Source organism: Rhodoligotrophos appendicifer, assembly GCF_007474605.1.
Classification (GTDB): Bacteria; Pseudomonadota; Alphaproteobacteria; order Rhizobiales; family Im1; genus Rhodoligotrophos; species Rhodoligotrophos appendicifer.
In genome coordinates, this window is the sequence record NZ_VHKL01000003.1 from 1 (window position 1) to 56,672 (window position 56,672).

The 56,672-nt window shown below is 59.2% G+C and carries 54 protein-coding genes; 27 read left to right on the forward strand and 27 right to left on the reverse strand.

From position 1 onward, the window contains the following. The 3 genes from FKM97_RS26505 to FKM97_RS06885 all read left to right on the forward strand — a co-directional run. A partial coding sequence (locus tag FKM97_RS26505) for a hypothetical protein (RefSeq protein ID WP_205014802.1) occupies positions 1–255 on the forward strand: 255 nt, incomplete at its 5' end. A gap of 56 nt (positions 256–311) precedes the next feature. Continuing rightward, the gene (locus FKM97_RS06880; protein WP_144291677.1) at positions 312–572 is read left to right on the forward strand and encodes a hypothetical protein; all 261 of its coding nucleotides are present in this window, start codon (positions 312–314) and stop codon (positions 570–572) included. Further along, a complete protein-coding gene (locus FKM97_RS06885; protein ID WP_246104977.1) occupies positions 535–756 on the forward strand; it encodes a DUF2934 domain-containing protein in 222 nt (73 codons plus the stop codon). Before FKM97_RS06880 ends, FKM97_RS06885 begins: the two co-directional genes overlap by 38 nt. Before the next feature lie 12 nt (positions 757–768). On the opposite strand, the gene FKM97_RS06890 is transcribed toward FKM97_RS06885, so the two are convergent. Then, entirely contained in the window at positions 769–984 is a 216-nt protein-coding gene (locus FKM97_RS06890; protein ID WP_144291678.1) for a hypothetical protein, read from the reverse strand. Between the two features lie 900 nt (positions 985–1,884). On the opposite strand from FKM97_RS06890, the gene FKM97_RS06895 reads away from it, so the two are divergent. Then, on the forward strand, positions 1,885–2,256 hold the full coding sequence (locus FKM97_RS06895) for a VOC family protein (protein WP_144291679.1): 372 nt from the start codon (positions 1,885–1,887) through the stop codon (positions 2,254–2,256). A gap of 2,982 nt (positions 2,257–5,238) precedes the next feature. Here the strand turns inward: FKM97_RS06895 and FKM97_RS06900 are convergent. The 3 genes from FKM97_RS06900 to FKM97_RS06910 all read right to left on the reverse strand — a co-directional run bounded on the left by FKM97_RS06900 (position 5,239) and on the right by FKM97_RS06910 (position 7,031). Continuing rightward, entirely contained in the window at positions 5,239–5,715 is a 477-nt protein-coding gene (locus FKM97_RS06900) for a hypothetical protein (protein ID WP_144291680.1), read from the reverse strand. A gap of 429 nt (positions 5,716–6,144) precedes the next feature. Then, entirely contained in the window at positions 6,145–6,357 is a 213-nt protein-coding gene (locus FKM97_RS27165) for a helix-turn-helix domain-containing protein (protein WP_144291681.1), read from the reverse strand. A gap of 68 nt (positions 6,358–6,425) precedes the next feature. After that, positions 6,426–7,031 carry a hypothetical protein gene (locus FKM97_RS06910; RefSeq protein ID WP_144291682.1) on the reverse strand — a complete coding sequence of 202 codons (606 nt, stop codon included), beginning with the start codon at positions 7,029–7,031 and terminating at the stop codon, positions 6,426–6,428. Between the two features lie 897 nt (positions 7,032–7,928). Here FKM97_RS06910 and FKM97_RS06915 point away from each other — a divergent pair. Together FKM97_RS06915 and FKM97_RS06920 are read left to right on the forward strand one after the other, a co-directional pair. Then, entirely contained in the window at positions 7,929–8,960 is a 1,032-nt protein-coding gene (locus FKM97_RS06915) for an AI-2E family transporter (RefSeq protein ID WP_144291683.1), read from the forward strand. A gap of 216 nt (positions 8,961–9,176) precedes the next feature. Continuing rightward, positions 9,177–9,446 (forward strand): hypothetical protein, encoded by a 270-nt coding sequence (locus FKM97_RS06920; protein ID WP_144291684.1) that lies wholly within the window; start codon positions 9,177–9,179, stop codon positions 9,444–9,446. A gap of 44 nt (positions 9,447–9,490) precedes the next feature. Here FKM97_RS06920 and FKM97_RS06925 read toward each other — a convergent pair whose 3' ends face one another. Further along, positions 9,491–10,516: a L,D-transpeptidase family protein gene (locus tag FKM97_RS06925; protein ID WP_246104978.1), complete on the reverse strand. Its 1,026-nt coding sequence runs from the start codon at positions 10,514–10,516 to the stop codon at positions 9,491–9,493. A gap of 702 nt (positions 10,517–11,218) precedes the next feature. Between FKM97_RS06925 and FKM97_RS06930 the strand changes: the two genes are divergently transcribed. Together FKM97_RS06930 and FKM97_RS06935 are read left to right on the forward strand one after the other, a co-directional pair. Continuing rightward, positions 11,219–12,511, forward strand: coding sequence for an SDR family oxidoreductase (locus tag FKM97_RS06930; RefSeq protein WP_144291685.1), 1,293 nt, complete (start codon positions 11,219–11,221; stop codon positions 12,509–12,511). Beyond that, on the forward strand, positions 12,511–13,008 hold the full coding sequence (locus FKM97_RS06935) for a DUF2269 family protein (protein WP_144291686.1): 498 nt from the start codon (positions 12,511–12,513) through the stop codon (positions 13,006–13,008). The genes FKM97_RS06930 and FKM97_RS06935 overlap by 1 nt, the downstream gene beginning before the upstream one ends. Before the next feature lie 263 nt (positions 13,009–13,271). On the opposite strand, the gene FKM97_RS06940 is transcribed toward FKM97_RS06935, so the two are convergent. Beyond that, a complete protein-coding gene (locus tag FKM97_RS06940) occupies positions 13,272–14,204 on the reverse strand; it encodes a phytanoyl-CoA dioxygenase family protein (protein WP_170240797.1) in 933 nt (310 codons plus the stop codon). Between the two features lie 79 nt (positions 14,205–14,283). Here FKM97_RS06940 and FKM97_RS06945 point away from each other — a divergent pair, with 79 nt between their 5' ends. Next, a complete protein-coding gene (locus FKM97_RS06945) occupies positions 14,284–14,922 on the forward strand; it encodes a TetR/AcrR family transcriptional regulator (RefSeq protein ID WP_246104979.1) in 639 nt (212 codons plus the stop codon). A 68-nt stretch (positions 14,923–14,990) separates the two neighbouring features. Here the strand turns inward: FKM97_RS06945 and FKM97_RS06950 are convergent, their stop codons facing one another. Further along, positions 14,991–16,142 carry an MFS transporter gene (locus tag FKM97_RS06950; protein WP_144291688.1) on the reverse strand — a complete coding sequence of 384 codons (1,152 nt, stop codon included), beginning with the start codon at positions 16,140–16,142 and terminating at the stop codon, positions 14,991–14,993. 485 nt (positions 16,143–16,627) lie between these two features. Here FKM97_RS06950 and FKM97_RS06955 point away from each other — a divergent pair, with 485 nt between their 5' ends. Beyond that, on the forward strand, positions 16,628–17,032 hold the full coding sequence (locus tag FKM97_RS06955; RefSeq protein ID WP_144291689.1) for a host attachment family protein: 405 nt from the start codon (positions 16,628–16,630) through the stop codon (positions 17,030–17,032). A 115-nt stretch (positions 17,033–17,147) separates the two neighbouring features. Here FKM97_RS06955 and FKM97_RS06960 read toward each other — a convergent pair whose 3' ends face one another. After that, the gene (locus FKM97_RS06960; RefSeq protein ID WP_205014803.1) at positions 17,148–18,047 is read right to left on the reverse strand and encodes a DMT family transporter; all 900 of its coding nucleotides are present in this window, start codon (positions 18,045–18,047) and stop codon (positions 17,148–17,150) included. Positions 18,048–18,250: 203 nt separating this feature from the next. After that, on the reverse strand, positions 18,251–18,688 hold the full coding sequence (locus FKM97_RS06965; RefSeq protein ID WP_144291690.1) for a hypothetical protein: 438 nt from the start codon (positions 18,686–18,688) through the stop codon (positions 18,251–18,253). A 229-nt stretch (positions 18,689–18,917) separates the two neighbouring features. On the opposite strand from FKM97_RS06965, the gene FKM97_RS06970 reads away from it, so the two are divergent. The 3 genes from FKM97_RS06970 (at position 18,918) to FKM97_RS06980 (ending at position 20,910) form a co-directional block, all read left to right on the forward strand. After that, complete coding sequence (locus FKM97_RS06970; protein ID WP_144291691.1) at positions 18,918–20,087, forward strand: zinc-dependent alcohol dehydrogenase; 1,170 nt, start codon at positions 18,918–18,920, stop codon at positions 20,085–20,087. A 173-nt stretch (positions 20,088–20,260) separates the two neighbouring features. Next, positions 20,261–20,557 (forward strand): hypothetical protein, encoded by a 297-nt coding sequence (locus FKM97_RS06975; protein ID WP_144291692.1) that lies wholly within the window; start codon positions 20,261–20,263, stop codon positions 20,555–20,557. Between the two features lie 47 nt (positions 20,558–20,604). Continuing rightward, entirely contained in the window at positions 20,605–20,910 is a 306-nt protein-coding gene (locus FKM97_RS06980) for a hypothetical protein (RefSeq protein ID WP_144291693.1), read from the forward strand. Between the two features lie 157 nt (positions 20,911–21,067). On the opposite strand, the gene FKM97_RS06985 is transcribed toward FKM97_RS06980, so the two are convergent. Together FKM97_RS06985 and FKM97_RS06990 are read right to left on the reverse strand one after the other, a co-directional pair. After that, a complete protein-coding gene (locus FKM97_RS06985; protein WP_144291694.1) occupies positions 21,068–22,144 on the reverse strand; it encodes a RidA family protein in 1,077 nt (358 codons plus the stop codon). 20 nt (positions 22,145–22,164) lie between these two features. Continuing rightward, positions 22,165–23,052, reverse strand: a complete 888-nt coding sequence (locus FKM97_RS06990; protein WP_170240798.1) for a LysR family transcriptional regulator — start codon at positions 23,050–23,052, stop codon at positions 22,165–22,167. A gap of 105 nt (positions 23,053–23,157) precedes the next feature. Here FKM97_RS06990 and FKM97_RS06995 point away from each other — a divergent pair, with 105 nt between their 5' ends. The 4 genes from FKM97_RS06995 to FKM97_RS07010 all read left to right on the forward strand — a co-directional run bounded on the left by FKM97_RS06995 (position 23,158) and on the right by FKM97_RS07010 (position 26,994). Beyond that, a complete protein-coding gene (locus FKM97_RS06995; protein ID WP_144291696.1) occupies positions 23,158–24,345 on the forward strand; it encodes a M24 family metallopeptidase in 1,188 nt (395 codons plus the stop codon). A 59-nt stretch (positions 24,346–24,404) separates the two neighbouring features. Then, positions 24,405–25,388, forward strand: a complete 984-nt coding sequence (locus FKM97_RS07000; protein WP_170240799.1) for an ABC transporter substrate-binding protein — start codon at positions 24,405–24,407, stop codon at positions 25,386–25,388. Positions 25,389–25,459: 71 nt separating this feature from the next. After that, positions 25,460–26,236, forward strand: coding sequence for an ABC transporter permease (locus tag FKM97_RS07005; protein ID WP_144291698.1), 777 nt, complete (start codon positions 25,460–25,462; stop codon positions 26,234–26,236). Further along, on the forward strand, positions 26,233–26,994 hold the full coding sequence (locus FKM97_RS07010) for an ABC transporter ATP-binding protein (protein WP_144291699.1): 762 nt from the start codon (positions 26,233–26,235) through the stop codon (positions 26,992–26,994). Before FKM97_RS07005 ends, FKM97_RS07010 begins: the two co-directional genes overlap by 4 nt. A gap of 27 nt (positions 26,995–27,021) precedes the next feature. On the opposite strand, the gene xylA is transcribed toward FKM97_RS07010, so the two are convergent. The 9 genes from xylA to FKM97_RS07055 form a co-directional block, all read right to left on the reverse strand. Beyond that, a complete protein-coding gene (xylA, locus tag FKM97_RS07015; RefSeq protein ID WP_144291700.1) occupies positions 27,022–28,332 on the reverse strand; it encodes a xylose isomerase in 1,311 nt (436 codons plus the stop codon). Beyond that, a complete protein-coding gene (xylB, locus tag FKM97_RS07020; protein ID WP_144291701.1) occupies positions 28,329–29,783 on the reverse strand; it encodes a xylulokinase in 1,455 nt (484 codons plus the stop codon). Before xylB ends, xylA begins: the two co-directional genes overlap by 4 nt. 119 nt (positions 29,784–29,902) lie before the next feature. Beyond that, a complete protein-coding gene (locus FKM97_RS07025) occupies positions 29,903–30,847 on the reverse strand; it encodes an ABC transporter substrate-binding protein (RefSeq protein ID WP_144291702.1) in 945 nt (314 codons plus the stop codon). Positions 30,848–30,901: 54 nt separating this feature from the next. Continuing rightward, positions 30,902–31,903, reverse strand: a complete 1,002-nt coding sequence (locus tag FKM97_RS07030) for an ABC transporter permease (RefSeq protein WP_144291703.1) — start codon at positions 31,901–31,903, stop codon at positions 30,902–30,904. Then, on the reverse strand, positions 31,900–33,438 hold the full coding sequence (locus FKM97_RS07035) for a sugar ABC transporter ATP-binding protein (RefSeq protein WP_144291704.1): 1,539 nt from the start codon (positions 33,436–33,438) through the stop codon (positions 31,900–31,902). Before FKM97_RS07035 ends, FKM97_RS07030 begins: the two co-directional genes overlap by 4 nt. Continuing rightward, complete coding sequence (locus tag FKM97_RS07040; protein ID WP_144291705.1) at positions 33,435–34,610, reverse strand: Gfo/Idh/MocA family protein; 1,176 nt, start codon at positions 34,608–34,610, stop codon at positions 33,435–33,437. Before FKM97_RS07040 ends, FKM97_RS07035 begins: the two co-directional genes overlap by 4 nt. Positions 34,611–34,622: 12 nt before the next feature. Then, positions 34,623–35,678, reverse strand: coding sequence for a sugar phosphate isomerase/epimerase family protein (locus FKM97_RS07045; RefSeq protein ID WP_144291706.1), 1,056 nt, complete (start codon positions 35,676–35,678; stop codon positions 34,623–34,625). Positions 35,679–35,747: 69 nt separating this feature from the next. Further along, a complete protein-coding gene (locus tag FKM97_RS07050) occupies positions 35,748–36,773 on the reverse strand; it encodes a LacI family DNA-binding transcriptional regulator (RefSeq protein WP_144291707.1) in 1,026 nt (341 codons plus the stop codon). Between the two features lie 128 nt (positions 36,774–36,901). Then, positions 36,902–37,798 (reverse strand): LysR substrate-binding domain-containing protein, encoded by an 897-nt coding sequence (locus FKM97_RS07055; protein ID WP_144291708.1) that lies wholly within the window; start codon positions 37,796–37,798, stop codon positions 36,902–36,904. A gap of 94 nt (positions 37,799–37,892) precedes the next feature. On the opposite strand from FKM97_RS07055, the gene FKM97_RS07060 reads away from it, so the two are divergent. Together FKM97_RS07060 and FKM97_RS07065 are read left to right on the forward strand one after the other, a co-directional pair. Further along, a complete protein-coding gene (locus FKM97_RS07060) occupies positions 37,893–38,696 on the forward strand; it encodes a HalD/BesD family halogenase (RefSeq protein ID WP_144291709.1) in 804 nt (267 codons plus the stop codon). 10 nt (positions 38,697–38,706) lie between these two features. After that, the gene (locus FKM97_RS07065; RefSeq protein WP_144291710.1) at positions 38,707–39,897 is read left to right on the forward strand and encodes a M20 aminoacylase family protein; all 1,191 of its coding nucleotides are present in this window, start codon (positions 38,707–38,709) and stop codon (positions 39,895–39,897) included. Positions 39,898–39,957: 60 nt separating this feature from the next. Here the strand turns inward: FKM97_RS07065 and FKM97_RS07070 are convergent, their stop codons facing one another. Further along, positions 39,958–41,304 carry a diguanylate cyclase domain-containing protein gene (locus tag FKM97_RS07070; RefSeq protein WP_144291711.1) on the reverse strand — a complete coding sequence of 449 codons (1,347 nt, stop codon included), beginning with the start codon at positions 41,302–41,304 and terminating at the stop codon, positions 39,958–39,960. 391 nt (positions 41,305–41,695) lie between these two features. On the opposite strand from FKM97_RS07070, the gene FKM97_RS07075 reads away from it, so the two are divergent. From FKM97_RS07075 to FKM97_RS07085, 3 genes are all read left to right on the forward strand, one after another. After that, positions 41,696–42,679 carry a TRAP transporter substrate-binding protein gene (locus FKM97_RS07075; protein WP_246105002.1) on the forward strand — a complete coding sequence of 328 codons (984 nt, stop codon included), beginning with the start codon at positions 41,696–41,698 and terminating at the stop codon, positions 42,677–42,679. Positions 42,680–42,754: 75 nt separating this feature from the next. Further along, the gene (locus FKM97_RS07080) at positions 42,755–43,309 is read left to right on the forward strand and encodes a TRAP transporter small permease subunit (RefSeq protein ID WP_144291713.1); all 555 of its coding nucleotides are present in this window, start codon (positions 42,755–42,757) and stop codon (positions 43,307–43,309) included. Next, positions 43,306–44,622, forward strand: a complete 1,317-nt coding sequence (locus FKM97_RS07085) for a TRAP transporter large permease (protein WP_144291714.1) — start codon at positions 43,306–43,308, stop codon at positions 44,620–44,622. The genes FKM97_RS07080 and FKM97_RS07085 overlap by 4 nt, the downstream gene beginning before the upstream one ends. Before the next feature lie 17 nt (positions 44,623–44,639). Here FKM97_RS07085 and FKM97_RS07090 read toward each other — a convergent pair whose 3' ends face one another. The 5 genes from FKM97_RS07090 to FKM97_RS07105 form a co-directional block, all read right to left on the reverse strand. After that, complete coding sequence (locus FKM97_RS07090; protein WP_170240800.1) at positions 44,640–46,916, reverse strand: GumC family protein; 2,277 nt, start codon at positions 46,914–46,916, stop codon at positions 44,640–44,642. Between the two features lie 25 nt (positions 46,917–46,941). After that, the gene (locus tag FKM97_RS07095; protein ID WP_144291716.1) at positions 46,942–47,604 is read right to left on the reverse strand and encodes a polysaccharide biosynthesis/export family protein; all 663 of its coding nucleotides are present in this window, start codon (positions 47,602–47,604) and stop codon (positions 46,942–46,944) included. Between the two features lie 272 nt (positions 47,605–47,876). Next, entirely contained in the window at positions 47,877–48,041 is a 165-nt protein-coding gene (locus FKM97_RS26235) for a hypothetical protein (protein WP_170240801.1), read from the reverse strand. Positions 48,042–48,972: 931 nt separating this feature from the next. Next, positions 48,973–49,905 carry a 3,5-dioxohexanoate:acetyl-CoA acetone transferase gene (gene kce, locus FKM97_RS07100; protein WP_144291717.1) on the reverse strand — a complete coding sequence of 311 codons (933 nt, stop codon included), beginning with the start codon at positions 49,903–49,905 and terminating at the stop codon, positions 48,973–48,975. Positions 49,906–50,384: 479 nt separating this feature from the next. Beyond that, the gene (locus FKM97_RS07105) at positions 50,385–51,716 is read right to left on the reverse strand and encodes a hypothetical protein (protein WP_170240802.1); all 1,332 of its coding nucleotides are present in this window, start codon (positions 51,714–51,716) and stop codon (positions 50,385–50,387) included. Between the two features lie 21 nt (positions 51,717–51,737). On the opposite strand from FKM97_RS07105, the gene FKM97_RS07110 reads away from it, so the two are divergent. The 5 genes from FKM97_RS07110 to FKM97_RS07130 all read left to right on the forward strand — a co-directional run bounded on the left by FKM97_RS07110 (position 51,738) and on the right by FKM97_RS07130 (position 55,529). Then, a complete protein-coding gene (locus FKM97_RS07110; protein WP_170240803.1) occupies positions 51,738–52,304 on the forward strand; it encodes a 2OG-Fe(II) oxygenase in 567 nt (188 codons plus the stop codon). A gap of 85 nt (positions 52,305–52,389) precedes the next feature. Continuing rightward, complete coding sequence (locus FKM97_RS07115; RefSeq protein ID WP_144291720.1) at positions 52,390–53,436, forward strand: cysteine synthase A; 1,047 nt, start codon at positions 52,390–52,392, stop codon at positions 53,434–53,436. After that, positions 53,433–54,146, forward strand: a complete 714-nt coding sequence (locus FKM97_RS07120; protein WP_144291721.1) for an alanyl-tRNA editing protein — start codon at positions 53,433–53,435, stop codon at positions 54,144–54,146. Before FKM97_RS07115 ends, FKM97_RS07120 begins: the two co-directional genes overlap by 4 nt. A 4-nt stretch (positions 54,147–54,150) precedes the next feature. Further along, the gene (sseA, locus tag FKM97_RS07125) at positions 54,151–55,011 is read left to right on the forward strand and encodes a 3-mercaptopyruvate sulfurtransferase (protein WP_144291722.1); all 861 of its coding nucleotides are present in this window, start codon (positions 54,151–54,153) and stop codon (positions 55,009–55,011) included. Continuing rightward, a complete protein-coding gene (locus tag FKM97_RS07130) occupies positions 55,011–55,529 on the forward strand; it encodes a GNAT family N-acetyltransferase (RefSeq protein ID WP_144291723.1) in 519 nt (172 codons plus the stop codon). The genes sseA and FKM97_RS07130 overlap by 1 nt, the downstream gene beginning before the upstream one ends. A gap of 15 nt (positions 55,530–55,544) precedes the next feature. On the opposite strand, the gene FKM97_RS07135 is transcribed toward FKM97_RS07130, so the two are convergent. Next, complete coding sequence (locus FKM97_RS07135) at positions 55,545–56,561, reverse strand: MBL fold metallo-hydrolase (RefSeq protein WP_144291724.1); 1,017 nt, start codon at positions 56,559–56,561, stop codon at positions 55,545–55,547. Positions 56,562–56,672: the final 111 nt, after the last annotated feature.

Sequence of the window (56,672 nt, forward strand, 5' to 3'; positions counted from 1 at the left end):
AGATGCGGCATGAGACGTGCCAAGTCGCTAGGCCTTAATGCATTCAGCAGGCCATTCTTAAAGAATAACTTAGGTTCAGCCGACAATATTTCAGAGGGCAAAGCACACGCCTTAACGGCAAATGGCTTCCACCACTCGCATGAAATAACAGGCTACGCTTCTCCCCGCGATAATCATACTAATAATAAAATCTCTTACGTTTTCGTACCGTACGGTTCCGGACATTTCTTAAATCAATGGTTCGTCATCTTGTAAATTTCAATGATCCCTCGCTACCTATAAAATAGGAGTATTTGCCGGGCGGCAGGGAAATGAACAGGCGCATTGTGGTCCATCGCCACGGAGATATCTGGAAGATCGGGATTGACGGAAAGAGCTATGACGAGTTCGTGACCCAGGTCGACGCGATTACTCGGGCGCTGGAATGGTGTAAGAATGCCAAGCAGCAGGGCTGTCCCGTGGATGTATTCCTCGAGAATGAGAGTGGCAATATCGTGCCTCTAGAGACACCTACGAAATGGCTGGAATACGATAGTGAACAAGCCGCTTGGAGATATCACTTCTTGGGTTAACCTAAAGAGGTCCCTGGAAACAGAACTCAGTTGTGAGCGGCCGCAAGACTGGGAGGAGCACGTCCGCGATCGTGCCTATCAAATCTGGGTCAGCGAAGGCTGGCCCGATGATGCGCACGAAGACCACTGGCGACGCGCTTGCCAGGAGATCGAACTTGAGCAAAGGTTGCGGCTGAAACAGTAGCCTGCTGGCGAATTAGCGGTTAGGCGATTTTGCTAAGTTTCTCTTATGCCAAGCGGCCTTCAGGATTTCTGAGCGCACTACGTTATAGGGCGGTCGTCCCTCAGAGGCGAGGCTATCATAGAGTCTGTTAAATTCTGCGAATGCCAGCCCCTCGCTGAATGCCAGTGCCTCCAGCTCAGCGAGCACTTTCCGACTGCGCCGCTCTTTGAAGCTCAAGACGATGTTCATGTTCACCTTCATATTGGGACTTAGCGCTTGAGAGAATGAACTCGCTGACCCTCGTGCGGACCCGCTCTATCACCCACTCGTTATCCTTATTGTAGACCTCGGCAACAATGTTCGCATGGTTGAGTATGTTCAGGAATTCAGCATGAGGCATGCCTGCATGAGAAGCTAAGTCTCTGATCTGGTTGAGTCGAACGAGTTCGAGGGGTTGCTTTGTCTCTGGGTACATTTGCGGGCTTTCGCAAGTTAGCGATTGAGGGCACTCTGCCCTTCAACAGACAAAAAGTTCCTTCCTTAAGCAGTTGTTCCGCGTTGGTCCTTCAGATCGCCGCTAGGTACGATGACGTACAAAACGGGCTTGCGAACAGCCTATTTAGCGAGGTTCTGATCGCTACGTCGTTTTCAAGATACCAAAACGCAAGCTCGCGGTAGTTCAGGAAAAAGTCACAGTCGCAAGCCCGAATGCTCCGGGGAATGCGGCGATGTCAGCTTAGCCGTGCTGAATGACCGCAACCGAATTCTCTGGGCCAAAATCTGTCAGTTCGATATCGGCCCCATAGGTGCCTCAGGAATTCGTTTACTTGTTACAGCGCCTAGACGGGACAACTGAGGGTAGACACCGCCATCTAGCTTCTTTGGCGCTGCCTCCTTACGCAAGCATTGTGGCCTACCCGCTTCGCTCTTGCAACGAGCCCAGGGTGCTTCGCGCCGTTGCCAGAGCGGCTTCATTGTATTCTCGCCTGTTCCCGCGATTCGCCAATGAGCTCGTCCAGCAACATCGCGTAACTCGTCGCAGAAAGGCCATTCCTCGGGAGCGAATGCGCCTACGGCGGCAGCGTCAGTCGGCGCACCATGATCCTATCAGCCCTTCGTGCGTTTAACTGGGGTCGTAAGGAGGACCCGATGTACAAACCCGAAGGTCACAACAGCCTTTCACCCTATCTCATCGTTGATGACGCGCGAGCGACGCTCGATTTCATCAAAGCGGTTTTCGACGCCGAGCCAGAGCTGATGCACCGCGCAGAAGACGATGCGATAGCCCATGCCGAAATACGCATCGATGACACCATTTTAATGGTGGGGCAGTGGAAGGGCAGCGGAAGCGTCGCCCACGTGCATGTCTATGTGCCCGATGTCCGCCACAGCTTCGAGCTTGCCCGTCAGGCCGGGGGCAGGCCTGTGCAAGAGCCGGTGAGAAAAGATGATCCCGATCTACGTGGCGGCATCGTCGATCCTTCAGGAACCACTTGGTGGCTCTCTACCAGACAGAAATAGATTGAGGCTGCGCGCAGCGGACAATGAAGCTGTCTGCAGGGCCACCGAGGACGGCCGCTCCACATCAATATCGACCAGCCAGGGATCATGTGCCCTGCGGCGACAACCGCAAACGTCTGGCCAGAAGCACCCGCGGTCCGCCATGTCGGTCCACCGCCCGCCCTGTCCAGCGACGAGGCCCGTCACCAGCAGGCCGCCCGAAAAGCCGCCAAAGGTGAAGCTGCGCGCCCATCATTCGTCGCGGCCATGTGCTCGCCGAAGACGCCGCCAATCAGATAGTAGGATGTTCCCATGCAACGAGTTGCACTGCCCCGAGCCGAATGACCATCTTGCGGGAGATCTTGTCGTCCTGCCGCAGATCCGGCTTTCGCTGATGACTCCAACGTTTGCTACTGAAAACCGGAAGCAAGCCGTTCGGACCTGGTTGAGCCCAGGAGGCCGTTATTTGTCTAAGCGGCATGAATAGCGGCTATCTCTATCCACCCGAACTAACGGCTGACAGTCGCTAACGGCCCAAAACGGCCCGTGCCTTAACAAGACCGCTGGGAGAGTTAGATGATTGAGCCAGCCATCGCTTGAACAGGCTAAAATTTCAACGCGTCAGACGGTTCCCAAGGGGCGAGCCTCGCAGCAATCGCTGCACAGGCCAAGCGAACCAACTTAGCTTGCGCCCGGGGGACGCCCCGGTTTCGATAACCACTGACAGTGTCCAGATCCTTTCCAAGTAGCTCCGCGGCCTGTCGGCCATTAAGTCCCGTAGTTTTAAGCCAAAGCTCGAATTCCCATGCTCCCACAGATTGTCCTATCAGTTATATTCTCGTTAGGAGATATTTGATCCGAAAAACTCGGGCATAGTAGCTGAAGTCCGATCTCAGACCACATCCGAGATATTCGGACATTAGCTGCAGCCCGATCTCAGAACCAGATCCGAAATCTTCGGTTACAGTAGATCAGTCCGATCTCAGAACAGAATCGAATTGAGATTCCTGAGATCCTTGAAATACGCGAAAGCCGGGAGGCTGCGCCCCCGCATTGTGAAACAGTAAAACACGGTCCCTCGTACCTACCCCCTCCCCTATAGATGCGAGTCCGCGGGCGAGATGCTAGCCAATATAACGTCCCCCAGAGCCTGATGCTTGCCGTCTCTGCTTCAGAGGTTCCCAGAAACCCTTTCCGTAACCTTCCCTGTGAGTACGCTCAAGGTGGGCAGCCGGCGTTCGGTTCAAGGTCATCCTTCGACACGAGGCTGGCCTTATATAGGCCTAAGGGGTAGCTTAAAGGCCCCGCTGCCCGCCTCTTGAGGATCGCCCCAAGAAAACTCGACTGAATATTCCTATCGAACCTGGGAAGCCCTGGGAACTTTACGGCAGAAAAAGGAAGAACGGCCCGGTGCAACAAATATGATCGATTACGGCCGGATTTGAATTGATCGCAGTGTCTCGACTGCCGACAAGATAGGTACAGGATCATGAGGTCAGGGTATCCACGCCGACCCCATCCGACGGCATCACTCCATCGATACATTCTGAAGATCCTACCTTCTCCAAAGGTAGTTTCCGTTGCCGCTTGTGACAGGGGCTGAAGGATGAACCGATCCCTTAGGCTACGCCATGTATTAGAGAGACGAATCTGTCTCACTAAGGGCTTCAGTTGCAGCCTGGCTTGAGAAGCTCCTTCTGCTTTGAGTCTGCGGAAATACGTGGCGCGCGAGATTTCGAGTTTGAGCCATGGCTTGAGGCGCTCGCGTGACAGATGACGCGGACGCGCTCCCTTCTGCATACGTTGGACCCGCTTGCGCTCTCGATCAGCGGATCTTCGGTCGATGGACCGCATTCGCTCATCTGGATGAATATGCCTCAATCCTAAGAGGTCGGCCTCGTCAGCGGTGATACCGAGGTCTTGAATAATCCGGGCGCGACTGTAGCGATATCCCATCTTATCACGATCGAGCTTCTTTCGGGCAGATTGGTAACGACGTCGGATGTAGCTGTCGGAAAGGTTGGTACATGCCCGACCAAAAGCTAGCACCTTGGCAAGCCCCTCCCCCTCGTCCTCGGTTCTTGCAAAGAATGTGGCGGCAATAAAGACCGCAGTGTCCCGCATTCCATGGGGAAAGCCTCCCCTTGCCCTTCCTAACGTCAGGAGTTCCTGGGGGACCATGGAATTCCAATCGGCCAGAGCCTGGTAGTTCGGTGCACCTCCACTTAGGATCGGGGGGCCGCCTCGTCCCTTGCGACCCTTTCTCGGTCGATCAACCAAGCTCGAGAAGAGTTCCTCGAAGGGTACAAGGCGGTTTGGGCCTGAGATCACTCGCGCCTCCGCTCCCGATTTGCTGTTGATCGTTCCGGGAAGGCGAAGCACTCTGCTTGCGTCAAGGCATTTGGGATCGGCTCCCAAACCAGCGAACAATTTTACGAGCCTGTTCTGTATCAATCTCCACCGCGGCGCTGCCGCTGCCGGGACGGGCTGCTCGAAGATCCAATAGACATGGCACCCTCGCCCCGACGAGACTAGCGCAGTCGGCGGGGGCAGATTGCAGTGGTCACAAACCGCGCGAACCTCGGTGACGATGTCGTTTAGATCGAACACTCGGTCGCGAGGCGGATCCAAGTCGATAAATGCAGCAGAAAAAGCGCAGACATTATCGGCAGTTCTGCGGGAAGGCTTCCGAAAGCGCGCGATCGAGAAATAGACATCCTGGAAACCCTGAAGTATTTGTGCATCTTCGTGAACATCTGCCGAGCGGCACCAGTTCGTGATCCACCGACCATTGCTGCCCCGGTGACAAAGCGCGACGTAGCCTCGATGGGCCTGGTGAACCACCTTGAGCAGAGGGAATGGCCCCTCGGCATCAGCAGCCCTGGAACTGTCGTGTGTCAGCGGCCATCGAACACACGGATGCGCCGCGGGATGGTTCACATCCACGATAAATCCTCCGTCAAAGGAGCAGAATTGTCAGAAAGACAGCCGAAGTCTTTCGGCCTAAGGGGTGCCTTGTGGCGAGTAAATGACGCCTACCAGAGGACCTGGACTTGTAAATGTCTCTGATTGCGGAGCAAAATTCTCGAGCTCAGTGGCGACATAGTGAATAGGACGGGGATGCCACAGCGCCAGATCAAGCAACCTGATGATCGGGGCCAGATCGTAATCTGTGACTGTCAACCAGCTTGCAAATAATTGTTGCGTGGCGTGCTCGTCCCGTCGGCAATTGTTCACAACCCATTCCACGGCGGGCTGGAGCCGCGGGTCGGCTTCAACCTTCTCCCAACATCCCTGATCTTTGTCTGCATCGGATCTTGCGCTGGTAACCTCAGCCGCAGTGAAGTCGAATGCCATCTGCTTGAACTCTTTGACCTTTGCGTGTTTGTCGCTCGTCCGCTTCTGCGTTGGGTGGGCCCGAGAAAAGCCTTTTGCTTGCTCTCCCCGCATCTCGCGATTTAAAGGATCAGAAGAGTTCATTACGGGATTTGTGGATCGGCAAAGATGTCGCCTCATTTGGCTGGCTCCTTGAGCCGCGACCGACCTTCCTGATCGCGGTCGACAATGCGCTGCGGGATCAGGCCATCGATCTGCAAGAAAACCCAGGCGACAGGCCCCAAATAGGACGACGCGTCCTTGTCATACGATCGCCGCGCATCCGCCGAGGCTCGCCCTCGGGTTGCACCGCTCCAAGGAACTGGCAAGCGTCATTGCCGACTCGGGTCAGAGACCAAGATCGCTTAAACTCAATCGCCAGGATGACCTCGCTTTGACCAGCAAACCGAATGGCGGGAACAAATATGGGAAATAAGCAGGTTTCGGACCGTGTGCTTTGGATTGCGCCGGTTAGCTCGCTGTTGCCGCGGGGTTTAACCAGGGCAATAGTTTCATTCCAATGTTCGTTGTGTTTCATTTCGAAGAACCTTCGTTTGCCTCTACAAGAGTTTTGAGAAAGCGTTGAAGTTCTTCAACGTCGACGTAAGTTGAACGGCCCAGCTTAATTGTTTTTAACAGCTTCTCTTTTACCAGAGTATAAAATTTAGTGTTGCTGATATTGAGTAGATATAAGCATTCTTTGACTTTATAAAGTCGACGATCAAGGACTGGGACGGTTCTGTTCATGATGTATCCTCACGAATGTCGGTGAATTCGTGAGAACCTATCGGACTTATGAGCGACAGATAGCCCCGTTAATCGCTCTCTAGTCCCTGGGGGATGATTTTCTGGAAAAGAGAGCCGGAAGTCGGCAGGCTACCTCTAAGCTCAACTAAACCCAGCCGTTTGTAATGATCGCGAACGATTTCGTAGAAGACTACAAACATTCCTCGACGTTTGCCGTCGTCACATCCGGGCTGCCGCAGCTTTCTACCCGAGAGAGTTTCATATGATCGCGCCAACTGCCGAATGGCAAGAATGTCTGAGGCGACATGGCGCCCTGGCTTCTTTGCGATGGCGATGGCGCTGTCAATAAGCTCGGCAATAGCCTCTGGATGCGGTACCGGCAGGAACCCAGGTACATTTAACGTTCGAGCCCATGTGATCTTGTTGCCTGAGGCTAGTCTCAGACAAGCTATGGCGTCTGGAGACGTCTCCTGCCATGTGATGGCCCAAGGCGCTGGATCATGAGCTTGCAGTTGATCACGCAGTCTTCTCAAGGACTTTGCAGTTTTTCTTCCACCTCGAGAATCGAGAGCTGAGTACGACGGCTTTCCGTCGGCCAATTCCACTTTGACCTGAATGAGACTTGCCCGAAGTGCCCACAAGATATTGTCGATTTCATCGGCGACCGGACTCACCAAGGCCGCTTTGATGTTCGGTAACGTCTTAATTCTTTCGGCAAGACACACAGCTGCGCACGGGGGCCATGGCTTCGCGTCACCTTCAACGCAATCCTTGAAGGCTTGACAAGGTTGATTCTTTCGCAGGTAACATGCGCCCGATGTTATAATTCGAATTTTGCCCCATAGAAGGTTGCGAGGTGTTCACGTCCTTGTCCGCACCAAATACTAAAGGTAGGCCAGCCTGGTAAACCTCTCTTTTTAGCCGCACGGCAGTATGGGTAGGAATGTGGGTAATGTTTCCAGGAATTGTAAAGTTTTTTAAAATACAATAACTTGTATTTCTGTTTAGAAGGACACCCCCTCCGCCACCTTCATATATTCTTCTTTTCTTTCAAAGGCTTAACGACTGTTTTGGTGATTTCTTTGTAGGGATAGCCAACTACTGTTCGCCTTATGCCCCATCGCGCGGTGATCGCCTGATAACCCGAAATGATCTGGTCGGCCGCAGCGGTATATCGTGCGACCTTTTTGTCGTCTTATAGCCGGTGACGGCTTTGATCTGCTGGTTTGAACAGCCGGTCTTAGCGAGCCTTCGCGCGGCTGCCTTACGTAGCCCGTGCGACGAACAGTGCGGGAGCTGACCTTCGTTACAGCGGTCTCGGAACCATTGCCAAAGCCGGGGGCCGTAAACGGCTTGCCAAAGCTCGCAACGAGAAACGTCACGTTGGCGCGAGGGGTCTGTTCGAGCACCGCGCACAGCGCGGAATGCACCTTGATCTCTAGCAGCGCATTGGCCTCAACACATATGGTAGCCGCGCAGCTCCCTCGAACCGAGCTTCGTTTCCCGGGCGCCATCGTTCCGGGCGGGAACGGAGGGCTCTCCATATCGTTTGCAAACGGGAGGGGCGAAAAATGCAGAGACGCTATGTTTCCGTGGCCGTAGTGACCGTTTTGCTCGGGGCACTTCTGGTCCTTGCCCCCGACGTGCTCCTGATCATTTTCGCTGGTCTCCTCTTCGCAGTCTTTCTGCATAGCGGAGGTGACTGGATCGCACGCAAAAGCGGTCTTCCACATGGAATCGGGGTAGGCACATTCGCCTTGGCGTTGGTCCTTTTTCTGGTGGGCGCTGTCTTGGCTTTCGCCCCTGAAATGGTGACCCAGTTCGATGAATTATCGAGGCAAGTGCCGGAAGCGGCTGGAAGTGTCCGCGAGCATATCGAGGCGTATGCCTGGGGGGAGCGTCTGCTGGAGCGCATTTCTCCTGAAGGCCTGCTCTCGAACGGGGGACGTTCGGCTGCCGCCACAGCCGTGTCATCCACTTTTGGCGCCCTGGGGAACGTGGTCATCATTGTCTTTATCGGCCTCTACGGTGCAATCGCCCCGTCCGCCTACCGTAACGGTCTCGTTGCGCTCATAGCTCCCACGCTGCGGCCGCGGGCAACAGAGGTCTTGGACCGGCTTGGACAGACGTTGCGCAACTGGCTAACTGCTCAGCTCATGGCGATGGCCGTTGTCGGGATCCTCACAGGCGGGGGTCTCTGGCTGCTGGGTATTCCATTGGCCTTTATGCTCGGACTCATTGCTGCGCTTCTCGCCTTCATTCCCAATATCGGCCCAGTGCTTGCCGCCATTCCAGCTGTGCTCCTTGCCATTCCCGACGGCCTTACCACCACCCTGCTGGTGATTGCAGTCTATGTCGCCGTCCAGACCATTGAGAGTTATGTGATCACGCCCCTGATCCAGCAAGAAAAGGTGTCGCTGCCTCCTGCCCTGATCATTTCGGCTCAACTGCTCCTGGGAGTTCTCTTTGGGCTGATTGGGCTCGCGCTGGCCACACCGATTGCCGCGGTTCTGATGACGCTGATCCAGGAAGTCTACGTGAGGGACTATCTCGATCGAGAAGAGCTGGCAGAAAAACCGGAAGAGTTCGCACCTGAAAGATAGGTCGTTGCCGACGCGGAAGCGCCGGCTTCGATGAAGCAGTGGCAATGGCTATGGGACGCTGGGGTCCCGGATCCTGGAGCCCGGCGATCTCGTCCATCTGGAGATCGGCGGCGTCGAGCGACGCTACAACTGCATCGGAATGCAGAGCTTCGCAGTGCCGGGAGCGCCTCCCAACCAGCCGCTCGGGCCCTTTACTATGTACGCTGCGGTGTCTCCGTGCCGGCCGAACGCGCGGCGCGCCGATGTTCCCGCGACCCACGTCGAAGCGGCTACGGGGTCGGCATCGGATATCCGCCCAGTTGGCTGGAGCCCCTGAAGATCACGCGCAGCTCGACCGATGTCTTAGCCCCTTGGACCACATTCGTTCTACATGCCTGCCTGCTGGACGAGGCCGAGCGCATCGGCGAGCTGGTCGGCGGCACCTATGCGATGACGGAAACCGGCTCCGAACTGCTCTCGGGGGCCGGTGATGTGGAGCTCTGCTGAGAGCCTCTGACGCCTGTGGCTGCGCGCACCGAGGCAGCGCCATGTCACTGGACGAAAGTGACAGTCACTCCCTTCTTGACCATACCAGCCAACTCCTCGGCATCCCAATTGGTCAGACGGATACAGCCGTGTGAGGCTGTCTTATCGATCTCTGACGGCTCCGGAGTTCCATGGATCCCATAGGTCGGCTCGGTCAGATCGATCCACATCGTGCCGACGGGATTGTTGGGACCCGGGGCGAGTATCAGTGCCTTCGTGTTTTGGCCCTGCTGGAAGTTGACATCCGGATTATAAGTGTAATTGGGATTTGGGGCGATGGCCGCGACTTTATGCTTCCCCTTGGGTGAGGGATTATCGTCGCTCCCGACCGTCGCAGGATAGGCGACCAGCAATTTATCCTGAGCGTCATAGGCGCGAAGCTGGCCGAGCTTCTTGTCAGCCTCCATGCGCGCGACGGTCCCCTCGATAGGCTTGCCTGGGATCGCCACCACGATCTGCTCGCCTTTGGAAAAGCTCGCCTGCGGATTGAGCGCTTTGAGAAAGTCCAGATCCATGTGGAATTTCTCCGACAGAGCTTCGGCGACACTGGTGAAACCGAGAAATTTGAGCTTTGCCAATTCGGCGTAATCCGTCGGCAAAGGATCGACGATCTCCGACACGTCTTCAGCGCTGATCGTGTAGCGGGTGACAACGGGATCCTTCGTTTCGAGCAGGTCGATCACCTCCTCATCGAGGATGCCATCGACCGGGAGGGCGTTCAGCGCCTCAAAGGTCCTTATAGCCTTACTCACATTTTCCCCGTCGAAACCATCAATGACGGCAGGCGACGCGCCCGCGCGGTCGAGCAAGATCTGCAGGCGTGCGATTGCTGGATTCGGCAGGCTCTTTTGCTCGATCTCCTTTACGGCGCCCTCCTGGGCAGTTCCCGTATCGACTGCGCCTCGCTCCATCAAGCTGTCCAGTGAAACGGAATTGATCGCCTCCAGGGTCAACGTCTTCGGTTCCTGAGCCTGGGCAGACATGCCGATGGCCATCAACCCGAGAAGGCAGACCCAGCAGCGATGAATCATTGGAGGTCCCATCATTAATGATTTGCGTGGGAACCGTCTGGTCCGCACGAGCCCATTCGATGCTGTGCCAAAGCAGTCAATGCGTATCGACGCTTGCATTTACCTCCGTTTAAACCCCTGGGGCCGATTTGGTTGCTTCAAACGTCAGGTCATCGGGATAAGCCTCGACACAAATCGAGGCTCTCCAGAGACTTCAGCGGGTTCAAGACCTAACTTTCTTGGTGGTGATGGAAAGCGCAGGCGAGCTTGTTTCCGTGCGGGTTGCGAATAGCAGACATAGAAGTGCTGGCCATAGGCTTCCCTTGTGCCTGGCGCCTCTTCGCTTTTGCCGCCATTTTCAACTGCCGCCGCGTAGAAGCGGTCGACCTCGCTCTCGTTTTTCCCCCGCAAGACGATAAAAGGGGATGGATCGCTTCAAGTCGCGAACTCCCAGCGTCGTGTAGAGTGTCATCGTCATCAGCAGCACCTCGCGTGGACAACGGAAATGAAACCGGCCACGCCTAATTTCATTCAGGTTTGAGATCATCGAGAGGCGCGCTTTTTACTCTGCGTGTTGGGCGGACTCAGCCACTCTATAAAGCGTCGGTGCAGCGGGCGACCACGCTCTCCTTAAGCTGCGTTAAATGAAGGAGGGCTAGGGGATCATTTGCATCGAAGATCCGCGTTGCCAAGGTGGATGGCGTTGTCAATTAGGAGACGCATATGCGAATTCTAGTGCTCGGCGGGACAGGTCTTATCGGGTCCTCTGTCGTCGCACGATTGATCTCCGTCGGGCACGAGGTCGTCGGACTCGCCCGCGATGTCCGGGATGGCGCTTTGCGCCTGCCTGAGGCGCAATGGGTCGCGATCGATCTGGCCGAGCTGCGCGATGCGCGTTCGTGGCTGCCCCATCTCTCGGGGATTGATGCTGTCGTCAACTGTGCGGGCATATTGCAGGATGCGCCCGGGGACAGTACGCACGCCGCCCATGTGAGTGCGATCACCGGGCTCAGTTTGGCCTGTGAAGAGGTCGGAATCAGGCGCTTCATCCAGCTTTCTGCAATCGGCGTCGATCGCGATGCTCCCAGTGCGTTTTCAGCAACCAAGCGCGACGGCGATGCGGTGCTGATGGCCCGCGACCTCGATTGGGTCGTTCTTCGACCCTCCGTTGTGGTCGGCCGCCGCGCCTATGGCGGCAGTGCCCTCTTCCGCGGTCTTGCAGGGCTGCCAATCCTCCCGGTCCTACCCGACACCGGGCCTTTGCAGGTCGTTCAACTCGACCAGGTCATTGAGACCATCCTGTTCTTCCTCACGCCTGGTGCCCCCTCGCGTTTAATACTGGACCTTGTCGGGCCAGATCGCTTGTCCATGACGGACATCGTTCGGCGATATCGACGCTGGCTCGGGTGGGGCGAGCCCATCCTCCTGAGCATGCCGCGATGGGCGGGTACTTTCCTCTTTCGGCTGGGGGACTTCGCCGGTCTCCTCGGTTGGCGCCCGCCCATCCGATCGACGGCGCAGAAGGAGATGGCACGCGGTGCGGTTGGGGACCCCAGTGCCTGGATAAAGGCGACCGGGATCACCCCAATAGCGCTGGACGCTGCGCTGGTGGCGGAGCCGGCTGCGGTGCAGGAGCGTTGGTTCGCTGTTCTCTACGTCCTGAAGCCCGTCCTATTCACGGTCTTCTCGCTGTTCTGGATCATCACCGGACTTCTGTCGATCGGACCGGGATACCAGATCGGCGTCGCGATGATGGAGGAAGGTGGCGCGGGTGAATTAAGCGCTCCCTCCGTCATCGCCGGCGGCCTCGCCGATCTGATCATCGGGCTCGGCATCGCCTTTAGGCGAACCACAAGGATCGCACTCCTCGCTGCCTTGGGCATCTCCCTCTTCTATGCGCTTGCAGGAACCCTGATCCTGCCGAGGCTGTGGATCGATCCCTTGGGACCGATGTTAAAGATCTGGCCAATCATCGTGCTCAACCTCATTGCGCTGGGGATCCTGAGAGACCGTTGATGCTCTATTTCGTCCTCAAATACCTCCATATCATGGGCGCAAGCGTCCTGTTGGGGAACGGCGCCGGCATCGCATTCTTCATGTTGATGGCGCATCTGACCGGCGAAGCATTGAAGATCGCTGCTGTCGCGCGCATCGTGGTGCTGGCGGATTTTCTGTTCACGGCAACCGCCGTCGTGTTGCAGCCGGTCACCGGGATCGCTCTCGCCTGGCATGTGGGGTATTCGCTGACCGAGGGATGGATCGTGCTGTCGATCATCCTTTATCTCGTGACAGGTGCCTTCTGGCTGCCCGTGGTGTGGATTCAGATGCGGCTGCGCGACATCGCCGAAGCCGCGGCCTCGGAGGGCGTGCCGCTGCCACCTCTCTATCACCGCCTGTTCTGGACATGGTTCGTCTTCGGTTTCCCGGCTTTCGGAGCTGTCATGGCTATTTTCTGGCTGATGATCACGCGGCCCGCGTTCAACCTGTTCTTCCACGCAGCAGGTGTGAGCTGACCGGTGGGGCATCTTCTGCGTGGGACTGAACAATGCGCATGCTCAGGAACTGGATACGACCTCGCTGATCACTCGGAAGCTTGAACGATGGGCGAATTATGCAAACGTCGCGGCTCGATCCGCTGGAAGCCAAGATCATTCAACGCATAACCGGGGAGGAACAAAGCTGCGCTTCGGGACTGAATCAGACCTGATCGGTGGTGGAGCGAGGACCAACAGTTCACGGGAGCGACCACTGACAATAATGCCTCTTGATCGCGGCCTCAGTGAGGCTGAAGCTCTCCGATTGTTTCCGCGGCACAGGCGGTGATCACTGCCTCCGGATCACCAGTGTGACCATAGCTCGACCAAGCGGAGAAGCCGAGGCGTTTGAGAATCTCCGGTGAACAACGGGCAACAACCTCCGGCCTGAGTCCCCGGGAGTAGTTTTCAAGCGGTCTGAACTGCGGACCGCAGCCCACCACGGTAAGTCCGAAGCGGGAGTTTTGGGTTCGGTTCGGCGCAGCGCCGTGCCAGAGGCGGGCATCGAAAGCAAAGGCGGTACCCGCCGGTCCCACGGCCGGCACTGAGGCGACCTTGTGCGGAACGGAGGCATCCGGGGCTGAGCCGGAGAGATGGCTTCCCGGAACGAGGCGTGTCGCACCGCCTGCTTCGGTGAAGTCCGTCACCATCCACATGACATTAACAGCGGCAATCGGGGCGATGGGCTCGCTTGCGGGCGAGAAATCAAGAGATTGTCCCCTGTTGCGCCGTGCATCGGCAGGCCGCGGCGGCGTGCTTCCAGGCCGCTGCGGCTGCGGCATCCACCATTGGTCGGTATGCAGAGGCATGGTGCCGGCACCGGGATGCTGAATTTGGGCATCGACGCAGGAGATCAGGTAGTCCGATCCGATCATGAGCTCGATCATCGACATGGCCAGCTCATGTTCGATCAGCTGGAAGAAGATCTCGCCCTTGTTGAGCAGCATGCCCACCCACTGGTTCACCGGATCGGTATTGGCGGGGTTCTTCATGTTGTGCAGCGTGCGCTCAGCTGCGGCCTGGTCCGCCAACCGGCGCTGCAGGGTCTCCAGCGCCTGGTCTACGATCGCGCGGTCAATGATGCAGTATCCCCACCGCCGAAGATCGCCCTCCAAAACCGATTGATCCTGTGTCGCCTTCGGAAGCGCGTCAGGATCCCAAGGCAACGACTTCACTCCTCCCTCCCTCAACTGCATGTTATATCCTTTCTTCCGTCCGATGCGGCCTGGCGGCTTCGCTGTGTCGGCTTGAGCCATGCTCTCCGTTGGCGACGCGCCGCTTGAAAGTGGCTCACGCTTTATTTACATACGACTGTATTTAAATGGAAGAGGCAAAATGGTTGGACGCCCGCGCACCATTGATAGGCATAAGGTTCTGGACGCCGCTGAGGCACTCATCGTGCAGATGGGCGCCGCAGCCCTGAGCTTCGAGTCCGTAGCCAAAGCGGCTGGCATTACCAAGAGCGGGGTTCAATCCTGTTTCGGAACCAAGGACAAGCTGATTCGTTCGATCATCCAGAGGTGGATAGAGGCCTTTGAACGGGACGTCACCAATCGGTCCGCAGGCGACAGGTCAGCTCGCTCCGTGATCCGGGGGCATATCGAAGCCACGCGCGACAGCGATCAAGCGAAGAATTCACGCTCCGCCGCGATGATGACTGCTCTGTTGCAGCGACCTGACCAGGTGGCAGAGACCCGACAATGGTACATGAGCCGGTTGGCGCCGTTGAAGATTGCGGACAGGGAGGACAGGAAGCTGGCCCTGGCCCTGCTGGCCGGCGAGGGCGCCTTCTTTCTGCGGACCTTCGGTCTGATTGAACTTGATGACGCCGACTGGGATCGCCTGTTCGCAGACATGCTTGCCATGGTGCAAGACGAACCGACAAATAACTGATGATCCCGTGTGAGACGGCAGCGCCGGGAGCGAGTGCCAGCCGTCATCGGCGCCGTTCCGCCTCAGATCTAGGGTCGGAGGCGGTGCGTGTTTGGCAGAAAGTAAATGAGGAAGCCGATCATGGGCAGAAATGCACAGAGGCGATAGACGAAGGTGATCGACGTCCAATCGGCAAGTTCGCCAAGAAAGGCCGCCCCGATCCCGCCAAGGCCAAAAGAAAGTCCGAAGAAGATGCCGGAGACGAGGCCGATCTTTCCCGGGACCAGTTCCTGGGCATAAACGACGATCGCCGGGAAGGCCGAGGAGAGGATAAGGCCGATGATGATCGAGAAAGCGATGGTCCAAGACAGGTCCATGAAAGGCAGCAAGAGAGTGAAGGGCAGCGCCCCCAAGATCGAGAACCACAAAACGAACTTTCGACCGACGCGATCGCCGATGGGCCCTCCCGAGATCGTGCCAACGGCCACTGCGGCGAGGAATACGAAAAGGAGGAGCTGCGACTGCTGCACCGTGACGGCGAACCTCTCCATCAAATAAAAGGTGTAATAGCTGGTGAAGGCCGCCATGTAGAAGAACTTCGAGAACATCAGCCCCGCTAAGATCGACAGGGACCGCAAGACGACTGGGCGCGGCAAGTTTGGCAGTGCCATGGAGACGGCTGCTTTTGGTTTGCGCATGTGGTCTCGGTACCAGACGCCGACCCAGGTCAGCAGCATCATGGCGACCAGCGCGACAAGCGAAAACCACGCAACGCCGATCTGACCCCGCGAAATGACGATCACGGCAGCGAGCAGCGGGCCGATGGCGCTACCAAAATTGCCACCCACCTGAAACAGCGATTGGGCCAGGCCGTGGCGCCCGCCTGACGACAGCCGTGCGATCCGAGACGCTTCAGGATGAAAGATGGAGGAGCCGATGCCGACGAGCGAGACCGCCACAAGAAGCATCCAATAGGTTGAGGCTAGTGATAAAGAGACCAATCCAATGAAGGTAAAGCCCATGCCCAATGGGAGGGAAAAGGGTTTCGGATGTTTGTCCGTATAGATGCCGACCATCGGCTGCAGGATCGAAGCTGTTAACTGGAAGGCAAGTTGGATCAATCCCACCTGCCCGAAGCTGAGCGTGAATTCCTGCTTCAATATCGGATAGACCGAAGGGATCACTGATTGCATGAGGTCGTTCAGCAAATGCGACAGGCTGATGGCGACCAGAATACCCATAGTAGTCCTCGACCCGCCACTCGATGCGGCTGGTCCCTCCACTTGGGCTGACGTCAAAGCAAGTTCTGTGGCGGGCTGACCCACGGCACGTTCCTTCGATCGGATCGACACGACCACGGAGTCATCCCGCAATCCGTGTCGCCTTGCCAGCCGCTTATTGTCAGATCAGAGGAGCGGGAAATGCATAGCAGAACCTCGGGGACCTCCGTCCTGCATCATCGCCAGCGTCGCCGAGCATGCGAAAAAGTGCAGTTGCGCCAAGTCTGACGATTGCTCCCGAGGGCGTGACTCTGGCGCCTCTGCCAAAAATACGATGTTCCTTCTGCAACGAAACTGCAGACATGCTATTCTGATCTTGAGTGCTTCGATGCACATGCCGCCACTTGCCGCCTGGCGAGGTGTCACCTCTGATCAGCGTGGCCTGAAGTCTCCCTGAGCGGCATTTCCACGCTCCAAATACAATGAACTTCCAACAGGAGAATCCCATGATGCTACCCAAGGGCACGGTTGTCGCCGTCGCAGACGGCGAAAAGATCAACTTGTTTCGCAATTCGGGAGATGAGGCGGGTCTGAAGCTCGTCGCAATTGCCCACGATACCATCACGGCAGATGCGGGAACCAGCACGGGACGGCAACCGAGTTCTGCCAACCCCGACCATGGCCAGGCTGAGGAAGATCAGTTCTCCGCTGGCATCGTGCAGTTCCTCAACCATCAGGCACTCGGGGGTAAGATTGAGCATGTGGTGATTGTCGCGGCGCCGCGTGCGCTGGGCGAGATGCGTAAGCACTACCACAAGGCGCTGTCTGCCATCCTTCTGGGCGAAATCGCTAAAGATCTGACCGGCCATTCGCTGGCGGATGTGGAAAAGGCGCTAATCGCGGACAGATGATCGTCGCAGCGGCCGCCCGACGGCAGCGCGTAAAGGCGTCTCAGAGCGCGATTGTCCCTGGGGGTGTCCGCGGCTTCCTGACTGCCGGCAGCCACGGAACATCCCCATCCTTGAGCTAGAGAGGATCGGTAAGCTTGTCTTCGGGATGCAGGCGCTGTGACGACCGCTTCCTGAAGACGAGCAACAGTCCGAGGATGATCAACGCCATACCGGCGAGGGCCAGCAAATGCATGGAATTATCCAATATCAGATAGTCCAGAACCACCGTGACCACCGGCACGAGGTAGAGCAGGCTGGTGACATTCACGAGATTGTCGCTGCGGATCAACCGGTAGAACAACAATTGGGCACCCACGGAGATCACCAATCCCAGAAACAGCGCCGGCAGCAGGAACTGCAGGCTCAGCTCGATGTGAAACGGTTCAAAAGGAAGAAAGCAGAGACAGAGCACGAGAGTGACGATGTACTGGAGCGGCAGGACCTCCGTCGGCGCTTGCTGCACTCTCTTTTGCAGCATGGCGCCGGAGGTGACGCAGAGAAGCGCGCTCAGGGCAAAGCTCACGCCCAGCCCGGACAATTTCGCTAAAATCAAGCTGTGATAGACGACGAGGACGAGGCCGGCGAGGGCCATGAATAAGCCGAGCAGCCGCCAGACTGAAAAGCGTCGCTCTGTCACCAACAGGGTCAGAATGGGCTGGACGCCGAGAATGGTCGACAGCAGTCCTGGCGTCACCCCATGAGCCATGGCCTGGAAGCAACAAACCGAGTAGCCGCCGATCATCAACAGTCCCGTGCCGGCAACTTGCCATCGTGTTCCCGCTTTTGGCAGCCACCGCCGGCTCGGCAGGTTGATGAGAAGCAATGCTCCGAGAGCGAGCCCATACCTGACGATCAACAGGGCGAAGACTGAACTGTGGTCGAGCCCCCAGCGGGTTACGATCGTTCCGCTGGCCCACAACAGCACAAATGTGGACATGGCGGCAGAGGCCGTCCAGTCGGTCGATCTGGTGCGCATGGGGTTCAGGTAAACTTATATGTGAGGTCTTGACGTCGGAGCTCTTTGTATAGCGCGGTCAAAGATTGGGGGGAAGGAGTTGTGGGCTCCATCCCGAGACGGGACAGGCCCTGACGGCTCGCTCTCGTTCAGCAGTGCCGGCCTGCACATTGCCGGATCTGATGGAGGGACCTCGCGCAGTGATCCGCCAAGGCCTTTTCCGTCTAATTGCTTCGCTTTAGCACCCCGCAGCTTGCGACGATCGACTGTGACGGACTGAGCCCGGTATGCGTATAGCAGGCATCCAACTGGTCTGGCGCCGAGATGAGCATGCTGATGGAGCCATCGGTATCGGACCCGACGATTGTCTTTCCATCCGCCGCGATCGTGGCCGCGAATGGCTCCTTCTTATTCGGATCGGACCAGGTTTCTCCCCACAGGAGGCGCCCATCCTGTCCTTTGAAATCCATGGTGATGGTGATTTCCACCACGCGTGGGGTGTCGGACTTCGTCTCGGCCCCAGCGTGGTACGCGTTTGAGCCATAAATGACGGTCTTCCATGGACCCGTCCAAATGCCTTTGAGGTCGGGTGTACCCGCCTCTTGAGCTGACACGACCGATCCGAGCCCGATTACGACGAACGCCAAGGCCAAAGATCGCATGAACATCCTCCCGACTGTCTGAGTGTTTCTCCAAATGGCGAGGCTCAGTATAAACACATTTGCCGCGGCTGGGAGCGGATGCCGCTGCCCATTGGGATGACGTTCTCTATCTGGATTGCCCCTCCTTTTTTGGACGGAAGCGGAACGCATCTGCGGTCGGATGTTTTTTCCCGATGTCGTCCTGTGCCGGGGGTGCAGGAAATGGACGTAGAGCGACGGAGGAGGTTTCATGCGGGCACTTTGCTGGCACGGAAAACATGACATTCGCTATGACACGGTTCCCGATCCCGAAATCGAGGATGGCCGGGACGCGATCATCAAGGTGACCAGCTGTGCAATCTGCGGGTCGGATCTGCATCTCTATGACGGCTTCATGCCCGGCATGGAGAGCGGTGACATCATGGGCCATGAGTTCATGGGTGAGGTCGTCGAGGTCGGCCGCGACAACAAGAAGCTCAAGGTGGGCGACCGGGTCGTGGTCCCCTTCACCATCTGCTGCGGCGAGTGCTACCAGTGTCGTCGGGGCAATTTCTCGGTCTGCGAGCGGAGCAACCGCAACAAGGATGTCGCCGACAAAGTCTTTGGACACACCACCGCCGGGCTGTTCGGCTACACCCACCTCACCGGCGGCTATCCCGGCGGCCAGGCCGAATATGTTCGGGTGCCCTTTGCAGATGTGACGCCGGTGAAGATCCCCGACGGCCTCACCGACGAGCAGGTGCTGTTTCTCGGTGACATCTTTCCCACCGGCTGGCAGGCCGCCGTCAATTGCGAGATCGAGCCGACGGACACGGTGGCGGTCTGGGGTGCGGGGCCGGTTGGCCAGTTCTGCCTGCGCAGCGCCATTCTTCTCGGTGCCCAACGCGTGATTATGATCGACAACGTGCCCGAGCGCCTCACCATGGCCGCCGCGGCGGGGGCGGTCACCATTAATTTCGACGAGGAGAGCGTCGTCGAGCGGCTGAATGAGCTCACCCAGGGCAAGGGCCCTGACAAATGCATAGACGCCGTGGGCCTCGAGGCTCATGCCACGGGCTCTTTGGATGCGGTCTACGACCGCGTGAAGCAAGCGGTGATGCTTGAGACCGATCGGCCTCATGTGCTGCGCGAGGCGATCTATGTCTGCCGCCCCGGTGGTATTATTTCGATCCCCGGCGTCTATGGCGGGATTGTGGACAAGCTGCCCTTCGGCGCCGCCATGAACAAGAGCCTCACCTTCCGCATGGGACAGACCCATGTGAACCGCTGGACCGATGATCTGCTCGCGCGCATCGAGAAGGGCGAAATCGATCCCAGCTTCGTCATAACCCACACGGTCAGCCTCAGCGAGGGTCCCGAATACTACAAGACCTTCCGGGACAAGCATGACGGCTGCATCAAAGTTGTCCTCAAACCCTGAGGGATCGGAATGTCTTTCATGAATGGCTCGCCCCGCCGGGAGGAGGCCGATAGACTCGCCCGAGGCCTGGGCTGGTTCTCCATGGTCTCGGCTTGACGGAGCTTCTCGCCCCCCAAGCGATCGGGCGCCTACTGGGTAGGGAATACCCGTCGCCCCTTCTGCGGGCTTATGGAGTGCGCGAGATCGCAACGGGGATCGGCATCCTGGCGTCGGAGGATCCGACCCCTTGGATTTGGGGGCGTGTCGCGGGCGATGTCCTGGACATCGCTACCCTAGCCCCGGGGTTGAGCGCCGACAATCCCCGGCGCGACACGGTGGCAGTGGCCATGGGCCTCGTTGGCGCGGTGACGGCGGTCGATATCGCCTGCGCCCGGAGCCTGGGTCAAAGGCCGCCTCAGGTCTATGACTATAGTGACCGGGCCGGCCTGAGCGCGACGGTGCTGATGCGCCGACCCGCCCCTGCTCCTTAAACGCTACTCTCGGCCGGAGAGCCTCGACCCATCGTCAGGAGCCTGGAATGCATAGCGACAGGGACGACCGGACCACCGAGAGCCTTAGGCACAGGATCGATGGCGGCGGGGCCGGCGACAAGGTCACGGGTTCCGATCCGGCCGCGGCGCCCTTGGGGACGGATGAGGAGGCAGGCGGGCACCCGCCCTCGGGGGTTGAGATTGCGGCGGCTTGGCGTCACGAACCCGGTCAGGTCGAAACCGATCCCAGCCGCACCAATGGCCGGGTCAATGGCGTCGGAAGATTTGTGTTCCTCACCGCCGCCATCGCTCTCGCCTTGATCACTGCCCTTGCCTGGGCTCTAGCGGCCTGAAGCGCGTCCGGCCGCACCTGAACATCAGCCCAACCCGCAAGCATGACCGCGCCCCAACCAGAAACCAATATCCAGTAGATCCAATATTCTCAGGTGCGGTTCCGCAGTCTGAGGATGCCTGTTTGCCCGCCCCTCCCCGGTCGACTGCGCACCTCTGTCACCGGCTCCTCAGGGCGAAGAGCTCGACACCGATTTGGCTCGCGGGATCTCCGAACATTGCCACGGGCAGACCCGTGGAGGCTGGGCCCGGCTTGTTGTAGCACCTGTTCCTCAGTCGCATATTTGCGTAAAGTTCCTCCGCGGAGCTGCCTCCGATGTAGAGGCTGGTGGCCTTCACCACACTCCCGAAGTCAAGCCCCGACGCCCGCAAGACATGGCCAAGCTGCTCCATCACGTCTGCGGTCTGTGCAACGAGACTCTCGTCATCCTGAAGCGATCGCGCGCTCATCCAGGTGAAGAGCTCCCCTCGGCACTCCGTCAGCCGGACGCCCTCCAGTTCATGCCGTTCGCGATGGGGCGTCGCCCCTCTGACATAGCTGAGCATCCCGGTGACCAAGGCCTGCGAATCTGCACTGCCGATGACAGCGCCCTCATCGTCCAGAAGCTGCAAATCGCTTAGGTTTTTTCCGATTTCCAGAAGGTCCTCGCGTCTGGAATACCCCGAAATCCAGCGATCCGACAGACGCTGCGCCGGGATCAGCCCCAAATCCGCCAGGACATTGTCCAGCTGCCGGCGGGCGTCTGGAAGATTCCCCCGGTCCGTCACCACACTCATCCACACCACCTCGCCCGCGTCGCAATACCGGACTTGGAGATCCCCTGTGGATCTCTCGCCGGTTGCCAAGGCGATCTCGCCAGCAAAGGCATCGATCTCAAGGAGAAGCCCGTCGAGATAGAGGTAGGGCACGCAAATCGGGACGATCAGCGGCTGCGTCCCGAGCCGATCCCGCAATTGCTGGATCATGCGCTGCTCGTCGTCGCGACCCCCCACGAAATAGGCCACGATTTGGCCGAGGCCCGTTTTCGGCATCTTTGCCCTTTGGAGCAGGGTTGCAATGTGATTGCACACGATCTCCGTCTGCGCCTCCAGGTTACCGGGACTGAGCACGCGTGCGTCCCGATCAAGCGGAATCTGCCCGCAGCTCCACGCTAAGGATTCATCCCTCACCAGAAGCGAATAAGGCACCTCGATCGGCATGCGCCAAGGATCGCCAAAGGAAATATGCTCACGCATCCTTATTCTCCCACCGGGTCTCACCGCCCGAGTCTGAAATGGTCGCCGACATAGCTTGCAAAGGCGTCCGCCAGACGTGACGGCGGTCGCATGCGACTGGTAACGATGGAGATCGCATAATCCGTTTCCGGTGAAAAGCTGCGTCTGACCAGTCGTTCCCCGTCATATTGAGTGGCGACGAAATCATCGAGCAGCGCGATTCCCAGGCCCAGTTCCGCAAGCTCCAGGACCGATCGCGACATGAGCGACGTAATTCTCCGCGCCGGGCGCACCCCGTTCTGGCGCAGCATCTGGTCGATCTCGAACTGCACTGAATCCCCGGTGCCGAGAGTAATGATCCGGCGCTCGTGAAGATCAGCGGCCGTAATGACGTCTTTATGGCAGAGAGGATCGCTGCGATCGATCATGCAGACGAGGCGCAGCTTGGCGATCAGTCGGCTGGCGACTTCGGCATGCATAGGCACATGCAGCCCGATTCCGACATCGGCGCGTCCGGAAATCACGTGATCGACGACGCCTTGGGAATTGAGCGCCAGCAATGTGAGTGAGATGTCCGAATGGGCCGTCAGGAAACCTTCGACGAGCTGGCTCAAGGGGTGCACAGAGAGCAGCGGCAGGCAGGCAACGGTGAGCCGCCCCACGCGCATGGTCTTCAAATCGACCGCATATTGTGAAAGACGGTCGAACGCGACGAAAGATTTGCCGATTTCCTCGAACAGGAGGCGTCCCTCCGGTGTCAGTGTCCACATATTTCCCTCACGGCGGCGCAGCGGAAAGCCGAGTTCCTCGTGCAACTCCTGCAGATATTTGGAGACGGCCGGCTGCGAGACATGCAGGCGCCGCGCCGCTTCTGTGACAGAACCATAGGCTGCGACGGCATAGAAGACTTCAAGGTGACGGGGTCTCATGGCAAGCTCATAACCTGGAGTGATGCGCTGAACAATTAAATGTACTGCTGATGATGGAACTAGGGATGGTAGCCTTGCGGGTCTTGTCTTGAGTGAGGTTCTCGCGTGGACGTCGCCCCCCTCGCCCATCAGCTCCCGGAAGAGCGCCTGCATCAGCCCTTTCCGGCTCGCCATTACCAGAATTGCCTGCAGCTTGTGCAGGCCGATCTCGCCAGCCGTGGCTTGGCAGCAGGTGTTCTGGTCGATCCCGAGAACCTCTTTTGGCTCACCGGCTATCGGTCCATGGGCTACTGGACCTTTCAGGCCCTCATTGTACCGCGGAGTGGCTTGCCGATCCTGGTCAGCCGAATATTCAACAAGCCGCTGTCTGAGGCGACCCCCACAATCGGCGGCTTCGAAACCATTGGCGACAGCGATGACGCGGCATCGGTCCTGAACCGCGCCTTGCAGAAGCACGTATCGCGAGGCGGGGATATCGGATTTGAAACCGGCGCCCGCAACTTCACCGGCCTGTTGCTTCGGGCTCTCGAACAGCAGGCACAGGGTTTCCGGATCCTCGACTGGAACGGAGTCTGCGAGCAGCACCGTCGACTCAAGACCCAGGACCAACTCGGCCTCATGCGCAAAGCGGCCGATGCAGCCGTCGCCGGCCTGGACGCAGCATTGCGTTGCGTGGCGCCCGGCCGGTCTGAAAACGATGTCGCCGCTGCCATGCTGGCGGGTTCGGTGAGGGCTGGGAGCGATTTCTTCCGGGTCCCCTTGGTGGTCACCGGACCGGCAACGGCGCTGTGCTTTACCACCTGGGAGCGCCGTGTGATCCGTCCTGGCCATGTCGTGTTGCTGGAATCGGCGTCATGCGTTGATCGCTATCACGCCATGATTGCGCGCACCTGCATCGTCGGCCGGGCCAGCGACGATCATCGCGCTGTGGCCGGGATGCTCCTTGACATGTTGGACCGCGCCATCGACGCGATCCGCCCCGGCGTCACCTCCGGCGAAGTCTTCGCTGCGGCCAACCAGGCGCTGGAGGGCTCCACCCACTATCGGCGGGCAGGTCAGCGCATCGGCTATTCCATCGGCATCGGCTTCCCACCGAACTGGGCGGAAGGTCACTTCCTCGATCTCAAAGCGGACGATCCGACGATTTTGGAACCCGGCATGACCTTCCACGTCGTCCCGTCCATGTTTACGCCTGATTTCGGCATGTGGTTCAGCGAGAGCGTAGCGGTGGCCTCGAGCGGTGTCGAAGTGCTCACCCACTATCCAAGGCAGCTCTTCGAGCTGGAGACGTAACGACGGCCCCACGCCCGACAAGATTTGTGACCCATAGCCAGAAGATGAGGGATGAGCTCATGAGACCGTTTCTAAAGACCGTGATTGCAGCTGCAATATGCGCAATGGCTGGAATCGGAAGTGCCCGGGCCGCCGACACCTTGCCCTTGAAGCTCGACTGGAGCCTTTACGGCATGCACACGCCCTTCTATGCGGGTCTGTCGAAAGGCTACTACACGGACGAAGGGATCGATCTCACCATCGCCGAAGGAAACAGCGCCGGCAATGTTGTGAAGCTCGTCGCCTCCGGCGAAGATCCGATCGCCTTCATCGACCTGGGCACCATGACCATTGGTGCTTCCAAGGGAATGCCGGTGAAGGCGATCTATGGAGTTCATCAGAAGAATCCGATGGTGATTATCAGCCGGAAGGACAAGCCGGTCGAAACTCCGAAGGCCCTGGAGGACAAGGTGCTCGCCATGGCAGCTTCGGAATCCACTGCCCAGATGCTGCCGGCGCTTCTGGCTGTAAACCAAGTTGATGCCAAGAAGATCAACATTCTCAATCCCGCGGTCGGCGCCAAGAACGCGCTGTTGCTGCAGGGCCGCACCGATGCCGTGACCGGCGTAACCTATTTCGCGCTGCCGATCTTCCAGAAGCAGGGTCTTGACGTCAGCTACTTCACCTATGCCGATAACGGGGTGCCGGCGCTCGAGGGCGGAATCGTCGCGAACACCGACTGGCTCGCTAAGAACCAGGACCTGGCCAAGCGTTTTCTCAAGGCGACGTCCCGCGCCATCGCTGACGCCAAGGCCAATCCTGAAGCCACCGTCGATGAGGCTTTAAAGATCCGGACCGATCGGTCCCGCGACCGCGACCAGCTTGTCGCCCAGCTCAAGCTGTCATTGGATCTGCTCACGACGGAGAACAGCAAGGACTTGGCGCCCGGTGCCATGGCGGACGCCGATTGGCTGGCGATGATCGACGGCATGCAGAAGGCCGGGCTGATCAAGGGTGACCGTCCGGCGACGGACTACTACACTAACGAACTCATCTCGAAATAAGCACGCGCAGGGTAATCTTGCCGCGTCCAGGAGGGCTCTCCGGGCGCGGCGTCTGTTTCGGAGACGCCTTAATGTCCTGGCGCGACGCATTCTATCCGTTCGCGACCTTCGTCGTCTTCATTCTCCTCTGGGCGGCGGCGGTTCAAGCTTTTGCCTTACCGGAATATCTGGTGCCGTCCCCATGGGCGGTTGCCCTCCGCATAAAAGAGGATTTTGGGATCCTCCTTTATCACTCCGGCGTCACCCTGGCGGAGACGGTAGGAGGTTTCGTCTTGGCCGTTGTCTTGGGCGTCGTCATGGGCGCCCTGCTAGTCTCCTCCCGTAACCTGGAGCGGGTCGTGCTGCCGGTGCTGCTGGTGATCCAGACTTTCCCGAAAATCGCGCTCGCACCGCTCATCATCATCTGGTTTGGCCTGGGCTTTGGACCCAAACTGATGATGAGCTTTCTTGTCGCCGTCTTCCCGGTGCTCGTCTCCACCATGGTGGGCATGCGTTCGGTGGAGAAGGATGTGGTCGATCTCGCCCGCTCCATGCAGGCGTCCAGCCTGGCGATTTTCCTCCGCTTTCGTCTACCCACCGCCCTGCCCCAGATCTTAGGTGCCATGAAGGTGGCCGTCGCCTTCGCTATCGTCGGCGCGGTCGTGGGCGAATGGGTGGCCGCCGACAAGGGCCTCGGCTATCTGCTGATCTGGTCCAACGCCAATCTCGACACGCCCCTGCTGTTCGCCATTCTCTTCTGTCTTATGGTCATCGGGCTGGGGCTTTATTATCTTGTTGAGGCTGCCGAAAAGTTCGCGTTGCCGTGGCATGTGAGCCAACGCGGCCAAGCGGCCAGCTTCTCCACATGAAGAATGCTCTCATCGAGATCTCCGGCGTCGGCATGCGCTTCGACACGGTTGACGCACTCCACAACATATCCCTTGCCGTCGAGCGCAAGCGCTTCGTCTCGATCGTCGGCCCCAGCGGCTGTGGAAAAAGCACCCTCATGCGCATCGTCGCGGGTCTTGTCCGGCCGACCTCTGGGGAGGTGCGGATCGAGGGCGAAACGGTGCACAGGCCGCATCCAGGGGTCGGCATCGTCTTCCAGAGCGCCACGCTGCTGCCTTGGAAATCCGTTCGTGGCAACATTGCCCTGCAGCTTGAGCTGCGTGGGCTGAAGCCATCGGAGCACGCTGCGGCGATCGATGGACTGATCCGCTTGACTGGCCTCCAAGGTTTCGAAAACCACCTTCCCCATCAGCTATCCGGTGGGATGCAGCAGCGGGTGTCGATCTGCCGGGCCCTGGTTCATGACCCGGAACTCCTGCTGCTGGACGAACCGTTTGGCGCCCTCGACGCAATGACTCGAGAGACCATGAATCTTGAGCTTCAACGTATCTGGCTCGATCGCCGAAAGACGGTGCTCATGATCACACATGGTATCGCTGAAGCCGTTTTCCTCTCGGACATTGTGGTGGTCATGTCCGCACGGCCAGGACGCATCGAGCGGATCATCGAAATTGACCTCGAACGCCCGCGTCGTCCCGATATCGACGACGATCCTCGATTCCGCGAATATGTGAAGGACATCCGCAAGATGTTCGGCGAAGCGCTCGCTCTCGATTGATGATCGGCATCGTCCCGGCCAATCCGGTCAGACGTAGCGACTGATGATATTTTCAAGATACTCCTGCTTTCCGGACCGGGGCTGAGGCTCTACGGCCCATGCCGTGACATGGGCGGCGATCTCTTCCAAGGTCCGCTTCCCGGCCAGTATGGCTTGCGCCTCTTCCCCTCTCCAGCCGGCATAGCGAGCTCCGACGAGACTCGACAACGCCTTGTCCTCAACCATCTTGGCTGCGGCCTTCAGCCCGCGCGCACAAACATCGATGGCCCCCACATGTGCCAGGACGAGATCCTCCGGATCCAGGGATTGCCGCCTGAGCTTTGCATCGAAATTCGTGCCTCCCGTAGTGAAACCTCCGGCCTTGAGGATCTCGTAATAGGCCAACGCGACCTCCGTGGGATTATTGGGGAACTGATCCGTGTCCCAACCGGATTGGTAGTCGTTGCGGTTCATGTCGATCGAGCCGAAAATGCCCAGCGCCGCTGCGGTTGCCAGCTCGTGTTCGAAGGAATGCCCGGCCAGGATGGCGTGCCCCTGCTCCAGGTTCAGCTTCACCTCCTTATCCAAGCCGTAGCGTTTGAGGAACCCATAGACCGTTGCCGCATCGAAATCATATTGGTGCTTCGTGGGCTCCTGGGGCTTGGGCTCGATGAGGATCGTGCCCTTGAATCCGCTTCTGTGCTTGTAGTCGACGATGAGGTTCAGGAATCGGCCCAACTGGTCGAGCTCTTGGGCCATATCGGTGTTGAGCAGCGTCTCATAACCTTCGCGCCCGCCCCAAAGCACGTAATTTTCGCCGCCGAGCCGCTGGGTCACATCCATGCAAGCCTTCACGGTGGCCGCTGCATAGGCGAAGATCTCGGGGTCCGGGTTGGTGGCTGCGCCGGCCATGTAGCGTCTGTTTGAGAACAGGTTCGCCGTCCCCCAAAGCAGCTTGATGCCCGTGTCATGCATCTTGGCCTCGAGCGTATCGGCGATGTCGTGCAGCCGGATGATACTTTCCGTGAGCGTTGCCCCTTCGGGGCGGACGTCGGCGTCGTGAAAGCAGTAGTAGGGAACTCCCAGCAGCGAGAAGAGCTCGAAAGCCACATTGGCTTTCAGCTTTGCAGCCTCCATTGTGTCTGCAAACCAGGGGCGCTCGAACGTCTGGCCGCCGAACGGGTCAGTGCCTGGCCAGATGAAGCTGTGCCAGTAGCAGACCGCAAAGCGCAGATGATCTTCGAGCCGCTTGCCCAGAACCTTTTCATCGGGATCATAGAAGCGATAGGCGAAGGGGTTTGTGCTATTGGGACCTTCGAATTGGATCCGGCCGATATCGCCGAAGAAGCCAGTGCTCATGTCGTTGCTCCCAGAATGGCGGGGTAAAGGCGGCGGTAACGGTCATGCGCCGCATCATAGGCGTCTCGCAGCGCCGTTTCCGGCTCGATGGTCTCGGCCGCGGCCGGTGGTTTGCAGACCTCGACGGGATCGGCCCCTTCCGCAGCGATCAATCCGAGGCGCGCTGCACCGAGGGCTGCGCCGTAATCTCCCTCCGCGGGGACGTCGACCGGCACGTCGAGGGCGGTTGCGATCGATCGGAGCCAATAGCGAGATTGCGCGCCGCCACCGACGGCAACCACCCGCTCGAGCTGCGTGCCGGCCGCCGCCAGGGCATCCCGGCAGTCGCGGAAGGCGAAGGCGACCCCTTCCAACACCGCTTGCGTCATCGCCTTTTGACCGACATTGTGGCCGAAGCCCGTGAAGCTGCCACGGATCCGCACATCATTATGGGGAGTCCGCTCGCCGGCGAGAAACGGCAGAAACGTTACATCACTCGGCGGCTGCAGAGTGTCGCCCAGTGCATGGGTAAGGTCGGCCGGCGGGTGGCCCACAAGACTGGAAAACCAGTTCAGGGCGTCGGTGGCCGACAAGATCACGCCCATCTGATGCCACGCGCCGGGCAAAGCGTGACAGAACGCATGCACGGCGCTGGCGGGGTTGGGACTATAGCGGTCATTGGCAGCAAACAGCACCCCCGACGTTCCGATCGAAATGAACGCCCGTCCCGGTGTCACCACACCCATGCCGCAGGCGGTGGCCGCATTGTCGCCGCCGCCACCGGCGACGACGACCTCGGGTGCCATGCCCCAATTCCGTCCGAGCTCGGGTTTGAGATAACCCGAGACGGCGCTGCCCTCTACCAGCGCTGGCACGTGCCGCACATCGAGATGCGTGGCGTCGAGAAGCTCGGCCGACCAGCATCGGTTGCCGACATCCAGCCACGCGCTGCCGGAGGCATCGGACATCTCCGACACATAGTCCCCGGTCAGCCAAAGGCGGAGAAAGTCCTTGGGCAGCAGGACATGACGGAGTCGAGCAAAGATCTCCGGCTCCTCCTCTTCCACCCAGGCGATCTTAGGCGCGGTGAAGCCCGGAAAGACGATGTTGCCGGCTATGGCCCGAAACTGGGGATTGGCATCCAGTCGCGCCGCCTGTGCGTGGCTCCGCGTATCGTTCCAAAGAATGCAGGGTCTGAGCACCTCGTCGGCCTCGCCCAGCAATGTCGCTCCGTGCATCTGCCCGGAGAGGCCGATCCCGCGGACGCATGACAGCTCGTCCGGTGCCATGCTTTTCAGTGCAGCCATGGCCGCCTCCGTCGCCAGGATCCAGTCGCCTGGATCTTGTTCCGACCAGCCGGAGTGAGGCCGCGAGACTGCCAGCGGCGAGGTTGTCGAGGCGATGACCCGTTGGTCCCTATCGACCAGCAGCGCTTTCACGCCCGATGTTCCGAGATCAAGACCGAGATACATGGTGCCTTCTGCTGAACGAAGCGGGGCGGCTGAACAATGCGCGAGGCAGCACCTTGCATCATCCCGGTTGTCGCCCGAGACGGGGGCGGGATGATGCAGGCATGGCGTCAGACGGCGCCTTAGAACGGCGAGTTGGGGTAATAGAACTGCTCGGCATTCTCCTTCGTTACGAGGGTCGCATCCAGGATGTAATTGCCCCTGACCGGCAGTTGCTCGTAGAGCCCTGCAGCCGTCAGATCCATCGCGACCGCGATCATGGCCGGCGGATAGAGCACGTCCACGGGGACCATCTTGTCGCCGTCCATGACCTTCTTGATCATGTCCTTCATGCCGGCGCCGCCGACCACGAACTGGATATCGGTGCGGTTGGCCTGCTGGATCGCTTCCAGGACGCCCACCACCATGTCGTCATCCTGCGCCCAGACCGCGTCGATCTGAGGATGTTTCGACAGGAAGTCCTGCATGATCTTGAAGGCGTCGTCTCGACTCCAGTTGCCGAACTGGCGGTCAAGGACCTTGATGTCCGTGCCGGCGATCGCCTCGTCGAAGCCTTTGTTGCGCTCCTCATCGATGACGATGGGCAGGCCGCGAATGACAACGACGTTGCCCTTGCCGTTCAGTTTCTCCTTGATGTACTCCCCGCCGACCCGTCCGAGCTCGGGATTGTTGCCGGCGACATACAGGTCCTGGATCGTCGGATCGGTCAGGGCGCGGTCGACCACCGTGACGAAGATCCCCTTCTCTTTGACACTGCGGATCGGATCCGTCAGTTCGTCGGAATTGTGGGGGAGCGTCACCAGAGCGTCGATGCCTTGGGTCGTCAGATCCTCCAAAGCGTTGGCCTGAGACGCCCCGTCGGGGGAGGTTTTTACCAGCACCTTGAGACCGGGATAGCGCTTCTCCAGCAGCTTGGCCTGCTCCTGAGCATGATAGACCACGCCACCGGTCCATCCATGATCCGCCGCTGGGATCGAGACCGCGATGGTCTTGGCGTCTTGAGCCTGCCCTGTTCCTGTTGCCAGCATGAGGCCTGCAAGGATCGGCCCGAATAACAATTTCCGCATCGTTCTCTCCCTAGGTTGTTCCGTGAAACGAGGAGGTATGCCTCCCACTCGGCCTCATCGTCGCCGCATCAAGGAGCGCTGCACCAGCATCGCGATGATGATGATGGCACCCTGGACGGCCCCGATGAGGTATTCGCTGACGAGGTCGGACAGGACCATGATGTTGCCCACGACCTCGAGAATGAGCGCGCCGCAGATCGTCCCCCAGACCCTGCCGACGCCGCCGCGCAGTGCCGTGCCGCCGATCACCACGGCCGTGATCGCCTGAAGCTCCCACAACAGTCCTGTGGTCGGCGTGGCCGCGCCCAGGCGTGGCACATAGACGAGCACGGCGATGGCCACACAGATGCCCTGGATGACGTAGGTCAACGTTCTGACCCGGTTGACCGAGATCCCGGAATATCGCGCCACATCCTCGTTCGAACCGACGGCGACCACATGGCGACCGAACGCCGTACGATGCAGGATGAAGGCGCCGATGAGCCCGACGGCGATGATGACGAGCACAGGGATCGGCACGCCGAACACATCGCCGAAATAGACCGGACGGTAAGTTGCCCGAAGTTCTGACGACTTCATGGCGATCGAGCCGCCTTCCGCCAGATAGATGACCAGAGCTCGGAAGATGCCCATCGTCCCGAGGGTCACGATGAAGGGTTCGATCCGTCCGACCGTGGTGATCACACCATTGGCCATGCCGCAGGCTGCGCCTACGCCGATGGCGATCAGCATCGCCGCCGCCAGCATGGGGATCTCTCCCGTAATGGATCCACCATTCATGAACAGGATCATGACGCCGGCGACGAAGGCGGCCATGGCACCGACCGACAGATCGAGCCCGCCCGCCGAGATGACGAAAGTGGCCCCCACTGCGATGATGGCGATGAAGGCGCTACGGGTGATGACGTTAAGCAGGTTGTCGATGCTGAGAAAATTGGGATTGACCAGCGCACCCAAGATCAGCAGGGCGGCCAGCGCTACAAAGGGGGCGATGACCCGCATGTCGATGCTGGGGCGAGAGCGCGTGCGTCTTTGCCGCTCGGATGTTTCGGTCATGCCGGGTGCAACATGGCTGTGGTGTCCCTGGAAACCCCGGTTGCATGGACCACGATCTCATCCTCGGTCATGTCTGCGCCGCTGACTTCACCGACGATCCGACCACTGCGCATAATGAGGATGCGATCGCAGATCCCGATCAGCTCGGGCATCTCCGACGAGATGACCACTACTGATTTGCCCGCCTCTGCGAGCTGGGCAATGAACTTGTAGATTTGCTCCTTGGTCCCGATGTCGATACCTCGGGTCGGTTCGTCAATCACGATGATTTCGGGATCGAGCAGCATCATCTTCGCCAGCAGCAGCTTCTGCTGATTGCCGCCAGACAGCTGCCCCGCGAGCAGGTCGTTGCGCGGGGTCCTCACATCAAAGCGAGCGATGGCGGTATCGAGCTCGGCCCATTCCTTCTTCGTGTCGATGAAAATCCCCCGAGTGAACTGGTCGAGCGCGGCAAGCGTGAGGTTCATGCGCAGATCGCGCGTGAGGATCAGTCCTTTGCCCTTCCGGTCCTCGCTGAGATAGACGATGCCCGCATCCATGCTGTCGCGCACTGTTCTGAAATGCACGGGCTTGCCCCTGAACGTCACCGCCCCGCTGACCGAGCGCAACCCGACAAGGCCTTCGAAGAGTTCTGTGCGACCCGCGCCGACGAGACCGGCAAAGCCAAGGATCTCGCCCTCGTTCAGCGTGAATGAGGCCTCGCTCACATAACCGGGCACGCTCAGGCGGTCGACCTCCAACACGGGGCTCGGCGCGAGCACCCTGGTACGATCGGGGTAGAGCTTGGCGACATCGCGCCCCACCATCAGCCGTGCCATGTCCACTGGCTCCAGAGAGGCCGCTTCTACAGTCGTGACCATCTTGCCGTCCCGCAACACGGTCACGCGGTCGGCGATCTCCTTCACCTCGGCAAGCCGATGGGAGATATAGACGACTGTCGTCCCCTTTCTTTTGAGTTCCAAAATCAAACGGATCAGCGCATCCGTCTCGAACGGTGTCAGCGATGCGGTCGGCTCGTCGAAGATGACGACCTGGTGCGGCACCAGCAATGCGCGGGCGATCTGCACCAGTTGCCTTTGCGCGATCGACAGCAGGCCGACCACAGTCGTTGGGTCGACATCGGCGTCCAGCCCTTGCAGGACATCCGCTGCACCTTGCTGCATGGCGCGATCGTCGAGGGTCAGCCCCCGGCGCAGCTCGCGGCCGAGATAGATGTTCTGGGCGACAGTCAGGTCCGGGGCCAGCAGGATTTCCTGGTGGACGAGAACGATACCGCGCTTCTCAGCATCCACGGGCGACGTGAGCTTGGCGGCAGTACCGTTTAGCTTCAGAGTCCCTCCCGTCGGATGCAGATGGCCGGCGAGGATTTTCATGAGCGTGGACTTGCCGGCCCCGTTCTCCCCGATGATGGCGTGGATTTCGCCGGCTCTAAGCGCCAGGTCGATATGGCTCAGCACCTCCACGGGCCCAAAGGACATAGAGATGTCAACGGCCGCCAGCGGCACGGAAGAAGGCGCCTCCGGGGGCGTGCTCATGGAATCGTTACCCAGCGGCTGTCATCGCGCGATGACGCGACGGCCGCCTCGATGAACCGGACGCCTGCCAACCCGTCCTCTATGGTCGGATACATAACCTCCGCATCGATCATTTCGCCCGACTGGACCGCCCGGATGGCACGTGCCGCTTCGCTGTAAATCGTGGCGAAGCCTTCCAGATAACCCTCGGGATGGCCAGGCGGGATGCGCGACACGCGATCGGCTTGCGGCCATGCACCGGCACCGCGCCGCGTGAAGAGCTGTTTCGGCTGTCCGAAAGCGGTGAACCACAGAGAATTTGGATCGGTCTGCGCCCACTCCAATCCACCTTTGGTGCCGTAGACGCGGAGTTTCAGCCCATTCTCGTTGCCGACCGCCACTTGGCTCGCCCACAGCAGGCCGCGGGCGCCACCCTTGAAGCGCAGCATGATCTGAACGTCGTCGTCGAGCCGGCGGCCCTCGACGAAGGTCGTCAACTGGGCCGATAGGGCCTCAGGCTGCAACCCGGTTACGAAACAAGCGAGATGATACGCATGGGTCCCGATGTCGCCGAGGCAGCCGCCTGCTCCGGACCGCGCGGGATCTGTACGCCACTCGGCCTGTTTGTTGCCGCTATCTTCCAAGCGCTCGGTCAGCCAATCTTGCGGATATTCCGCCTGGATGACTCGAAGTGTTCCCAACTCGCCTTCGGCGACCATCGCCCTGGCTTGGCGGATCATGGGATAGCCCGAGTAGTTGTGGGTGACTGCGAAGACGCATCCCGTCTCGCGCACCAGAGCCACCAGGTCTTCTGCTTCCCCACTGGTCGTCGTCAAAGGCTTGTCGCAGATCACATGGATGCCAGCATTGAGAAAAGCGCGAGCGATCGGGGCATGCAGATGGTTCGGGGTGACGATGGACACGACTTCTATGCCGTCGCTGCGCGCAGCCTCTGCCTGCGCCATCGCCTCGTAGGAGTCATAGGCCCGGTCCAATGCGATTCCGAGGTCCTGAGCAGAGGCCCTTGCCCGTGCTGCCTCCGATGAGAACGCGCCGGCGACCAGTTCATAGTCATCGTCCAGGCGAGCCGCGATGCGGTGAACAGCGCCGATAAAGGCGCCGCGTCCGCCGCCGACCATTCCGAGCCGGAGACGGCGCCGGGCGCTGTTGTCTTGACTTGCCTCGATCGCCATGACCGCGTCCCCCTATGCCAGACCGAGAATGCGGCGATTGGCGGCGTCATCAGCTCCGGAACCCGCAAAATCGTCAAAGGCCCGGTCTGTCACGCGGATCAGATGGGCGCTGATGAATTCCGCCCCTTCCCGGGCGCCGTCCTCGGGATGTTTCAAAGCGCATTCCCATTCAAGCACCGCCCAGCTGCCATAGTCATGGGCCGTGAGCTTCGAAAACACCGCACCGAAATCAACTTGACCATCGCCCAGAGAGCGGAAACGGCCGGCACGGTCGACCCAGCGCTGATAGCCGCCATAGACACCCTGGCGCCCGGTCGGGTTGAACTCGGCGTCCTTCACGTGAAAGGCTTTGATGCGCTCGTGATAGATGTCGATATATTCGAGATAATCCAGCTGCTGCAGCACGAAATGCGAGGGGTCGTAGAGGAGATTGGCGCGCGGGTGATTGTTCACGCGCTCCAGGAACATCTCGAAACTGATACCGTCATGAAGATCCTCCCCCGGATGGATTTCATAGGCCAGGTCGACGCCGTGCTCGTCGGCAAAGTCCAGGATCGGCAGCCAGCGCCGTCCAAGTTCGTCGAAAGCGGCCTCCACCAGCCCGGTTGGCCGCTGGGGGAATGGATAGAGAAACGGCCAGGCAAGGGCGCCGGAAAAGGTCGGGTGAGCCGTGATGCCGAGGTGCTTTGATGCGCGGATCGCCCGCTTCACCTGATCAACCGCCCATTCCTGCCGCGCTTTCGGGTTTCCACGCACCTCAGGCGCTGCAAAACCGTCCATCAGCTCGTCATAAACGGGATGCACGGCGACCAGTTGTCCCTGCAGGTGTGTGCTGAGCTCGGTGATGGCAAGTCCATGCTTTGCCGCGGTGGCAGCGAGATCCTCGCAATAGGCCTTGGACTCCGAGGCCTGCTTCAAATCGATGAGCCGTCCGTCCCAGGCGGGAATCTGGACCCCTTGATATCCGAGTCCCGCGGCCCACTCGCAGATGGTGTCGAGAGAATTGTACGGTGCTGTGTCACCGGCGAATTGGGCGAGAAAGATCGCCGGGCCCTTGATCCCCTTCATGAAGGCTGCTCCCTGTAATCTCTTTTTCTTCAACATCAAAAAGAAGTGCGCACCTCACGCAAATCACATCTACGGCACATTGTCTCTGAGGAAGATGTCAATCCTGATGTGTTCCTGCCCGGGTACGATCGGTGCGCCCTCACGGAGTGCGAGAAGGATCCGCGTCGTGCTCCTGGCCATATGGCCGGAATCCTGGTTGATGATCGCATCGATCGTGCCCCGCACGAGATGGCGGCGTGAAAAGGCGGTGAGCTCGTGCCCGACATAAACAATCGCCTGCGCGCGCCCCGATGCTTCCAGGGCTGCGATGATGCCCTCTTGCCCACCGCCCACATTGTAAAGGGCCACCAGTTCCGGATGCTCGATCAGAAGGGCGCGGGCCGCCGCCTCGACTCTGGCGTTTTCGTCACGACCTTCCCTGACCGGCAGCACGTCGAGATGGGCATATTCACGGGCGATGACCTGCTCGAAACCATTGCGGCGCTCGATGTGGTCTCGCAAGGCCAATGACCCGGCGATGAGCCCGACTTTGCCTGGACGTCGACCGACAAAACGCCCGATGAGGGTGGCCGCAGTTCGCCCGGCGGCAAAATTGTCAATGCCGACGAAGTGCGCGCGCTTCGAAGACGGCAAGTCGGACACCAAGGTCAGGACCGTGATGCCACGCGCCGTCAGACCGTTGACCGCCTCCACCACTGCCGGATGGTCGAGCCCGACGACCGCAACGCCGGTTATCTCCGGCCCGATTGCCTCCAGCGCTTCTGCGAGCACGGGGCCGTCAAAGACGTCCACATGCACAATCGACAATCGGACCCGCTCATGGATCAGCCGATCGCGCGATGCCAGGAATTCTCCCTCGAGATCCTTCATGAAGGCATTGTGGCCCGTGGGGAGAATGATCGTGAAATTGTGCTCACGCGCCCGGGCGAGGCGAGAGGCATGGCGGTCGGGCTCGAAATTGAGGCGATTGATCGCCGTTCTGACCCGTTCGATCGTGCGGGCGTGGACGCCCTCACGGCCATTGACGACACGATCGACGGTGGCAAGGCTGACGCCGGCTTCCCGTGCGACGTCTTCAAGGGTGACTTTTAACATGCGGCGTCCCAGGTCTCCCACCTCAGAGGTACCACCTCAAAATGAGGTCGACAACATCAATTTGAGGTGTCGAGGAAATCCGGCTCTGTCCGGGTTGTGCCGATGAGTTCTTATCCGGGACGCAAGGCTCAGTTTTCCAGTAAGGCGGCGGCAATGTGCTGGGGCGTGACCCCGTCTGGGATCTCTTTGAAGACCACGTGGAAACCGGAACTCGTGACCACGGGCTCCGCGAACAGGCGCTTCAAGGCGCCTGTCTTCAGGGCATGGTCGACGATACCCTCCCAGCCGAGCCCGATCCCCTTTCCTGCGGTGACCGATTGGAGGAGCAGATCGTATCCCGTGAATGAACCGACGCTGGGCAGCAGCCGCATTCGACGCCCATGGGCGGCAAAGAAGCGATACCAACTGGCCGTCTCGAAGCTCTGGGAATCGAGATGCAGCAATGGTCCCTTCGCGAGGTCATCGAGACTCCAATCCTGATCCGTCTTGCCCAAGTTGGCCAGGAGACTGGGCGCGGCGACGGGAAAGATCCGCTCCTCGATGATGAGATGGGAAGAGTGCTCGCGCCAGCTGGCGGGGCCGAAACGGATCGAAAATGCCACCTCGTCAGTATCGAAATCTGCATAATTGTTCGAACTGAGGAGCCGGACCGTTCGGTTTGGGAAGAGCGCCTGCAGCCTCGAAAGCGCTGGGAGCACGAAGAGGTGTGACAGCGAATAGCTCGCACCGATGGTGAGTGTCCGCGCAGGCTCGCTGATCCGATCGATGGCCTCCAGGATGCCTGCAAACCCCTGCCGTGTCGCCTCGGCGAATTCCCTTCCAGCCAAAGTCGGCTTCACGACTCGGTTGCGGCGCTCGAAGAGCAGCACGCCCAGGTGATCCTCCAGCTTGCGGATGTGGGAGGATATGGCCGGCTGAGAGACGCCGAGTTCGCTGGCTGCCAAAGAGAAGCTTTCAAGTCGAACCGCCGCCTCGTGGGCCACCAAAGCGTGCAGGATCGGGGTGAGCTTGCGAGAGTTTTTCATAACTTTAGATTATACCATAACTCATTCTTTTGTATTCGACAAATGGCGTCCTCTGCTGACACTGGATGAATTGTGTTTTTGCGAGGAGGAAGGAATGCGGTACCAAAGCGAGATCAATCGGGAGCTCTATCCACTGGATGATCCCTCTGCTCGCGAAGCGATCGTTGCACGCGCCCGGCGGGAGTTGGGCGAGACGGGCTGTGTCGCCCTCGGGGATTTTCTGAACCCACCCGCGATTCGTGATTTGGCTGCCGAAGCAACAGCTCTACTTGAGCGGGCACATCGCCGGGATCTCAAGATGAGCGTCCGCGCCGAAGATCTTGCCGAGGCTCAGAAGTCCGCTCTCCTGGCGCGACCCTCGCGCACCGCGCAATGGACTTTGGCTGGCGATCATCTCGACAACTCGAGCCTTATCCGGAAGCTTTACGAAGACCCGCAACTGCTCGAACTGATCCGCTCCATCCTGGGGATGGATGAGCTCTATCGGTGCGCCGATCCCATGCTCGACTGCAATGTCACCTATATGCGCGATGGCGACGAGCATGGCTGGCATTTTGATGACAATGATTTCGTTGTCTCTCTGCTCTTGCAGAAATCCGAATGGGGCGGGGGCTTCGAATATGCTGCGAACATACGAGAGCAGGGTCTCGATGCAATCATCCCTGTGCTCGAAGACCGTTCACCGGAGACGCGTCGCCCCGAAGTCGCACCAGGCACCCTGATGCTCTTCCAGGGCCGGCAATCGCTGCATCGGGTTGCGCCTATCGGAGGTGAGCGGCCGCGGATCATCGCCCTCTTCTCATTCGACAAGCGGCCAGACATGGTCTTCAGCGAGACGGTCAGGCAGAATGCCGTGGGGCGCAGGACACCGCTCTCTGCTGAGCCTGACAGACATTAGGAGGTCAGTGATGGTGATCAGGGACGAAATTGCCGTGCTCGATGAGGAGATGCGGAATTGGCGGCATGATCTCCACGCACATCCTGAACTGGGTTTTCACGAGCATAGAACCAGCGCCTTTGTCGCCGACCAGCTCCGCAGCTTCGGAGTTGATCGTGTGGAGACGGGCATTGCCGGGACCGGAGTGGTCGGCGTCATTCACGGCCGCCGACCTCGCTCCTCCAACGACGCTCCCTCCATCGGCCTTCGGGCGGATATGGATGCGCTCCCGATCATGGAGGAGAATGATCTTCCCTACCGGTCGCGATCTCCAGGTGTGATGCATGCCTGCGGCCATGACGGCCACACGGCCATGCTCCTTGGCGCGGCAAAGTATCTGGCACGCTCGAGAAATTTCAGCGGAACGGTCAACCTCATCTTCCAGCCTGCAGAAGAAGGCATCGGTGGCGCTCAGCGGATGATCGATGAGGGTTTGTTCGCGCGGTTTCCCTGCGATAGCGTCTATGGCATGCATAACTGGCCGGAGCTTCCCGTGGGCCAGTTCAGTGTTCGCGCCGGTGCCGTCATGGCGGCCGCGGACACTTTTTCAATTATGGTCAGAGGTAAGGGTGCTCATGGCGCCCTGCCCCATCACGGTGCCGATCCCGTCCTTGCAGGATCGGCGATCGTTAGCGCTCTGCAGGCGATCGTCAGCCGCAACATCGATCCGGCCGAAAGTGCGGTTGTCAGTGTGACGCAATTCCACGCCGGAACGGCCGACAATGTCATTCCTGCCGAGGCTGTTCTCAGAGGCACCGCGCGATGTTTCAGCCAGAAGGTCAGAGCCCAGATCGAGCAGCGCATGGCGGAGGTGGCTGAATCGATCGCCAGGGCTCACCGCACGACTGTTGACTTCACCTATGTCCGCCACATGTCGCCCACGATCAATTCGGAAGCGGAGACTGCAGGAGCCGCTGCCATCGCTGCCTCTGTCGCCGGCGCCGAGAACGTCCTGTCGAATGTCCCTCCGTCCATGGGGGCAGAGGATTTCGCGGAAATGCTTAAGATCCGCCCCGGAACCTATGTCTGGCTCGGTCAGGGCCGCGGACCTGACACGCCCATGGTTCACACGTCGCGATATGACTTCGATGATGAAATCCTATCGCTCGGGGCATCCTATTGGGTTGCCCTGGCGGAGCAGTTGCTGCCGAACTCCCGCTGAGGGATCTTTACCGCCTGGATTGCCTGGCAAGAGGGTCGAGGCGCGGCAGCGAGCCAAGCATCAGGCGCTGGCTTGGGAGATCTCTGAGACCTTGAAGTTGACTTCTCCCCTGCCCGCTTTTTTGCCGGCGTAGAGCGCCTGGTCCGCCACCTTCAAAAGTTCGGCGATCGAGGTTCCGTCCAAGGGGGCGAGGGCTACGCCGATGGTGGCTCCCACCTGAGCGAGCACATCGCCTCGCCGTACCGGATCATTCACCGCCTCGATGACGGTCATGGCGATCCGCCGGATTTCGGCAGTCCGCGCTTCCCCTGGAACGATGATGGCAAACTCGTCCCCGCCCAGCCGGTAAACCGTTGCGGTTGACGGAATGGCGGCCTCTATCCGGTGCGCCACGTCCTTGAGGACCTCGTCCCCGATGTCATGCCCATGACTGTCGTTGATGGCCTTGAAGCCGTCCAGGTCACAGTAGAGCAGCGCAAAACTGCTGATGTGGCCGCGGGGCCTATTCACGTCATCGAAATGCCAGAAGAGAGCGGCGCGGTTGAGCAACCCAGTGAGGCTGTCATGGGCCGCTCTGCGCTCCGACTGTTCGAGGCTGCGCGCAGTTTTCATCGCATAGCGCAGCAGAAGCACCGTGACGGAGGCAAAGACGAGCAACAGCAGGATAAGAAAGGGGAGCAGTTCGCGGAGCATCGCAGCTCCGGGCTTGGCGGTGTCCCACGCCAGCCAGATCGGAACACGGCCATCGAAGGTTCTGAGCGTGATGGAGGCATCTTCCTGCAGATCTGTCGCGGTGATCCTCAGATTTGGCAACTGGTAGATTTGCGCCAGGCGCTTAAGACGTGTTTGATCCAGGGTGTCCAAGAAGACCAGAAGATGTCGCCTGCCGGCGGTACTGTCCTCGGGATTGTCGAAAGGTCGCAACGGAGCAATGGCAGCTACCGCGGGGTGGCCATTGGCGATGATGACCGCAGAGAAGGGCGTGTCGGGCTCCAAGGTCTGCTTGCTGCGCAACAGCTTGGCGAACCCCGGGGCTGTGATGTCGTCGATGGAGACAGCCCTCTTCTCACCATCGATCATGGCATAGGTCGTTTGGCTGTCGGGGTCGATCACGAAGACCATGTCGATGCCATAGCGCTCGACGATCCCGCTGCCGAAATTGCGATCGGCCCAGCCAGGATCGAGATGCAAGGCGAGGTTGTTCAGCGCCTCGTCCCAATGGGCGTAATCGTCTGCGGTCTGCAGCAACGTGCTGCGGCGCACGTCGATGATCCCGCGCGCAAGATCCTGCTCGCGCACCAGGGCGTCAGCATTCTGTCGCTCCGCCAGTACGATCGTCAGCCCGCCAACGAAGATCGTCAGCAGGAGGACGATGGTGGCTACGGAAGCGGCAATCCGTTTCTGCATGGACAAAATGCTTTATGTCGAGGCAAGCCTCACGCTTGAACCACTGATAGAGCCTGCTGCATTGTTATGAAAGCCCCGTGCCACATTCTCGTGCAATTTGGTAACCGGACGCTTCAGGGAGCGGTCCACCATCTGATCCAGGGCCCGTTTATGCGCCTCGCCGGCGCATTTTCTCCTTATCCGCCAGCCATATCCCAATGTCCTTGATCATCGGGCTTTTGATGGTCATCCTAATTGTTCCGGTGAGGACAACGGGCGCCGGGCGCGGCCGTGCTCTCAAATGACACAAGAAGTCTGATCCCACCTTGAGGATCGGAGGACCGCAAACTTATCGAACAACCGGCAAAAAGCCGGGACCACAGGAGGAAAGATGAAAGCCATTTCTAAACTAATGCAGGTCGCCGCCATTCTCGCCATTGCGTGTGGGGCGTCCGATGCGACCCAGGCGCAGACTGTCCTCAAGGCATCGCACCAGTTCCCCGGCGGCAAGGGAGATATTCGCGACGAGATGGTCCAGATGATCGCCCGCGACGTCGCGGCTGCGAACGTTGGACTGGAGATCCAGGTCTATCCGGGATCCTCCCTCTATAAGCCCACGGAGCAATGGAACGCGGTGACCCGGGGGCTCCTCGACATGACCTCCTTTCCGCTCGATTATGCCTCGGGCCGGCATCCGATCTTCTCCGCCACGCTCATGCCTGGCCTGGTAGGGAATTTCGATCGTGCGTTGCGCCTCAATGACTCCGAATTCATGGCCGACATCAAAAAGGTCATTGAAGAGTCTGGTGCGATCGTCATCGCCGATGCTTGGCTCTCCGGTGCCTTTGCCTCGAAGAAGGGTTGCATCACGTCACCCGACACCCTGAAAGGACAGGTGATCCGCGCCGCCGGTCCTGCCTTTGAGCAGATGTTGGCAGCGGCCGGAGCGTCCATCTCCTCCATGCCCTCCTCCGAGATCTATTCTGGCATGCAGACTGGCGTTCTTGATGCGGCGAACACCTCCTCAGCGAGCTTCGTCTCCTATCGGCTCTTCGAGCATGCCAAATGTCTGACGGCGCCGGGTGAGAACGCTCTTTGGTTCATGTATGAGCCGGTTCTGATCTCCAAGAAAGTTTTCGACGGGCTTACCCCTGAACAGCAGAAGGCCATTCTGGCTGCTGGAGAGAAGGCGGAGGCTTATTTCAACACGGAGGTCCGGAAGGGCGATCAATTGATGATTGATACCTACAAGAAAGCGGGTGTCGAGGTCGTCGAAATGTCGTCGTCGGATTATGACGCGTGGCTTGAACTGGCGAAGACCTCCTCCTACAAGAATTTCGCCGAGAAGGTGCCCGGTGGCGACAAGTTGATCGAAAAGGCCTTGGCCGTCGAATAACCACCCGCCGAGCCCGGCAGCGGGGCCGCGTTGCGGCGCTGCCGGGCCATTCCCGTCTTCACCCGAGGATAATCGATGATGAAGGCCTATATCCGGGCCGTGGGAGCTCTCTCCAGGGCTTTTGCGGCCTTGGCCACCCTCCTGCTTGTTGCCGCCATGCTCGTCGTTTGCGAGATGATCCTCATCCGCTATGTATTTCGGGCCGCGACCATATGGCAGACGGATTTCGTGGTGTTCTCCGCCACTGCGGCAATGTTCCTGGGTGCGCCCTATGTTTTACTAAAAGGTGGGCATGTCGGTGTCGACGTCGTGGAGATGATCGTGAGCGATCATGCACGCGGCTGGCTGCGCATCATTGGCGGCATTCTCGGTCTCTGCTTTTGCCTCATCATGCTTTGGGCAAGCTGGCTCCAGTTCCACGAGGCTTTTGAGGGAGATTGGCGCCACTCGAGCGTTTGGGCACCCCGCCTCTGGATACCTCTGTCCGCCCTGCCCCTCGGGTTTGGTATGCTCTGCCTGCAATATGTTGCGCAGATCCTCGTTCTGATCTCCGGCGGTAGCACGCCGCATGCGCCCGATCCCTTGGGTGGGCTCGCGACTGCCCCCGTGGAGGAGGATACCGTTCGATGAGCCCGACGATCGCCGGTCTTACCATCATCGCCGCCCTGTTCGTCCTTTTGGGGACCGGCATGCCCATCGCCTTCGCCCTTGGTCTCGCGGCCGTCTCAGCGCTGCTCCTGCAAAGTGGTTTCGGCATCATCTATGTTCTGTCCGAGACTATGTTCGCGGGGATTGCCAATCTCGCCTATGTCTCGATCCCGATGTTCGTCCTGATGGGAGCGGCTGTGGCCTCCTCCCCGGCCGGCAGTGATCTCTACACATCGCTCGACCGCTGGCTAAATCGTGTGCCCGGCGGCTTGGTTCTATCTAATCTTGGTGCATGCGCGATCTTCTCGGGCATGACCGGGTCGTCGCCGGCGACCTGCGCAGCCATCGGCAAGATGGGCATTCCCGAGATGCTCAAGCGCGGCTATCCAGCCTCCGTGGCCACCGGTTCGATCGCCGCGGGCGGCACCCTTGGAATTCTGATCCCGCCATCGGTCACGCTCATCGTCTATGGGATCGCGACCGAGACCTCGATCGGGCGCCTTTTCATGGCTGGCGTGATCCCGGGCATCATGCTGACGATCATGTTCATGATCTGGGCGATCATCGACTGCAAACGCAAAGGCTACGAGTTTGACGCTCGAGCTCTGCGCTATACTTTGCGCGAGAAGCTGGCCGGAATGCCACGGATCTTGCCGTTCCTGCTGATCATCGCGGGGACGCTCTATGTGCTCTATGGCGGCCTCGCCACACCCTCGGAGGCCGCCGGCGCCGGCGCCTTGCTGACCTTGCTGGTCGTCATCATCGCCTATCGGCTGTTCCGCGTCCGGCCGGTGGCCAACATTCTCGGATCGGCGATGCGCGAAAGCGTGATGATCATGATGATCATGGCGGCTGCCGAGCTCTTCGCCTTTGCCTTGTCCTCGCTCTTCATCACTCAGACGATAGCCACAGCGATTGCCGACATGGACGTCAACCGCTGGGTTCTCATGGGCATAATCAATCTTTTCCTCCTGGTCGCAGGCATGTTCCTGCCCCCTGTCGCCGTCATCGTGATGACGGCACCAATGCTGTTCCCCATCATCACCCAGGCTGGCTTCGATCCTTATTGGTTCGCGATCGTCCTCACGATCAACATGGAGGTCGGTCTGATAACGCCACCCATTGGGTTGAACCTCTTTGTCATCAATGCCATTGCCCCTGACGTGTCCACTAAGGAGATTTTGTGGGGAGCCTTTCCCTACGTCCTGGTGATGTTCCTCGCGATCATCATCCTGTGTTTCTTCCCTGCCATCGCAACTTGGCTTCCCGATCAGATGTTGGGTGCGGTCCAGTAGCACCGGTTGGCCTACTCTTAGGATTGTTCGTCTTTATGAAGAGGTGATTCCAAGGCCGGCAGGGTCGTGCCGCCGGGATTTTCCGGAGTCCTGTGTCCATTATTGTCCGCTGTCTCACTGTGGCTCTGCCGGGAGTAGTAATTGTAGTGGCTTTCCTCCACCGCCATCTTCGATACGGCCGCCCCGAGAACATGCGCGCCTGCCAATTGGATGCGCCTCAGCGCGGATTTTGCTGACTTGCGGGCGACTTGGTGGGCGGACACGACCATCAATGTGCCTTCGGCCAAGCGTCCTAGGATAAGCGCATCGGACAGATCGACGATGGGTGGTGCATCGATAATGATCATGTCGAATTGCTTGCTGAAGGTGCTGAGCAATGCCGCCAGCCGGGGCGAGCATAGCAGATCGGCCGGACTGAAGCCGGCCGCACCGGCACTGAGCAGCATGACACTCTTGTGCTTGGTGGCCTGCATGACCGCAGCCGGGTCCTTGTTCTCCCCGTCACTTGCGATAAGATTACTTAGGCCTTGCAGGTTACCCAGCCCAAAAAGCCGATGCAGGCTTGGCTTTCTGAAATCTGCGTCGATCACCAGAACCTTCAGATCAAGGATCGCGAAATCCTGCGCCAGCTTATAGACACTCGTCGACTTGCCTTCCGAGGGCTCGGCACTCGTCACCAGCAGCGTCCTCGGCGTGCCTTGACTTCCCGAGGACTGCAACGAGGTTCGCAGCGATCTGTAGGCCTCGGACAGGTTTGAGGTCTGATCCTCCAATTGATCGTGGAGCTGCTTTTCCGCAACCATGGGAATGGCGCCGAGGATGGGGAGGCCTAATATGAGCTCCACTTGGGCTGGGCTTGAGAATGTATTGTTGGAGATCTCGAGGAGATAGATCGTAGCGGCAGCAGCGATCCCAAAGACCGCGAGCGCCGTGAACAGATTGGATAGCAGGTTGGGCGAGAAGGGCGCGCTCGGCAGCACTGCCAGATCCACGATGGCGGCATTCTGCGTCTTGAGTTCTGCACTGACGGAGATTTCGTTCAGTTTGCTGATGAGGCTTTGATAGAGGGATCGGTTGGACTCAACGTCACGCTTTAGAATGGTGTAATGAATGTTCTTGTCGTTGAAATGGACATTTTGCTGTTCCATCTCCGAGAGCTTCTTGCGCAGGTCGATTTCCTTGTTGGTCGCTTCCTTGAAGCGCAGCCTTACGGCATCCAAAATGGCCAGAATGCCCTGGTTCATAAGCATCTGCAGCGTTTCGATCTGCGCTTTCAGCTGCCGCATTTCAGGGAAGTTTGGCTGCAGGATCTCTAGCTTCTGCTGGTAGACGCCGGTCAGTTCCATGATCCTTTCGCGTACTTTGGCGAGCCCTTCGCTCTCGACAACCTGACGAAGTCTGCCGCCCTGACCTCCCTGGATCTGGTCCACCACGCGTCCAGTGTCCAATCGCTCCTGGATCGCCGTGGCCAATGCTGTGTTCAGCGCGATGATGTTCGCTGCGATGAGCGATTGGTCGTTTCCTGTGATCGTTATGCCCGCAGTCTTGGCGTAGTCGACCAGGGCCTGTTCTGACTCTCGCAGTTTCTCCTTCACATGTGTGACTTGGCTCTCGATGAATTGCCTCGCTAAATCGGACGTGGCGCTGGTGCGGTCGAGTCTTTGGTCAATGAAGCTTTGCGCCGTCTGATTGGCGATGTCGCGCGCCAGTGCGGGATTGGCGTCGCGGAAGGTGATCGACAGCAGGCTCGTGCCGGGGATCAGTTCAGCTGAAAGTCCCCGCAGCACGCCGGCGATTGCAGCGGCCTCTCGTTGTTCGGCGGTCCACTGGTCGGCCCCCCGGCCAACATTTCGACCCGCGACCCGGTTCATCAAGTTGATGATGGAAAAGTCGCGCGAGGGGTTGAGAAAGTCGGAATTATCGCGCAGTCGCAATTCATGAACTACGCGCTGGGCCATGCCGCGGCTTGAGAGCTTTTCCCGGGCTGTGATGAAGGCCCGAAGGTCGCTCGTCTCGGAAATCACTTCGATATCCTCAAAGACCTTGGCTGAGGGAACAAGGATCTCCACGCGGGCGGTGGCTTGGTAGAGCGGCGTCTGCATCATTGTGAGCGCCATGCCGACGGCGAGCCCGGCAATGCTGAAGGCAGCAACCACCCACCGATATTGCAGGATATAAGAGAAGAGCTTGAGGGGGGACGCTCCCCACCCTCCTTCCGCAGCTTCAATCCCATAATCTGTAAAGGGAGGATCGCGTGTGAATGGTGCGGACGGGAAGCTGGAACGCCTTGCCATGGTCAAAGGAATGATCCCGCGATCGTCAGGGTGTACGAGCAAGCTTGGTGGCGCCATTGGCGATCGACAGCGCCTTGATGAGGGTGTCCATGGCAACCTTCATTGTGGAAGAGAACACCACAATGGAATCACCTCCGAATATCCGGGGATTGATCTTTTCGCCTCGGCGGATGTCGTCGAGATCATACTTGGCGACCAAGGTTCTTCCGGAATAGCTCCGGTAGACGAAGACCTTGGTGGGATCGGCCACGCTTCTCAGCCCGCCGGCAATGGCCACGGCGTCGAGAAGCTTAGCATGGCTCGATACGGGATATATTCCCGCTCTGGCGACCTCACCTTCTATGGTGATGCGCTGGCCGACAGATTCCTTGGCGAAGATGGTGACGTCCGGAGATTGCAGATACTCCCGTCCGTATCCGGTTTCGATTTCCCGCTCTAGCTGTCTGACAGACTTTCCCGCCGCGGCGATGACACCGAGCAGCGGCAACGCGATATTGCCGGCCGCATCCACCTGCACTGTACGATCCAAGGAATCGACTTGGAAGACGTCGATCGCAAGCACATCATCTGGAGAGATCGGATGTTCGATGCCGTTTGTCGTATCCGGGGGCGGAAGATCGGCAACCATCTCGAGATCCTCGCCGGGATGGCTGACGAGCGCGGCTGGATGTGCCGTGGCGGAATGCATGGACAAATCGGGTTGCTGTGGCGGGTGAAGGCTACATCCACAGAAAACGATGAACGCGACGCACGCAGTTACCCTTTCAACCGCCCGGTGGCGGTTTGCTAGACCTCGACCATACATGATGAACGCTCCCTGCGAACGCTGAGCACAGGCCACTGTCAGCCATGGAGAATCGGCTGCTCTGGGCCACTGATGACACAGTCACTTTTACGCGCGTACGGGGTAGCAACGAAGTTGGAGTGGCGATTTACAGATGGAGTTCAAGGCGACAGGACTCAGTCGCTGACAGCCCTGTCGTCTATGGGACGTGCACCGATGGCAAAGTCGTCATCGTCATTGAGCTGGGATGCGACCGCAGCACCCGCTCCACCCAGGATGCCGGCACCAACCAGTCCGAGGACCGGCAGTTTCCAGGGGGTTCCAGCTTGGGGGCTGGACATCGAGACGCAGATTCCGCGCACACCTGAGCTCAGCTGCAACTTGGCTCCGGAAGGTAGGTTCACACGACAGGATCGGCCAAGAGCCAGCGAAGCCGATGCGCTCTGGCCGACGATAATGGTGCTGTCTTGAAAAACCGGCGCCTTGGGACCCACGGATCTGTAGCCTTGGCTTGCCGACATCATCACATCCCCCTGGACTGCGAGAACCTCACCGACGGGCGTTCCGTGGTTTGTGGCGGGAAGCACGCATTGACAGGTTCTGCTGTCTTGGGCAACGGATGGGCTGGTGACGAGGGGCATGAAAGCGGTGAGAGCTGCCGTTAAAGAGCTCGCACGGATTATGAATGGAAATGCACGCATCGGCTTCTCCTAAAGAGCGGCTGCATCCAATATACACAACTTAAAGCTGTAGAACTATCACGCAGATGAACTCCTGACGTCGGTCGGACGCCATGATTACGCGACTTAGGGAAACAGGTGAGAATATGCCGACGGGTTACACCACCGGATTCGCATCATCATGCTCAATGTTTAAGTCGGCCTCGGCATGATGTAAAGTTGCAGTCCGAACAGGTGGAAAACCTGTCGTATAATATCTCTGACTGTATAGAACTCTTCAATTATACTTAATAGAAGTTAAATTTCTATTGCCTTGGAGGCTGTTAGGCAACTCGTCTGTTCAAATCCACTGGACAGCTTTCTCCAGCCAGCGACAGGCTTGAGGTCCTCACATCCCCTAAGTCTTGCGGCAAAAATGATACATTTGCCCTTCGTGGTGTGCCGTCGCTTACGCCTCTGGAGCCGCACACCACAGCGATCTGCTGCGTGTGCGGCACCTTTAAATTTGTGAGTTAGGACCCAGTGGCATCAGCTTACTGCCCTTGCTCCGGACGCGAGGAGCGCACCCCGCGGGGCATGATATCCTGGCACCTCAGAACGCAACGTTGTGGCTTCCCTTGGTCTGGAGCATTTCCCGAGCATCATCGGCCGACGCAATTTCGAAGGAGAGTTCCTCCAAAATGCGCCGGATCTTTGCGACTTGCTCGGCATTGGAGGTCGCGAGCTTGCCCTTTCCGGCATAAAGGCTGTCCTCGAGCCCGACCCGACAATTGCCACCAAGAATGGCGCTAAGGGTTACGAAGGACATTTGGTGACGGCCAGCCCCGAGCACGGAGAGATAATAGTCATCTCCGAAGAGACGATCGGCAATCATCCTCATATGCATCAGATTGTCCGGATCGGGGCCGATGCCTCCGAGAATACCGAAGATGCACTGCACGAAGAACGGAGGTTTGACGATCCCGCGATCCGCGAAATGCGCCAGATTGTAGAGATGAGAGACGTCGTAGCATTCGAACTCGAATCGCGTGCCATGCTCGCCCAGTTCCCTCATGCCTCGTTCGATCTGAGCGAACGTATTGGAGGCGATGAAGTCTTTGGTGCCTTCGAGGTAGGGCTTCTCCCACTCATGTTTGAAACTCTCGATCTTGGTACCGGCGGCCGAAATATTGAAGTTCATCGACCCCATGTTCATGGAGGCGATTTCGGGCTTCGCCCATTTGGCGGCTGACAGCCGCTCATCGAGCGACATTCCAAGGCCACCGCCGGTGGTGATGTTCAGGATTGCGTTGCTTTGCTGCTTGATGCGCGGCAGGAACTGCTCGAACACCTTGGGGCTCTGCGTCGGCTTGCCGGTCTCCGGATCACGCGCATGCAGGTGGATGACTGCGGCACCGGCCTCGGCGGCGTCTACCGCATGGGTCACGATCTCATCCGGCGTAATGGGCAGATGCGGCGACATGCTGGGTGTGTGGATCGATCCCGTGACGGCGCAGGTAATGATGACCTTCTGTGAGCGCTTCATGAATTCTTCCCTTTTAGTCTCTGTGGTTGCAGGCCCTGTTGTGTGACAATTCAGTGTGTTAGCGCAAGATATGATGTGTTGGGTTGAGCGGCGGGCGGAACCAAATCCTCCCACTGGCGGTTCCTCGGTCAACTATGGAGGAACCGATATGTCAAACATGAATGATCGTCCCGATGTCACGCCGCCCAGCGCTGGCCGTGAGCGCTCCAGTTCGGTTTTCTTTATTCTGGGTGGCTTGATCGTTGTCGTGGCAGCTCTTGCGTACTTCGTTTTTGGCACGGATCAGGCGGGCAATCCGCAGTCGGCGGCTGTTGACACTGAAACGAGCACGTCCGTAACTCCGCCAGCTTCTCAAACGTCCCCTGCGCCGCAGCCGGCAACCACCGCTCCGGAAACGCAGCCCTCTTCCGTAGCTCCGGCAGCCCAGTAAGGGACCATTTGCGCTGGCTGGATCATCGATCCGGCCGGCACCATTTGCCTTACCGTCCGTCAAGCAGGCCCGTATCTTTTTCGTGGATCTTCCAGCCTAATTTCGCCAACCCCTTCTTCGCATCGTCGGTGACGGTCCCACTGATGCGAAGTTCCAGTCCGTTGGAGCGCTCCGACTTCACCCGGTCGTTGATGGCGGCCGCGGCTTTTTGGGTCTCCTCCGTCCATGCGAGGGTATCGATCGGGAACAGGCCCACCAGTTTCCCATCGGCTCTCAGCACCAGGGGAAATCCGAGCGCAGAGACGAAGGCTTTGAGGGGGGCGATCTTCTGGTGATATGCAGCGATCCACTGCGTCTGCAGGCGGTGGAAGAACGCGATGTCCACACTGTGGGCCCCTGAGATTTTAGCCACATACAGGGTGCGGTCGTCGACCCCGTCCATGGAGGCCAGAGCCGCTACAATGAGAGTCTTGTCCGCTGGCGTATAGTTCTGATTGGACATGAACGTATCGATGACCCGGGCATCGACACCCATCTTGACCAATCCGGCTTGGTTGATTTGATCGAGTTCGGAGACGGTTTTGTCCCTTACAAGGGCCCCAAGGGCGCCGGCCGATTGAAGTCCGCTCACGGCCAGGCCGGCCGCTCCCGGGATGGCCATCTCCGCACCCTTCACTGCAAGCCCGCCAAAGGCCCGCGCCTTGGAGATGTCGCGCAGCCGGGCTGCGAGCGCCGGAAAAGTCGTGTAGGGGTCCACGTCATACTGATAGGCAAGTTGCCGCAACGCGGCCGAGGTGCCGAGCAAGCCATCGATCGCCTTCTCCCTTTTGTCGTAAGGGTCGTGCAGTCCGGCGCTGACCTTGTTGAACACTTCGCCTACGCCGGAGACTGTGCCGGTAATCAACGAAAAGGGGTTGCTCAGTGTCTTACCAACCGTTTCGACGGGTTGCTGGATCGAACTCGCAAGCGATTTGGTGAACTCCTCACTTTGCGAGAGTTCCTGTAGCTTCTCCAGTGCAGCCAGTTCGTGGAGCCGCAGCTTCAGCAACTGCTCCCCAAACACGGTGTAGTTGCCGTAGGGCGTATCTAGTTTGAAGACATAGAGAAGGCCGTCCGATGCGACAGGTGTTTCCACCTTGTAGTTTTTCCCCTGCACGGCGCTTCCCAGCAGAGCAGGCGCGGCGGTGATCGGCGGGGCCTCGGGCGGCGGCGCGGCCAACGCGGCCGTGAATATCGCGACGGTGATGGCCGCCGACGCTGCCAAGATTCTTATCTGCATGTAGTCGTCCCCAATTCTTCTCTGTTTCGTTTCCCCATCACTCGGGATAATAGGCAGATCGCACAGATGTTTGACAATCGGCACTTTCCAAAGCAGCGACAAGCTTCAAGTGGAGGGACTGGCATGGATCCTTTTATTCGCTGGTATGATGATGCTCTGTCCCCGGAGCTATGCCGCGAGATCGTTACCCGATTCGATAAGGACAAACGCCGGATGGTTGGCAAGGTTTCGGGCAACAAGGGACCCGAGGTCGATCTCAAGGGCAAGCAGACGACCGAGCTTATCCTTCCCGACGATGGGTGGGCCGACATCAAGCAGGAATTGCAGAAGAGTCTTGCCGCCAATTTGGCTCTCTACACGCGCGACGTGAAATACCTCGCTGGGAGCGACCATCGCGAAGTTTTCGCTGAGCCTCTCCGCGTCAAGAAATATGAGATCGGCGGGCAATTCTCTTGGCATATCGATAATAATTCGAGCCAGAACCAAACCCGAACTCTCGCTGTTCAGTGGTATTTCAACGACGTCGCCGAGGGCGGACGCACGGAATTCGAAGATCAGCACATGGGCATAGACTGCGTCGAGGGGCGATTGGCCTTTTTCCCTGTCGGCTGGACCTACCGCCACCGCGGTGCTCCACCCGCCAGCGGCCCCAAATATGTCTGCACGACCTTCTTGCATCGGCGTTTCTAGGCCGCAACGGTTGTCCTTCCCTTGTCGCCGCGCTGTCCGGGCATTAGCTTCTATTCCTCACCGCGAACCGGAAACCAGATCCGCAATGGACATCAAGGCAAGCGTCATTGACGCCATCGGCAACACTCCGCTCATTAAGCTGAAGCGGGCCTCCGAAGCGACCGGCTGCACCATTCTGGGCAAGGCCGAGTTCATGAATCCGGGCCAGTCGGTAAAGGATCGTGCGGCGCTGTACATCGTGCGTGACGCCATCGCGGCCGGGCGTTTGCAGCCCGGTGGAGTGATTGTTGAGGGTACGGCTGGCAATACGGGCATCGGCCTGGCCCTCGTGGGCGACGCTCTCGGCTTTCGGACCGTGATCGTCATTCCTGAGACCCAGTCCCAGGAGAAGAAGGATGCCCTGAAGCTCATGGGCGCCGAACTGATCGAGGTGCCGGCGGTCGCCTACAAGAATCCCAACAACTATGTCCGCTATTCAGGGCGCCTGGCTGAAACGCTCTCGGAAACTGAGCCCAAAGGCGCCATCTGGGCGAACCAGTTTGATAATGTCGCCAATCGGCGGGCACATTACGAAACGACCGCCGTTGAGATCTGGAACCAGACCGAGGGCCGCATTGACGGCTTTTGTTGTGCTGTCGGTTCGGGTGGCACTTTGGCCGGCGTAAGTGACCGCTTGAAGGAGTTCAGAAGGGACATCCAGATCGCCCTGGCCGACCCGCCGGGTGCTTCTCTTTTCAGTTATTATCAAACGGGTGAGCTTCGCGCTGAAGGCAGCTCGATCACCGAAGGCATCGGCCAGGGGCGCATCACGAAGAACCTTGAGGGCGTGGTGGTTGACCGAGCCTATCGGATCCCCGATGCCGAGGCCTTGAACATCCTGTTCCCCCTGGTGTTGGAGGAGGGCCTCTGTCTCGGAGGATCCTCCGGTGTGAACATCGCCGGTGCCGTTCGCCTGGCCCGCGACCTGGGCCCAGGCCACACGATCGTAACCATCCTCTGCGACTATGGCACCCGCTACCAATCGAAGCTCTACAACCCCGAATTCCTGCGATCCAAGGAACTGCCGGTCCCGGAATGGCTAGATCGCGCTCCTCTGCCCCGGCCAAGGGTATTCGAGGAGGTGTCGGCGTGACGGAGCTTGTCTTCCGCAGTGACGCCTATACCCGGACTCTGGATGCAACCGTCATGGCTGTCAGTGATCGGGGTGGTATCATTCTTGATCGCACGAATTTCTACGCCAGTGGCGGTGGGCAGCCCGGGGACATCGGCCGTCTTGAGGTCGATGGTGGGGAGCCGATCCTGATTGGTGCCACCGTCTACGGAGAGAACAATGCGGTGATCCATGTGCCTCGCGACCCTATCGCGGTCATATCCCCAGGCACGCCCGTCCGTCTCGTCCTGGATTGGGACACCCGCTACCGTCACATGCGCGTTCACACCGCCCTGCATCTGCTTTGCTCGCTCGTTCCTTATCCGGTCACCGGTGGTCAGATTGCTGCTGATGGTGGCCGTCTTGACTTTGATATTCCCGAGGCTGGCGCCGCCGACAAGGGTCAGCTTACCGAACAACTCAATGCCCTGGTTGCCGCCGATCATCCTGTCACCGAACGCTGGATCACCGATGCTGAGCTTCTGGACAATCCTCAGCTGGTCCGCACCATGGCGGTGAAGCCGCCCATGGGCTCGGGACGCGTGCGCCTGGTGTCGATCGGTGATATCGACCTCCAGCCCTGTGGCGGCACCCATGTCCGCTCGACGTCGGAAATAGGGACGGTGGTCGTAGCCAAGATCGAGAAGAAGGGCCGACAGAATCGGCGGATCAGAATAGCTTTTGGGGAGTGAACGCATGAGTGAAACCGATAATGCCAATCTCGTATCAACGGGTTGGCTCGCGACCCATCTGTCTGCGCCCGACGTCGTGGTGATGGATGCCTCGTGGTACTTGCCGGCCGACAATCGAGATCCCCGGGCCGAATATCTCGAGGAGCATATCCCCGGAGCCCTGTTTTTTGATCTCGATGCGATTTCCGACACCGACAGCAACTTGCCCCACATGCTTCCGAGCCCCGAAAAATTCGCCTCGATCATGCGCCGTATGGGGGTCGGTGACGGCCATCGGGTGATCGTCTATGACACGAAGGGTCTTTTTGCTGCTGCACGCGCATGGTGGATGTTCCGCGTCTTCGGGCATCGCGACGTCTCGGTGCTGGATGGTGGCTTCCCCAAATGGAAGGCCGAAGGGCGTCCGATTGAGGATATGTCTCCTCCACCACGCCAAGAGCGCCATTTCACCGCGCGCCTGAACACCCTTCTCGTGCGAGACAAGGGCGAGGTCGAGGGCGCCGTGCAGGACAAATCCTATCAGCTCGCGGATGCGCGCTCCGCCGGCCGCTTCACCGGCAGCGAGAAGGAGCCACGTCCTGGTCTGCGCTCAGGTCACATTCCCGGAGCGCGCAACGTTCACTATGCCACGCTTCTCAATGAAGATGGCACTCTCAAATCTCCCGAAGCCATCCGCCGTGCCTTTGAGGCTGCAGGCATCGACATAGCCAAGCCGATCATCACCACCTGCGGCTCCGGCGTGACCGCAGCCATTCTGAGTCTGGGTCTTACCCTCATAGGCCATCCGGAAAACGCGCTGTATGACGGATCCTGGGTCGAGTGGGGCTCCGATCAGGCCCTTCCCGTAGCCACGGGGGCGAATTGATGCCGCGGACGGTGGAGACGACGGTCACCTATCTTGAGATGACCCAACGGAAACATGTCGCAGTTCATCCGCCGGTCAACATCAAGCTCGCCCTGATGGAGGCGGTGAAACCTCCCGTCCATTTCTATCGCTATCTCTACGATACGATAGGTCGGGATCATGTTTGGCATGACCGTCGGCGGCTGAGCATCACAGAACTCGAAGAACAGATCCATGCCGAAGGAATCGAGATCTTTGTGGCTTACGTGACTGGCTGCCCTGCCGGCTATTACGAGCTCGACAGCCGCAAATCAGAGGAAGTCTGGCTCGCCTATTTCGGGATCGTACCGGAGTTTCTCGGCCTCGGCCTCGGCAAGTGGCTTCTCTCGGAGGCCATTGCCGCCGCATGGGAGAAAGGCCCCGAGCGGATCCGTGTGGAAACCTGCACCCTGGATCACCCGCGCGCCCTGCCCCTCTACCAGAAGCTCGGTTTCGAGCCCTACGCCCAGAAGCATAAGCAGATGGAGCTTTTGGACTAGGTGCCAGATGCCGCGTTATTCGGGCGTCAGGGATTGGCCAGGCCGGAGGGCTGTGAACCGTTCGACGGCCAAGCCTTCTCGAGCAAGGGCACTCTCCAGGCGCATCTTTGGTTCTTCGATAGGCTCCGCTGTCAGCTGGAACGTCCCCCAGTGATGCCCCACCGCCTGTCGGGCGCCGCAGTCGAGCATGATCTGCAGTGCCTCTTCAGGATTCACATGCTGGTTTTTCATGAACCAACGCGGCTCATACGCCCCGATCGGGATCATCGCCAGCCGAGGTGGTCCAAAGGTCTGAGCTACGGCGCGAAAGGGTGCACCATCGCCATAGCCGGTATCGCCGATGTGATAGATGACGCCCGCCGGTGACGTGAACACGAAGGCGCACCACAGCGCCATGCGACGATCGAAAAGACCGCGCGCAGACCAGTGATAGGACGGTGTCAGGTGGACGCGCACCTGTGAGCCAATGTCGAAAGACTGGCCCCAGCCGCCGGCCTCGACCCTTGCATCCTTGAGGGCGCGCTGGATGATCTTGTCATTGCCAAGCGCTGTGATGAATCGCGGCTGGCAACGAGCCTGTAGCGTTTTCAGAGTGTCGAGATCGAGATGGTCGTAATGATTATGCGTGATCAGCACGACGTCGATGGGCGGCAGGGCGTCTAGCGCGATGCCAGGTGGGTTGACCCGAAGCGGACCCATGCGCTTGAAGGGGCTGGCGCGGGGTGACCACACCGGATCGATCAGCAGGTTCAAACCGCAGATTTGCAACAGATAGGACGCATGACCAATGAGCGTGACCCGCAGATCCTCGCATCGATCCCGCGGCCCCTTTTGAAACGGGCTCGGATATTCCGCAGGCCACTTGGCCCGCTCCGTTCGGAAGAAAAGCCGGAACAGGTCGCCCCATCCCTTGTCCTCGGTCTGGATCGGATTACGGAAGCGGACCCCATCGAAAGAGGCTGAGACCGGGCCGGAATAATATGGATTCGTTCGTCGCAGCGTCTCAGCTCGCCATTCGCATTGGGGGAGAATTCAGAGTGCAGGGAAAATGCTCTTTTGGACCATTTGGTTCAATAGGAAGAGAGATTAAGACACTTGCAAAGACGGAAGGCGCTCATGTCTGAGCGCCCTCCCAGTGACGGT

Coding starts and splice junctions, on each gene's coding strand:
- FKM97_RS06945 (WP_246104979.1), top strand. CDS start 14,284: ATGCTCTCCGTTGGCGACGCGCCGCTTGAAAGTGGCTCACGCTTTATT.
- kce (WP_144291717.1), bottom strand. CDS start 49,905: ATGAAGCGCTCACAGAAGGTCATCATTACCTGCGCCGTCACGGGATCG.
- FKM97_RS06925 (WP_246104978.1), bottom strand. CDS start 10,516: ATGATTCATCGCTGCTGGGTCTGCCTTCTCGGGTTGATGGCCATCGGC.
- FKM97_RS06965 (WP_144291690.1), bottom strand. CDS start 18,688: ATGCGATCTTTGGCCTTGGCGTTCGTCGTAATCGGGCTCGGATCGGTC.
- FKM97_RS06960 (WP_205014803.1), bottom strand. CDS start 18,047: ATGCGCACCAGATCGACCGACTGGACGGCCTCTGCCGCCATGTCCACA.
- FKM97_RS07010 (WP_144291699.1), top strand. CDS start 26,233: ATGAAGAATGCTCTCATCGAGATCTCCGGCGTCGGCATGCGCTTCGAC.
- FKM97_RS07075 (WP_246105002.1), top strand. CDS start 41,696: ATGCAGGTCGCCGCCATTCTCGCCATTGCGTGTGGGGCGTCCGATGCG.
- FKM97_RS07115 (WP_144291720.1), top strand. CDS start 52,390: ATGGACATCAAGGCAAGCGTCATTGACGCCATCGGCAACACTCCGCTC.
- FKM97_RS06985 (WP_144291694.1), bottom strand. CDS start 22,144: ATGCGTGAGCATATTTCCTTTGGCGATCCTTGGCGCATGCCGATCGAG.
- FKM97_RS26235 (WP_170240801.1), bottom strand. CDS start 48,041: ATGTCCAGCCCCCAAGCTGGAACCCCCTGGAAACTGCCGGTCCTCGGA.
- FKM97_RS07050 (WP_144291707.1), bottom strand. CDS start 36,773: ATGTTAAAAGTCACCCTTGAAGACGTCGCACGGGAAGCCGGCGTCAGC.
- FKM97_RS06935 (WP_144291686.1), top strand. CDS start 12,511: ATGCTCTATTTCGTCCTCAAATACCTCCATATCATGGGCGCAAGCGTC.
- FKM97_RS06955 (WP_144291689.1), top strand. CDS start 16,628: ATGATGCTACCCAAGGGCACGGTTGTCGCCGTCGCAGACGGCGAAAAG.
- FKM97_RS07035 (WP_144291704.1), bottom strand. CDS start 33,438: ATGAGCACGCCCCCGGAGGCGCCTTCTTCCGTGCCGCTGGCGGCCGTT.
- FKM97_RS07045 (WP_144291706.1), bottom strand. CDS start 35,678: ATGAAGGGGATCAAGGGCCCGGCGATCTTTCTCGCCCAATTCGCCGGT.
- FKM97_RS07030 (WP_144291703.1), bottom strand. CDS start 31,903: ATGACCGAAACATCCGAGCGGCAAAGACGCACGCGCTCTCGCCCCAGC.
- FKM97_RS07070 (WP_144291711.1), bottom strand. CDS start 41,304: ATGCAGAAACGGATTGCCGCTTCCGTAGCCACCATCGTCCTCCTGCTG.
- FKM97_RS07085 (WP_144291714.1), top strand. CDS start 43,306: ATGAGCCCGACGATCGCCGGTCTTACCATCATCGCCGCCCTGTTCGTC.
- FKM97_RS07055 (WP_144291708.1), bottom strand. CDS start 37,798: ATGAAAAACTCTCGCAAGCTCACCCCGATCCTGCACGCTTTGGTGGCC.
- FKM97_RS06970 (WP_144291691.1), top strand. CDS start 18,918: ATGCGGGCACTTTGCTGGCACGGAAAACATGACATTCGCTATGACACG.
- FKM97_RS27165 (WP_144291681.1), bottom strand. CDS start 6,357: ATGAACAGAACCGTCCCAGTCCTTGATCGTCGACTTTATAAAGTCAAA.
- FKM97_RS07080 (WP_144291713.1), top strand. CDS start 42,755: ATGATGAAGGCCTATATCCGGGCCGTGGGAGCTCTCTCCAGGGCTTTT.
- sseA (WP_144291722.1), top strand. CDS start 54,151: ATGAGTGAAACCGATAATGCCAATCTCGTATCAACGGGTTGGCTCGCG.
- FKM97_RS06980 (WP_144291693.1), top strand. CDS start 20,605: ATGCATAGCGACAGGGACGACCGGACCACCGAGAGCCTTAGGCACAGG.
- xylA (WP_144291700.1), bottom strand. CDS start 28,332: ATGAGCACTGGCTTCTTCGGCGATATCGGCCGGATCCAATTCGAAGGT.
- FKM97_RS06895 (WP_144291679.1), top strand. CDS start 1,885: ATGTACAAACCCGAAGGTCACAACAGCCTTTCACCCTATCTCATCGTT.
- FKM97_RS06880 (WP_144291677.1), top strand. CDS start 312: ATGAACAGGCGCATTGTGGTCCATCGCCACGGAGATATCTGGAAGATC.
- FKM97_RS06915 (WP_144291683.1), top strand. CDS start 7,929: ATGCAGAGACGCTATGTTTCCGTGGCCGTAGTGACCGTTTTGCTCGGG.
- FKM97_RS07040 (WP_144291705.1), bottom strand. CDS start 34,610: ATGGCGATCGAGGCAAGTCAAGACAACAGCGCCCGGCGCCGTCTCCGG.
- FKM97_RS06900 (WP_144291680.1), bottom strand. CDS start 5,715: ATGAACTCTTCTGATCCTTTAAATCGCGAGATGCGGGGAGAGCAAGCA.
- FKM97_RS07025 (WP_144291702.1), bottom strand. CDS start 30,847: ATGCGGAAATTGTTATTCGGGCCGATCCTTGCAGGCCTCATGCTGGCA.
- FKM97_RS06890 (WP_144291678.1), bottom strand. CDS start 984: ATGAACATCGTCTTGAGCTTCAAAGAGCGGCGCAGTCGGAAAGTGCTC.
- FKM97_RS07065 (WP_144291710.1), top strand. CDS start 38,707: ATGGTGATCAGGGACGAAATTGCCGTGCTCGATGAGGAGATGCGGAAT.
- xylB (WP_144291701.1), bottom strand. CDS start 29,783: ATGTATCTCGGTCTTGATCTCGGAACATCGGGCGTGAAAGCGCTGCTG.
- FKM97_RS06930 (WP_144291685.1), top strand. CDS start 11,219: ATGCGAATTCTAGTGCTCGGCGGGACAGGTCTTATCGGGTCCTCTGTC.
- FKM97_RS07095 (WP_144291716.1), bottom strand. CDS start 47,604: ATGCATTCCGCCACGGCACATCCAGCCGCGCTCGTCAGCCATCCCGGC.
- FKM97_RS06950 (WP_144291688.1), bottom strand. CDS start 16,142: ATGGGTATTCTGGTCGCCATCAGCCTGTCGCATTTGCTGAACGACCTC.
- FKM97_RS07130 (WP_144291723.1), top strand. CDS start 55,011: ATGCCGCGGACGGTGGAGACGACGGTCACCTATCTTGAGATGACCCAA.
- FKM97_RS07005 (WP_144291698.1), top strand. CDS start 25,460: ATGTCCTGGCGCGACGCATTCTATCCGTTCGCGACCTTCGTCGTCTTC.
- FKM97_RS06990 (WP_170240798.1), bottom strand. CDS start 23,052: ATGAGACCCCGTCACCTTGAAGTCTTCTATGCCGTCGCAGCCTATGGT.
- FKM97_RS07110 (WP_170240803.1), top strand. CDS start 51,738: ATGGATCCTTTTATTCGCTGGTATGATGATGCTCTGTCCCCGGAGCTA.
- FKM97_RS07000 (WP_170240799.1), top strand. CDS start 24,405: ATGAGACCGTTTCTAAAGACCGTGATTGCAGCTGCAATATGCGCAATG.
- FKM97_RS07060 (WP_144291709.1), top strand. CDS start 37,893: ATGCGGTACCAAAGCGAGATCAATCGGGAGCTCTATCCACTGGATGAT.
- FKM97_RS07090 (WP_170240800.1), bottom strand. CDS start 46,916: ATGGCAAGGCGTTCCAGCTTCCCGTCCGCACCATTCACACGCGATCCT.